This window comes from Microcoleus sp. Pol12B4 (genome assembly GCF_036701385.1).
In the GTDB taxonomy this organism is placed as follows: Bacteria; Cyanobacteriota; Cyanobacteriia; order Cyanobacteriales; family Microcoleaceae; genus Microcoleus.
On the sequence record NZ_JAUBQR010000023.1, the window covers coordinates 1 to 46,741 of the forward strand.

Consider the following 46,741-nt stretch of genomic DNA (forward strand, 5'->3'; position numbering starts at 1 on the left):
GGTTTTAACTGAGAATAAACACTTTTTATCCGATTTGTCGGGATGTAATTAACAGTAGTTTTGGCTAATTCTGCTTCTTGGCTAACTATACACTGATAAGTTGCTTCGTCTTTGACCATTTGCGCGTAACTGCTGCGGTGCTGGCTCATGAAATTTAGTGTTTTATTCATGGGTACTCCACCTAATTCAACGGTGATATTTTCCACAGTTTGCCGTTTTTGATTGTCATTAATCCATTCGGAAAAATAGTGCAGTCTGCTGCAATAACCGTTCATTTTACCGTTTAAATACCGCTGTTCTTCTATGCGATTGACAAAATTTTGATAGTCGTAATCTTGTACTGCTATGCCCCTGGCGATCGCCAAAACGGTTTCTACAAACAAAACGCAATCAAATTTATTCAAAGTCACGATCAACTTTTCTTCGCCGGATTCGTCCAGCAAACCAGCGGCATAGGGCTTTCCTAGGAAATTATCGGCGATCGCCTGGACGATTTCTCCCATCGAGCGATCGTGTAAATTTTGTTGTTTTGCATACTGTACCACCTTTTCAAAACGTGCTATGTCTTCAGGCTGTGCAACGGTTTCTCTCTCCGGATTATCTGATTCAGGTCGTCTCGCCAGCACCTTCAGCAATTCGGAATAGGAAATTTCCGCTAAATTGTTGAAGTCCCACAACATACTCGGAAAACTGGAAACAGTTTGCTTGTTTGTTATTTCCAGATTTTCGCTTTTTCCCCTCAAGGAAAACGCTAAATCCGCGCCCTGTCCAGCTGTTTGTCGCTCGACAACATATCCCGTAGCAGATTGAGACTGAAATGCCCAAACATCAGGTATCAAAGAATTATTCACGCCGACGATCGCAAATCCCAAAACAGCCAGACTACAAAAAATTCTCATGTTTTTCAAAGGATTTTGCTTCAACTCAGTGCTATCCTGAAAATTTTACAATTACTAGAAGTCTCAATCAGCCTAGTAGACCGATAAAATTGGCAACAGCGGACTAGATCGATACACTTGTCATTTAGATGCCGCCCTATTATAAACTGATCGTGCGAGTTTGATAGCACAAAACTGTAATGCAAGTAGAACGCCGACGCCGCCCCATCGGGCCCCAACAACGCCCAATCGAGTCCCGACGCCAAAGCAGCGAGCGTCCAGTCCAGTCCCGACGCCAAAGCACCGAGCGCCCAGTCCCATCTCGTCGCCCAATCCAGACCCGACGCCCCATAGACCTCTTGCAAAAGTCGCTCTCAATTCTTGAAATTATCTGGGTTCATCTGCGTTCATCTGCCTTGTATCTGCGGTTGACCGATCGAGCTAAGATTGATGCAACAGGTCTAATCCAATCCCGACGCCAAAGCAGCCAGCGCCAAGTCGGACGCCGACGCCAAAGCAGCGAAGGCCCAGTCCAATCCCGTCGCCGAGTGAGGACGAAATTTTCTCGGTTAAAATACCGTAACATCCTGTGCTTAATTGCCGGGGCGATCGCGATCGGTTGGATTGTCACAATACCCTTCAGAATTCGCCGTCCCCCAGAACCGCCCGTCATCTTGGCTCAACAGGCCGTCTCGCCTCAAGAAGCACTCTCGCCTCCGACAATTGAACCATCGGAAAATTTAGCCGCTCGTCAAAGCGAGCCTACCTTTAGCTACAACATCAAAACACCTCCCAATCCCGTTTACTCTCAAGAATTGCAAGGGATTGTTGATGAATCTGTGAAAATTGCAACCAGCAAAGGATTGCCTGCAGAACGGCTATCAATTACCTTATTTGATGTTAGCAATCCCAAAACTCACACCTTCGCCGGATATCAAAATCAAACTCTCCGATTTCCCGCTAGCGTTGCCAAGTTATTTTGGATGGCAGCCTTTTACTCAGCCATAGAAAAAGGCATTATTACGCAACGAGAATCTACCTTTAAAAACGACCTAGATCAAATGATTCGCGTCTCCAACAACGATGCTGCCAGCAGGCTTTTAGACAAAATCACAGATACAAAATCCGGCGGACGGCTCGCAGGAGAAGAATTGCAAACCTGGCTGAAAAAGCGCACTCAAATTAACACATTTTTCCAGTCTGCAGGCTACAATGATATTCGTATAAGCACCAAAAATTATCCCATATACTATTTGAGGCAAGAAGGTCCTCTGGGTCGCGACTTGCAATTGCGGGGCGATGCTTCCCAGCCGATTCGCAATCAAGTAACTACCGACCAAGCCGCCAGATTAATATATGAAATCTATACTAGGCAAGCTGTTTCTAGCGTCGCAAGCCGCAAAATGGCTTACTTGTTGACGAGAGATTTAGACCCCAAAGCGTGGAAAAATGACCCTAGCAATTCGATACAAGGATTTCTCGGCGAATCTTTACCAACTAATATTTATTTTGGTTCCAAAGTAGGCTATACTTCCAAATCCCGCAGCGAAGCGGCATTTGTGAGAACTTTAGACGATCGCGCGATTTATATCTTAGTTGTTTTTGCAGACGATCCGGCTTATGCCAAAGACGAAACAGCATTTCCGGCAATTTCCCGATACGTTTTCGATCGACTAAATGCTCGTGGCCCCAGCACTGTGCAGTGATATGGAGTAGCGCGGGTTGACTGTTGACTGTTGACTGTTAGTCGAAAAGTTGACTGTTGACTGTTAGTCGAAAAACGGAAGGATGGTTGATATCAAATCCGGTAGCATCGGAATTATTCATCTCTGTGTTCTCTTTCTCTGTTTTTTCGGCGTCAAGAGCGGTTTAATCATTCCAATGCCACCCGATTTGATATGAGTGTTGAATGTTGACTCGATTTTACAATTCCGGTGTACTCAGAAGTGATCTTACGCAAAAACAACGGTTTCTGCCAAAAAAGGGTACTGACAACCAAAAAAACCAATTTCTTGACCACAAATCTAGGCTTTTAGGTAAAAGCCGCAGCAAGAAAGCCGATTTCTTATATCCTGTGAGCAAGTCCTAATTAGGTTTGTAGTTATGGAGTCTTTTTTCTATCGTCTGTCAATAACTAACTCTAAACGATGAGTTAAATAATTGATTGACCTGACACAATTTAACTGGGGCGAAAGGATTCGAACCTCTGAATGGCGGGACCAAAACCCGCTGCCTTACCACTTGGCGACGCCCCAACGTCTTAACCTTCACTATCTTAACATTCAAACACAGCAATCTGTCAAGCATTTTGACAATAAAATTTAAAAAATCTTTTTGAAACCGATCGCCCCCAGGTTTATTCTTTGAGCGCACGCGGGCGAGCTACCGGGATTTCAATCCTGAAATCCGCTCCCTCTCCTGGTTTCGAGATACAGTTCAAGCTTCCTCCGTGTTTTTCCACCACAATCTGGTAGCTGATAGACAAGCCAAGTCCCGTACCCTTGCCCACAGGTTTAGTGGTAAAGAAAGGGTCAAACAAGTGGCATTTAGCTTTTTCTGCCAATCCGGGCCCGCTGTCTTGAATCCGAATCACCACAACTTGACCGCTTGACTTTCCTGAATCATCAGCCTCCGAGTTTGGGCCCACCACCGCCGTCGAGATTTTAATCGTCTTGGGTGGGGGCTGATTTTCCAAAGAGTCGATCGCATTCGCCAAAATATTCATAAATACTTGGTTGAGCTGTCCGGGATAGCACTCTACCTTCGGCAAGTTGCCGTAGTCTTTAATTACCTCAATTCCCGGTATTAGGCCATTTGACTTCAAGCGGCTCTGCAAAATCAGCAGCGTGCTGTCAATCCCTTCGTGAATGTCCACCAGCTTCATCTCGGCTTCGTCGTGCCGCGCAAAGTTCCGCAGAGACAGGACAATTTGGCGGATTCGTTCAGTTCCCATCTCTATTGAAGACAGAATTTTCAGCAAATCCGGCGCTATGAAATCAACATCGATTTCTCCGCTTTTGTCGAGAATTTCAGGGCAAGGCTCGGGGTAGTGCTTTTGATACAAGTGCAGCAAATCCAGCAGATTTTTCATGTACTGCTTGCAATAAGTCAAGTTGCCGTAAATAAAATTAACCGGATTGTTAATTTCGTGGGCGACGCCGGCGACCATTTGACCCAGAGAGGACATTTTTTCGTTTTGGATGAGCTGAGCTTCTTTCTGCTGCAACTGCTGCAAAGTTTCGGTCAGTTGGCGGGCTTGAGTTTGAGCGGCTAAGGCTGCCGCGCGGGTTTGGGCGTAGAGTTCGGCTTGGTCGATCGCGATCGCCAGTTGATCCACCACCGCTTGCAGCAATTCCACTTCGCTCGTCGCCCAGGAACGGTGGCTGCTGTAATGGTTGCAAACTACAGCCCCCATTTGACCGGAGCGAGTCTTGAGCGGCAGCAGCAGGTTAGAAACAATCCCGATACTGGTCAAAAAATCTCGCGTCGGCTGTTCGATGCAGAGTGCTGTTGCCGCGTCTCCGATGCGGAGCGTTTGGCGGTGGCAAATTTTCTCAGCCAGCAGGGTTACTTGTTCGATCGGGTATTCTGTCAATCGCTCTTTCAGTTCGGGATTTGCCGCCTCGTGGGTGATTGCAAAGCTTGGCTGCCCGTCTCGCGAGATGGAGTACCACAAAAAGTAGCACTGGTCAACCTGCAACAAGCTGCGAATTTCGTTGACAGCCGTATCTAAAATTTTGTCGAGGTCGAGGGAATTTCGCATCTGGCTGGCGAGACCGAACAGCAAGCCTTCCCGGCGGCTCAACAATTCTTCTCGGGCCGTGATGCGATCGATCGCCACGGCGATAGCGTTAGCCATGCAGCTCAGAACTTCTAGCGCTCCCTCGCTTACCAAAGCGCTGCTCCACAGAGCCATCACTCCCACCAGCCGCTCCTCCACTATCAGCGGATAAGCAATGGCGCAGAGAGACGGGTTCGACAGTAGGCATACAGGAGCCGTTTGGAGTTTTCCCGGTTCTGCTCGCACCCAATCTTCTATTTCCCGTTGCCACCCTTCGGTGGTGAGTCCTGAATCCGCCTGCAATTCTAACTGCTCTGTCTGCGGGTTGAACGTCCAGATACTTGCCTCTTTGGCGTCGAGGTAATCTACCATTGCCTCGGTGCAGCGGTGGAGGATGGGCGATATTTTCCCACCTTGTCCGAGGGCGGCACCGACTTTAGCTTGCAGAGCTCCCAAGCGCAATCGCTCTTCTAGCGAGGCGGCCGTTAGTTGGCGATCGGAGATGTCCCAGGAGCCCACAACGATTTCTTGGATTTGTTTGGTATCGTCTGCACGCCCGATGCTCGCTGAAGTTTCCCACAAATATTGAGGTTTGCCTGTTTCATCGAGCGTCGGGAGCTTTTTTGTTGCGTATATTCTCATGCTGCTCTGTGGCGTATGTACCGCACACAAGCTGTCACGGTTCGAGCCAGGAACTAACTCCGAGATTTGCTGGCTGTTGGAGGTGATATCTTCTACCTCTGCCAACGGTTTCTGGGCTTTGAGTAATTGCCAGCGCAGCTCCACCAAACTCGCAACTTGCCGACTCAAAGCTTGTAGAGCTTCTATCGTTTCTTTTGTCAAGTCTCGCGGCACCGAGTCCATGACGGAGAGCACTCCCAGCACCTGGCCATCAGAGCTGACAACTGGGATTCCAGCGTAAAATTTCACGAAGGGGTAGAAAACGATCAGCGGGTGTTCGCCAAATCTCACATCTGTGGAAGCGTCTCGGACAATGGCGGCGGGCAGTTCTTTAAAGGAATTTATAGGGAGTTCGATCGCCAATTCGGGAGCAACTGGCGGTTGTTGCAGGGAAATTGCTCGGTCAAATTCTGAGTTTGAGTTTGATCTCTGGGCGAACTCTTCGGGAGTTTGGTTCAGGGCGCGATTGCAAAAATTCAGGTAACGGTGGGCCAAAGTTCGATCGATACCTAACTGCGACTTCAACCAGTGGCGATTACCGTCAATCAAGCTCAAGAAAGCAATAGGAGTTCGGCTGAATTGAGCTGCCAAACCTACCAAATTGTCCAAGCAAGCGTCTGGAGCAGAGCCGAGAAGTTGATACAAGTCAATGTTATGGAGCTTGAACACTTTTTTACCAAGAGGCAAGGGTGCTTTCATAATATGTAACTGCCCGTCTAGTTGCTGGCAACCGCCCTTCTCAATACTTCCCTTGAAAAACAAGCTATGAATTCTGTGCTGGGAGACTCTGGGCGCAAATTCGGCGCAGGTTGCTTGCGCCGAATTCAGACTAACCTCTTGACTGATCGGGAAACTTTTGAGTTATCGGAGTTAGAGCACCCCAAATCTAAGACTATATAAATTATACTTCCAGTTGACTATGCTTTTGAATACCTCCGGCTCTCTAAATTTAAGAGCATCTGTTGGGAGGAAGCCGCTTTCCAAAATATATGACTATTGCTTACCTAGAATTTTTTTATCAGTTTAATTGTATTTTAACAGACTTTTCTAATCGTGGGTAGCTGGCTTGCTGGTAGATTTAAATCAGGGGTTTGTGCCACAATACCAGTGTCCTTTACCGAGCTGTGCCTTAGCGGGGAGTTCAACTACTGTTAGGAGATAAATTACAAAAGATTGGTAAGATGTTAAACTTTGTAACAATAGTTGTTCAAACTCGACCTTTAGGGTTTCTGGGCCCGGATGCACATTGGGCAACTGTTGTAATTGCCGATCGACCACTCTCCCAATTCCTTTTTTCGAGTTTGAGGTAAAAAAACAGGGGTAATGTTTCAACTAACGCTCCAACGGGGTTGACAATTATTGTGTAGAGGCAACCCTCAAAAAATAACTGCAGGAAGTATGTTTTGTATTTTCAAGAACTATAAATAAACAGGGAGAAGAATATGTCTGCAAGTAGCAGTCAAGTACCAACTATTTTGGCAGTTGATGATAGCGTCGTGATGCAAGGACTTGTTAAACAGGCCTTAAGCAAAGAGTTTAGAGTTCTCGTAACCGACAATGCAGTGGATGCTTTGTCAACTATTTATCACGAACAAATTTCTGTTTTGTTGCTGGATGTTTCGATGCCTGGTATTGACGGATTGGAACTCTGCCGCACGGTGCGGAGCTTGCCTCAGTTTCAGAATTTGCCGATCGTAATGCTGACAGCGCGAGATGGAGCCTTTGATAAGGTACAGGGGCGTTTGGCGGGAGCAACAGAGTATTTAACTAAGCCGTTTGATGCTGATAAGTTGCGCGAGGTAATTGGTAAGTTTATCAAAATCAAATAAGCGGACTTAGAATAAAATTAGTTGTGAGCAATTAATGAAGTAATTTGAGTAATTAATGAAGTAAAAAGTTGCGATTGTACTCTCTGAACCTTGACTTCTTTAACAAGTCTGGCGGCGGGGTATTCTGCACAATTTGCGAGCTAAGTCCTAAATTTTTAATTTAGCCAGGAGTAGGGGAGCGATCGCACTGACAGGTAGAATATATTGGGCGGCACCGAGGGCGATCGCCTCCTTGGGCATTCCGAAGACAATGCAGCTAGCTTCGTCTTGGGCGATTGTCAACCCCCCTTGTCTGGCAATCGCCAACATTCCGTCGGCACCATCTCTACCCATTCCTGTCAGCAAAACCCCCGCCGCTCCCCGACTATAAAAATTAGCTACTGACTTAAATGTCACGGTTACAGAAGGGCAGTGTCCCGCGGCATGACCAGCTTCTGAATAAACAAATCGCCCTTGAGAGTCCAATTCTAAATGACGTTTTTCTGGCGGGAAATAAACAGTTCCTGGTTGTGGTAATTCCCCAAAAGAAGCTATCTTAACAGGCACTTTCGATTCACAACCCAGCCAATCAACTAATCCTTGCAAAAAACCCTCGCTGATGTGCTGGACACAAATTATAGGTACTGGAAAACTAGCTGGAAGTTTAGAAATAATTGTATATAGTGCTTGCGGTCCCCCTGTAGAAGCCCCTATAGCCAATATTTTAATAGTGGGAGATTTAACATTTTCGTTGGAAAACTTGTAATTAGAAACTGGTGCTTCAGTGATTTTTACAATGGGATTATTCTCTGGTGTTAGCATCTTTTTTTGATGCCGTGTAAATACTTTAACTCCTGAGAGTATTTTAACCTTAGCTATTAATTGATTGGCTAGAAGAGCGTAATCTGATACCAGCCCGCCCATGGGTTTAGGAAAAACATCCAATGCACCAGCCTTTAACACTTGAAATACATTCTGAGTATCATTCGCTTGCACTGAAGCACTAATTACTAAAATTGGTAGCGGATATTTCTTCATTACTTCTTCCGTAAATTCTAACCCGTTCATTGGTGCCATGTTCAAATCGGTACAGATTACTTGGGGTTGAAGTTTGGGGATTAATTCTAGTCCTTCTAGTCCGTTGCAAGCGGTTCCTACAACTTGGATATCTGGCGAGGACTCAAAAATTCGTTTGAGGACGATCGTAACTACTGGAGAATCTTCAACTAACAATAGTTTAATGGGCGATAACATCTGTTTGCTGGAAAATGGGGAATGAGAAATGGAGAATGGGAAATTAGGCACTTGTAATGCCCTACGACTTACTTCCCTTGGGCTTCGTGAGCGGGCAAGCCGCGCAGAGCGAGTGGCTAAGCTTAGTACAACTAGCTCAGTAACCGCGTAGTCAAAGTATTGGGTATTAAGCATCGATGCACTGGGTACTGGGTATTGGGTCTTGCTAATTGGTAGTAGATAACAAATGCCTAATAACCAAGGAGTAATGACTCATGACTAAACTAACCTTTTTAGTGTATCTACCAACACATCTTGATTGAAAGTACCTTTAGGAATATAAGCATTTGCCCCCGCATCAGCTCCTCTTTTTCTATCTTCATCCGATGCCAAAGATGTCACTAAAATTATCGGCAACTCACTGTATTCTTTTTGCTCCCGAATTTTTATAGTCAGAGCCAAACCGTCTAAATTTGGCATTTGTATGTCAGAAATCACAGCATCAAAATTGCGAGTTTTTAATTTATGGAAAGCATCCAATCCGTCTACCGCAGTCACAACTTCGTAACCCGCACCTTCCAGGATGCGCTTTTCTTGAGTGCGCGTGGCGATCGAGTCTTCTGCTAATAGTATAACTTGTTTTCTGCTGGCAGTCTCAAGTTGCGATCGCCCACCAGGAACCATACGGGAGGAAACTTGCTGGCGTACAGATTTTATCAAATCGTGGGGATTGAGTACCATACAAACTTCCCCAGTACCCAGAATTGTGGCACCCGAAACATTTCGCACTCGTTTCAGCAATTGACTTTGAGGTTTCATCACCACATCTTGTTCGTCTATCAAAGCATCTACAAATAATCCCAATCTTTCCTCCCCGACTTTCAAAACAATACAAGGCATTTTTGAAGAAGTTGAGTTTAGGAAGTAGTTTTGGTTTTTTCTCAGAGCTTCGCTCCCGTTTTCCTGCCTAAAACACTGATTTTTTTGCCCCCCTTGTCTATTGTTTAATTCTAGTAAATCTGTTAGATGAGCAACTGACAGAGGCTGACCGTTTGAAAGTATAGTTTCCTTACCTTCTATAGCAAATATCTCAGACGGAGACACCTGTTTAGCCGTGTCTACAAACTCGACTGGTAGAGCATAAGGAATATCTTCAACTATGACAATTAATACATTTGCTGTAGCTAAAGACGTGCTAATTTGCAGTCTAAAAGTGCATCCTCTACCCGGCAAAGACTCTACTTGGATACTACCTTTTAGGGCTTCAACATTAGTCCGAACTACATCTAAACCTACCCCGCGCCCCGATACTTCGGTAACAAATTTCTTGGTTGAAAAACCTGGAGTAAAAATCAAAGACTGTATTTGATTTTCTGTCATTTCTGCCAGTTTTTCAAGTGTACAAATATTCCGTTTTACCGCCGTTTGTTCAATGCTCTCTCGATTTAGTCCCCGGCCATCATCAGCAACCTCAATAATAATGTTGCTAGCAATATTATAGCCTTTAATTCGGAGAGTAGCCACGGGAGGTTTACCTAGTTTTTTCCGCTCCTCAACAGTCTCAATACCGTGGTCTATCGAATTTCTAATCATGTGCATTAAAGGATCTTTCATTTCCTCTAAAATGCGTTTATCGGCTGTAGTTTCGCCTCCTTCGATCACCAACGCAACTTCTTTACCTTCCCGTTTCGCTAAGTCTCGAACAGTTCGAGGAAATAAATTAAAAATAGTAGACAAAGGCAGCAGTCTCAAAGTGCGAATTCCTGATTCTAATGCCTCAGCGATTAATTCTAGTCTGGCAGTATCTTCATAAACTCGATTTTTCAAGTGGTTAACTAAAGTTCCGAGACTTTCTAAACGTTCTTCTGTACGTTGATAGTAATCCTGCAATTGGCTAAATTTACCGTTGGCTTTAATACCGTTTTCATCTATTTGCATCCGATCAACAGTCAACCTCGTTACAAAATATTCTCGGCTCCACTCTTCCCACAAAGTTGTAATTTGTTCTATCTCTGCAACTCGGTGTCCTAGCCGAGTTTTTGTGACAGTAAGTTCCCCCGCTTGAGTCATTAAATCGTCTAAATTTTGAGTAGCAACGCGAATGGTTTCAATGCGGTAAGATGAGGTTGAGGAGGCAGTAACTGCCGACTGCGAAGCCGACGCAGTGGCTGGTTCAGAAGGTGCAGGCAAGTTTTGAGCTTCCACTAGAAATTCTGGCTTGGATTGTAAGTGTAAAAAAGAGGAATTTTTCTCTAAGTTAAGAACTTGAGAAGTTGCAACATTTGTTTCTAGTTCTTGAGTAGCAGGCTCAGTAAATTGCGGTTTTACCAAAGGTTGTTCTGGTACTTGTGAAGATGAGAGATCTAATTTTGAGGCTGCTGCCTGTGGTTGTGGCTGACTAGAAGCACCCATCATGCTAGCGAGGATGTAAAAAGTATTAACGCCGGAATCTTCCCCGGTAACGGCTTCGTTAACGAGTTTCCGCATGGCTTCTAAACCTTGCGAAAGTCGATCGCTAATATCCGAATTCAGTTGAGTTTCTCCCCGCTTGAGGTCTCCCAAAATATGCTCCATTTGATGAGCTAAAGATGCTACATCTTTTACCCCTAGCATCCCAGCATCACCTTTAAGAGAATGGGTTTCTCGCAACAATTGTTCTAACTTACCTAAGTCGCTCGGATGTTGTTCTAAGTACAGCAATCCGTCGTCTAGTTTCTGTAAGTGTTCTTGACTCGCGACTTTAAATACATCTCGAAGTTCTTCATCTTCAATCATCATATATGTTTTTGAGTAATAGGTATTTGAACATGGTTCATGGGTAATTAGTAATGATAATTACGTTGAATAATCTGTCGCTTACTAATGATTAATGACTAATGACTAGACTACTTCTTTAAGATTCAATGCAGCTTCTGTGAGTTGTTGAGTACCGATTTTAACTTGAGTAATACCGCTGACTGTTTGAGACGCGGATTCCTTCAGAGAACTCATAGCATCACCTACTTGCTGAATCGCGATCGCCTGCTGTTTAACGTTAAAGGAAATTTGCTGGTTGCTAGCAAACACCATATTGCAAGCTTCCCTCACACCCGTAAAAGCTTCTGCCGTATCTTGTGCTGTTTTCACCCCTTCTGCAACCGTTTTCCGACTATCTTCAGTTGCTTTCACCGTTGAGTCGATCGCACCCTTAATTTCTGGAATAATACCATTAATCTTCTGTGCTGCTTCTTGGCTTTCATCTGCTAACTTACGAATTTCGCTTGCTACCACCCCAAAACCTTTACCGTACTCGCCGGCTCTGACTGCTTCAACAGCGGCGTTGAGAGCCAGCATATTAGTTTGGCTGGCTAAATCGCTAACCAAACTTGCGAGAGTCGATATATTGCCAATCTGACTCGTGCTGTCGTCGAGTCGATGATTTTGCTTAGAAATTGCCACCACAGCTTCTCTAAGATTCAGCATTTGATTGAGAGTTTGATCTACCTTTTTAGTACCTTCTTCGGCTAGATTTAAAGCTTGGCGAGCGGCAACGGCAACAGACTCAGCTTGCTCGGCTGTTTCCTGAGAAGCTCTGCCCAAATTTTCTAGAGTTATAGTTGTTTGATTAACCGAGAAAAATTGTCTATTTGCTATTTGCTCTTGCCTGTTCATATTAGACTCTATTTGCCTTGAAAATGACGATATCTCGTAAATCAAACCCCGAATTAGAGCAACTATTTTTTGCAAAAAAAACCATCCAAATCCCAGCACCACAGCCAGAGAAATAATAGCAATAATAGCTGCGATTTTCTGAAGAAAATCAATAGAAGAAAACAGCATTTTCTTGGGTGAACTATCCACGATTACTAAATATTTATTTGTATTTTCTTGGCTGGGAAAAACTGTATTATAACTAATCACTAGATCCCTATTATCAATATTTCCCTCACCACCTGAGAGTATTTTAGCAACAATTTCTGCTGAATAATCGTTTTTGACATTTTCCTTGGTTTTAAGTTCTAATCCCCATGCTTTTTTAGGATTGGGATGAGCCAGATAATATCCATCTTGATTTAAGATAAAAGATTGATCTGAGAATTCATGATTAAAATTTTTAACCCTATCGATCAGAGTGCTACCCAGAGCATTGCTAATCAAAACACCTTGTCTTTCTCCTTTGGGATTAAAAATTGGAATTGCGTAGCGAATTGTTGGCTTGTAAGGAATTTCTATTTTCCCCCTTTCTTGATTTAGCTCTAAAGAAGACACATAGACTTCTCCTGATTTTAGCTTCATAGTCGCCATAAAGTAATCTCTGTCTGCTTTATTTTGTAGTTTAGACTCTGGAATAATTTGGATATTTGTGCCGTCAGAATCTACGCGCACGATCTCCTTGCCACTGTTATCTATGTAACGCAATTGCATATAATATGGCTTGGCTTCCATCATAGCTAAAAATGTGAGTTGCATTCGATAAAGCCAATCTTTATAAGTTGAATTAGTTTGTTTGTCTACTCCATTTCCTTCTTTAGCTCTAATCATTCCCTGAACAGGGGGAGTTTTAGGGAGAAACAAAATATCTGCTCTCATATTCTCAAATTTGTTAATCATTTGATTTGCGGTAGAATTAACACTGTCACTAAGGGTTGTTAATGCTAAATTTTGCAGTGCTTCTGTTGAAGAATAAATTCCATACCAACCAACAATAGATACTGGAATCAAGGTACTTAAAATTAGGAGTAGCAACAGTCGGTGCTGCATTTTTTGGAAAAATTTGTTAATCATTGGTTACTATAAATTGGTTACTGGTAATTTGTACGCTCGCATAGTCTAAGTATAGGAAATTGGAAAATTGTGCGATCGCGTAGCTGAAGTATTGGGAATTGGGAATGGGTAGTAAAGAAAAAATAACAACTCCCTAATCATAACTCACAACTCACAACTAACTACAATGCTGATTTAAGATGAGGTTTTTATTTGACCAGAAACAAGTTATTACTCCCGTTAATGTCGCTGGAATTGTAGCGAGGTCGATCACCAAAGCGATTGGTTTAATTCTTAAGGATATATTTGGCACTTTTTGGGAACTACTCATAATTCATCGATTTCCTACAAAACTGCCTTCAAATCTAAGGCTGCTTCATTCAATTTTTGAGTGCCGACTTTAGTTTGACTAATACCGCAAGCGGTTTGGGCTGCGGCTTGATTGAGAGAGTTCATAGCTTGCACTACCTGTTCGATCGCGATCGATTGCTGTTTGGCATTCAGCGAAATTTGCTGAGAGCTCAAAACCACATTGTTAATGGCATTGGCAACTCCTGCAAATGCCGCTGCGGTTTCTGAGGCAATGTTCACGCCGGATTCCACTGTTTTAGTTCCTTCGTCTGTCACCATTACCGTTGAGTTAATCGCCTTTTGAATATCAGCAACTAATAGATTAATTTGAACTCCTGACTTTTTACTGCGATCGGCAAGTTTGCGAATTTCTGACGCCACCACGCCAAAACCCTTACCGTGTTCTCCCGCCCGCACAGCTTCAACAGCAGCATTGAGGGCTAACATATTAGTTTGATTGGCCAAATCGCTAACTAAAGTTGAGATATTACCAATGTGATCTGTTTGTTCGCTCAACTCTATAATTTGTCCTTGGATATCCTGAACTTTAGTTTTCAGAGTTGCCATTGCTTCTAAAGTTTGTTCTACAGCTTTTGTGCCACCCCCAGCTAAATTCAAAGCTTGCATTGCTTGAACCACGGCTGTTTCTATCTGCTGTGATGTCGCCCTGGAAGATGCTCCTAATTCGTCCATTGTAGTAGTAGTTTGATTTACGGAAGCTGCTTGCTGACTTGCCATGCGTTCCTGTTCTTCCACCGTGGCTGCAATTTCAGTGGAAGAAGAGGCGATCGAGCTAATTGCGCGATCTATAGTTTGGGCAATTCCTGATGAAATCAGCCAAGCTATAACCGCACCTAACACCAATAAAAACACGGAACCAAATACCAATGCCGAGATCAAGAAAACTAAAGATTGCTTCGTTTTTTCTGTAGCTTGCTTAATCGCTTTTACTTCTATGTCGCGAAATTGCTTATTTATTTCCACAAATTCATCCACAAATTGTGTCTGTTTTCCGGTGTTAAAGAGAGCCAAGGCAGCAGTTCTATTATTTTTTTGTAATAAAGCAACTATTTCGCTAGAACCGTCATAATATTCGTTGCATAGTTCTAGCATCTTCTCTAAACGCATTCTCTGTTCAGGATTTTCCATCTTCAACTCCGCACTATTTCCCGACTCACGAGCTAATTCTCCACCTGTCTTAAAATCATTTAAAAACTGCGGATTTTTATTAATTAAATACCCGCGCATTCCCCGTACCATTTGTTCAGCACCTGCGGACATATCATTTGTGTCTCTGATCACATTTTCTATCCTTTCTACTTCTGCAAAATTATTCAACACATGATTAGTAGTTGTATAAACTAGCACGGGAAAACCCAAGTATATAGTTGCGGGCGCTACATAGGCCAGCAGCATTCTATTTCTAATATTTAATTTTATTAACTTAGAAAACATATTTTTCTCCTTAATTTAAGCACGTGAATACACAAATTAGATTGCTTAGTTAAATCTCGCTTGAAAAGCGGATTTGGTATAACTCAATACGCTTGGGTTAAAACTATTTATTCCTCAGAGATCTCCGTCGCATCCCCCCATCGTTGCGAGGATTTTGAGTAAGTTCTTGTTTGTCCCCCCATTTAGAAGGGGGGCTAGGGAGATCGAGCTTAACTGAACCGTATTGTGATATAATTAACTTCTTTAGTCCTGGACGCATTTCAAGATAATTCTCTCATGCTAAGTCCCGCTCGTTACCAGTTTTGATCTCTGCGTTGGATCGGGATTGCGAAGGAAATCAAGTATCCAGCTAGATGCTTCACTGCACTCATGACAGATATACTTTGCGTAAGTCCTGTTCTGGATTCAAACCTCTTCATCAACAACTACTCCTCCTTTTGTCAGCAGTTTTTGCAAGTTGAGAATAGCCATCATTTTTTCCCCATAAATAGCTGTCCCCCGTAGATATTCGCGGTTGGCAGAATGCAGTGCTGCCGGAACAGCCGCAATTTCCGACACATTTAAGTATATAATATCTAATATTTCGTCAACAACTATACCAGCGACCAAATCCGCCACTTCAACAACGATCGCCTTAGAGAGATAATTGGCAGTCTCCGACATATTTAAAGACATATTTAAAACACTGCGAATATCAATTAGCGTCACAATTTCTCCCCGTAAGTTTATATTTCCCACTATGCGATCGGGAGTGCAAGGAACCGGAGTTACTTGGTTGATATCAGTAAATTCGCGGACTAGATCTAAATGAATACCAAAGTATTCGCTATTCAAAACAAAAACCGCCAGGGACATATTAATTGCAGCATCATTTTCCCCCTCGCCTCGCAGCCTCAAATGATTAGCGCGCGATTGAAAAATTGCTTTTTCTTCTGGGGTAGCCTGCGGGCAAAAAACGTGACGCTTGCTCAAAATTTTAGGAGTTTTACCTAACACTTTTGCATTTATTTGCCCGTGTAAATTTTCCGTCTCTGCCTCACCTGCTGCTGCTTCACTACCTGCATTGCTTGGAGAAACAGGCTGGATTTCCTCTGACTTTTCGGGAGAATATCGAATTAAGTGATCGAGATTCAGCAGCATGATAATATTGGCTTCGCTGCGGGCAAGTCCAGCTACAAAATAATGAGAAGCTTCTGAATTCTCTCGTCCGTAAGATAGCTGCGGAGTGATGGCTTCTTCTGAGAGTTCCTTAACTTCGCGAACTTGATTGACAATTATACCAACTTTCGATTCTTGCCACTCTATGACGATCGTACTATCTGTCACAGAATACTCCTGCCAAGCGTATCCAAAACGCAGATTCAGATCCATCACGGGCAGAATTTCGCCGCGAAGGTCGATCGCCCCAACAATATCTTGAGGTGCTTCTGCAATTGCTGTCAACTCCGGCAGAAAGAAAATTTCCCGAACGTAGCAGGCTTCTATACCGCAGAGAAAACCGTTCTGTTCAAAGATAAGATACGGTTTAGTTTCCATATTTTAGTGTACAGTTTCTTTACTGTATAATTTTAACAATTTTTTTTTAACATTCATCAGCACTTGACTAGCTGTCATTTTTCCCTGTGAATCTATGGGAGTGTTTGGCGGCAGCGCTTTCAGGATTTCACAAGATGAATGGTACATTTTAAGAGCTCTTTTTACTTGGCCTTCTTTATTGTATATATTCCCTAGCTCTATATAAGCTGAAACAAAAGATGGACACATATAAATAGTCCTCTTTAATAAATTTTTTGCTGTTTCTAATTGACCCTGTTCTTCAGCAATTTGAGATTGTAAATAATCAGTATATACTGATCCCGGCTCTACTTTTCTAGCTCGATTACAGTATTCTATTGCCTGAGAATAATTGCCGGCATTCGCCTGAACTTGAGCGATTAAAAAATAAGCATCAAAATTATGTCCCTGCAAGTCTATTGCCTCTTGTGCCTTGTTGATAGCCTCAGCATAATCTTGATTTTTAAATAATTTTTTAGCCTCTAAAATTAGCAGTTGAGGCGTTTGATTTTGAGTATTTTCTGCTATTATTTTTTCTGTAACTGACACGGCATTGTTCGGTAAGCCGTCCTCCAGATAGGGAGATGGCAGCATATTCCCCAGCAGATTACTTATTTTTAATACGGGCGGCATCTCTATCTCTGGAAAATTGCTGTTAGTAGTAAAACTAGGTGGCATAGTTTCTCCTGTTAGCAACTCACCACTATCATCGCCCATAGTATCTGCTTTCGGGAATTCCCGAAATGCCGAGTTTGCTTCCCCTAAAGTCGCAACCCTAGACTCTATTTGACAGCGTTCATCCGGTACTGCATCCCGACGCTGATACACCACTGACTCCGGGAAAATCTTGGATTCAAACTCGTTCATAATTTGACCGTAAACTTCAGCGTGACCGGTCATTAAATATCCTCCAGGTCTCAGTGTCTTGGAAAATTTTTGCAGTACCAGTGAAATATACTTATGTTCAAAATACACAAAAACGTTTCTACACAAAATTAAGTCTATGTTATAAAGATTTTGGTAAATATTAGGAAACTCATCTTTGATTAAATTTACACAGCTAAAGTTGACACTTTCGCGCAATTCTAGATTAATTTCCCAATCATTTTGCCTCTGATGAAAATACTGCTTTTGTATCTGCGGTTCAACCAAGCGAAACGACCAATGACTGTAAACTCCCTGGGGCGCTTTTTTGATTACTTTTTCATTGATGTCTGTACCTAAAATTAATATTTTCCATTGCTCCCAATCGGGAATCAATTGTTTTAAAACAATAGCTAAAGAATAAGGTTCTTCACCGGTGGAGCAGCCCGCACTCCAGATTCGCAGTGTCGGCTGCATTCCCAATGTTTTGTGCAAGTTTCTTTTCTGCTCTATCAATTCAGGAAAAATTACTCTGTTTAACAGAGCAAACTGTCCTTTATCTCGCATAAAATAACTTTCAGTTGTTGTTAATAGCAATACTAATTTTGCCCATTCATTTTTACTTTCAAAAGTTTTGGCGGTTAAAAGTTTATAATATTGTTCTGGTTCTGCAATTTTTTTTTCTCTCATCCGACTCATGATTTTATGAGACAGATCCGCTCGATCTTGGGTTCTAATTCGCACACCCATCTCAGTAGTAATTAAGTTTATAAATAGCTGAATTATGGAATCATTCATGTCCACTGAGGTAGATTAATTTAATAATTTGGGAAGTGGCAACTTTTACTGAGTTGGTGCTGAGCATAGCTGCTAGCCTGCGGCTCGTCGGTTCGCAAAGCCGCAGGGAGCCGAAGGGAAGTGCGTAGCTGAACTATTGGGAATTGGGGAACTTGTAAGCTCGTGTAGTAGAAGTATTGGGAATTGGGAATTGGGGAATTTGGAAGTAGAAATTGGGAATTTAGCCGATCGCCTTAACAATAACAGTGTTACACCACATCATATCAGAAACTTGCCAGCTACTTAAAGGAAAAAGGCAAAAGGCAGAAGGTAGAAGCCAGGAAAAAAATATCCCTTCTGCCTTCTACCTTCTGCCTTCAAAGGCACTAATCTCCAACTTTAAGCTGGATATATCCGCAGGCGGCGATTGGGTTCTTCCCCAAAACTGTGGGACTTCAGGTGATAGTGTTCCACAAGTTCGTGCTGCATTTTGCGGACGTTGGGAGAACGAGGCAGGAGTTCCACCGGCTGTCCCTTGGGAATGACAATTTGCTCCACTGCTAAGCGGGTTTCTTCGAGAGCTTCGAGCTCGTCAGAAGAACCGCTGCGGGCGAATAAGGCGAGGTCTGCCACTTCCGGCGTGCCGGGGTCATCCATGTCCAACAGACGCCGCAAAGCTCTCGCTACGTGGGGAATAGTCCCTGCCTTAATTGTGTGCAGGGGAACTTGGCGAGTTTTGGCCAAGTGCCTCAATTTCGACTGGTTCCGAACGTTCGATCGCAAAGCCAAAACCACGTCAGCGCTCTCAATATCCTTGGTCAGCAGTATCGGCAGGTTCAGCGTCGAAATCACCTGTTCGAGCTGGTGGCGAGGTATGCCGTAAGGATAAACGTGGAGGGGCAAATCTTCGCCGTTAGGGCCGACATTCTGGGAAAAACGTCCGGGCTTAGGTACAGGCTCAACGGACAGGGATTCTTCGAGCAGTTGCTCGAAATACCGAGTCTCAGCAACCGGCGCGCTCTTAGCAGCTAAGTTCTCGCTGGGAGCGGGCATCGGCACCATTTTGCCAGCACTCCGCCACCCTGAGATCGGTGTGACGGGCCGGATTGCCGAGACAGCAGCCGGGCCGCTGGAAGCTGCCATCCCCGGAAACCGGGCGGGGGGAGTTGCCGACTCCTGCTCGATAATTACTTCTCCTGTCTCGCTGACGCTTCTGATTTGCTGGCTCGGTTCGCGTCCCCGCAGCAGAGTGTCGATCGAATCTGCAACTCGCTCGTGGATTACCCAGCGCTGCCGTTCCAGCATTTCGATGGCAATTTCAAAAGTTGGCGGTGCTTTGCGTTCCAAAACCGTCTTTTGAGAACCGCGCCGTCTTGCTTCGTCATCTCCCAGCGTCACCGCTTGGATGCCCCCAATTAAATCTGCCAGAGTCGGGTTTTTCATCAAGTTTTCGATCCGGTTCCCGTGGGCGGTACCTACCAACTGCACGCCCCTTTCGGCGATCGTCCGAGCCGCCAAAGCTTCGAGTTCCGTGCCGATTTCGTCAATCACGATCACTTGCGGCATATGGTTTTCCACTGCTTCGATCATGACTTGGTGCTGGAGTTCGGGACGGGAAACTTGCATTCTGCGAGCTCTACCGATCGCTGGGTGGGGAATATCTCCATCTCCGGCAATTTCGTTGGAGGTGTCGATGATTACCACCCGTTTTTCCAAGTCATCGGCGAGGACGCGGGCAATTTCGCGCAGGGCCGTGGTTTTGCCAACCCCAGGGCGGCCGAGCATCAAAATTGACTGACCGGTTTCCACTAAATCGCGGATAATGCCGATCGTCCCGAACACAGCGCGGCCCACCCTCAAAGTCAAGCCGATAATCTCGCCGCTGCGGTTGCGAAGGGCGCTAATTCGGTGCAGGGTTTGCTCAATACCGGCTCGATTGTCGCCGCCGAAGTGGCCGACTCGCTCGATGCAATAGTTGAGGTGTGCCTTGGAAACCGGTGTTTGAGAAAGAGGTTCGGCCAAGGATGGAAAACGAGCTTCAGGTTGGCGGCCCAAATCCATGACAATCTCAATGAGATTGTTGCGCTGCGGGTGCTGCTCTAAGGGCTGCCGGATCTCATCTGGCACGATGTCTAATAATCTGTTGAGGTCGTCTGTAATCTGCATTCGCCTCGATGTGTTCGGTGACGTTTTCAACTTTTTAGTCTGTTGTCAGTTAACAGTTGTCAGTTGCCAGTTGTTATGTGTCAGTTGCCAGTTGTTGTTGGAATTAACTACTAACCACTAACTAATGACTAATGACTACTGACTAATGACTACTGACTAAAATTCTTTGAGCGGGGAAACTAGAGAACGAGCTAAACTTACGGCCTGTGAGAGAAGTTCTGGGACGGCTTCGAGCTGAGGTAGCCGAGATGTTTGAACTCCGGCTCCTGGCCGCGCGACTGCCACCGGAACGGCATAGGCTCGATCGGTCTGCATTGTTTCTAACTGTTCTAAAATTGGCGATAGCAAAACCCTGGCATAGCTGCCGTAAGCTACACCTGCAATATATGGAACAGGGGGATCTGACGAATTTTTCCCGGCATCCTTCATCAGTCCCTCGGCTCTCAATTTGCTGACAGTGTGAGCATTAGTGCCGCCTGCAAGTTGCACGTATCCCGGCAACTGGGCAGCCAAAACTTTTTGACCGAGTTTGACCGCGGCTCTAGTAGTTCCTGTTCCGATATCTCCGCTCATTGGCCTACCGTCCGTTTGCCAAATTAGCGGACAAGGAAGGGGGGAAATTATTTGATAGAGTGTCCGCAAATAATCAATCAAACCGTCTCCATCGGGGCAACTAATTGCTATTACCTTGAGTTGAGCGACCCAGGGAGCTATGCTCGACCAAAGTCGCGCAAAATCTGCCTCTCTGCCTACTTGCGTGTGGATTTCTAGGGCGTCCGCACCGGATTGCAAGATTAAAGGTGCGATCGCGGCGGGAGCAGACACGTAAGAACGAGTATAAATCAGTTGGCTCGGACAAATCGGCAGACAGCGACCGCAGCCATAGCATTGCTGGTCTATCACCCCGGAAAAACCACTGCCAGCACTCTGAAAAACTATTGCTTCGGCTGGACATATTTTTTCGCACGGCCGCCAGCAGTCCACCGGACAATCGGCTGGGTTGAATTCGGCTTTGCGAAAATGCGGGTCTTCCCCATCATTTAAACTCACCATCAGCAACGGCAACCCTTTGCCGCCAAACCTGCGGTTTTGAGTTCTTGCCTGTAATTCGCTGGCCACTTGTAGGGCTTCTTTCGCTGCGGCGACGGCGGCGGGATCTGCCGCGACATCGATACAGTCAGCGCCTGCTAAGGTGTAAGCCAAGGTGAGATTCCGTACAGCAGGCAGGTGTTGAAAGCTCGCCCCACAGATCAGCTTGAACCAATGGCCATCTTTTAATGAGTTTAGGGGATGATAATGTTCTGTCACCCTTATATGCTAATCCTTTCAGCTAAAAATTACTATGTGGAAATTTCTACTTAATTTGAAAATTTAGGCGGGTACAAGCTGGAAACGCTACTGATAGCAGTATATCTGGTGCTGTTGGCTCTATATGTAGAGTTCTGAGGTAAGTATTTTTGAGAAATCTAATTTTTTTGATAGTGCCTAACGATGAGGCGATTTTCCACTTTGGCGATCGGCTTGAGTGACACGTTGACTTACGGACAGAATTTCTATGATATCATATTTCGGTGGATTTGGCAAGGAAAAAGTAGACTAAAGATTTTTTTGGAAGTGGCCGTGCAGTCGTCATTGCCATAAAGTTCGATCGAGCATTGAAACCCAGCGACGAACCGCAGATGAACATTCTACTCCCTAACTTGAAGCTACATTCATCTGCGTTAATCTGCGATTCAACGAGCTCTACTACTTGCTCAGCCGCTTGTAAACCGTAGCCAAAGCATGGCTATCCCCCACATTTCCCGGAAACAAAACCACGGGTAAATTGGGAAACAGAGGATGATCTGCATCGGTTTTCACCACCGAACAACCTGCGATTATTTGACCGATTTGCCTGACACTTTTTAGCGACAAACCTGTACTCAAAACATCATTAGAAGTAATGCCGCCCTTGCTAATCAAAAACCCGATATCGGTAGGCAGTCCCCGCACGATATCCATCAGTAAAGCAGAAACCGCTTCTCCAAATTTTAACCTAATTTCTGCATTGTCAAATTCGAGTTCCTTGCGGCTGGTATAAATTACAGGCGTTTTACCATCGGCATGAGAAGTGCGGACTTTTTCGAGAGTTTCATCGAGCATTTGGGTGCGATACTCTGATGAATCTTCTAACAAGTGAGATACATCTATTTCAATGCTAACTATATTGGGTTCTTTTAACAAGCGTTCCAATTGTTCAGTAGTTTTCTTAACGTGGGAACCAACTATTACTGCACCCGGTTTCCCGTCCCTCACGTATTTTGCCATTTCGTCGGCTGCTACTGGCTGCGGGCCGAGGTCAGCTAAGGATGTTAAAATACTCGCCCCGCTGCGGAATAAAAACTTTTTGCCTTGACTGGCAGCAGCGAGAATGTGTTTCGCAAATGTGTCTAAATCGCCTTGGCTTTCGCCGTCAACAACTGCACATTGGTTGTCTTTCATCTCCATCAGTCGATCTAAACTTCCGTAGCGGATGTCTGCAAGTAAAATGCGATCGACTGCATCAGCTTTGATGCGACCTTTGGTTTTTTCTTCTACGTAGTCTGGCAGGTAACTGTGACTGTAGCCGAAGACTGAATCTTTGGCAAATTCGGTTTGGTGTACAGGCGTTGCGACGCTGTTAACCATTAGGTAATGCACGCTGTGGCGGGTAATTCTGCCTCCTTCAAAAAAGGCGGGAATTAGAAAATGGGCATCGAAGGGGCCAAGTTCTTCGGCGATCGCATCGGTTTCGATGGGATAGTGACCGCGCAGGGTAGAATCGGAACGGCTAACTATTAGGAAGTCTTCGATTTTTTCGCTGGCGATCGCCCTTTTTAGATTTTGGCACACTTCGCGGGTGACGGAGGCTGCTTTTTCGGGAGTTAGCGATCGAGTATTTGTCAGTATGAAGAAAATCGGGCACTTGTCCCGCAGCCCCAAACGCAGGGTGTCTTCGTCCCAACGTGTCAGCAGCAAGCAACTGTGCACGGTTTGAGAACCAGTCGGATCGTCGTCGAGAACTATAATCTTGGGTTTGGCAGAAGACATACTGATATCAAATCCGTTAGCATCGGAATAGTAAATTCGAGTTCACTGTTTACTGTTCACTGTTCACTGTTCACGGCGTCAACAGTCAACCGTCAACAGTCAACATCATTCCGGTGTAACCGGAAATGATATGACCTGGTTGTTAACGTCACCTTTCCAAGATATCCTTACCTGTTACGTAACAGGTAAAAATTTACAATAATTATGATATTTTTTCAACAATTCTCCTAATTCATAATTTTAAAAATGTCTTTGAGTTCGAGTGGAACAGGCATCCTGCCTGTTGCGGTTCAGTAAGCTGCATATTGCTACTGGGTAAGAGGCGCACGCAGCCGTGGACGCTACTAACTTTTGCCATTTTTAAAATTAGCAGCGTTTCGATCTTGCAACTTTTTCATTTCTGCTTGAACTCCCACGGCTACTTGCAAAGCTTCGTTGAGCAATCGCCCCTGTTCGCTGGCTCGATCGCTAATTTGGAGGGCATTCAAATTTTTTAAGTTATTGGCAAATAATTCTGAGTTAGTAGCGACAAATTTTTTGTTTTCCCTAAGAATTCTTTCAGTTTTCAAAGCTCGAACTAAATCGTCTCTGATTAGTTGCAAAGCTTGAATAACTTTGGCTCGATCGCCGATTTTTACTGCCACATTGCCGGCATCTTCTATCCTATCGTTAATTTCGATCGCTTTGATTATACCATTATAGCGATCGACATCATCAAAAAGATTGATTAAATGTGGGTTTTGGCGGCTGCACTGAATTTTCCACGCATCCTCAAAGATTAAACCGACGATCGCAGCGAAGTGAAGGGCGAACCACCACAAATAAGCTCTAGGAAATATCGCAACCAGCAGCCAACAACTGATGAGAACCAAAACAATTAAACCGACAGTTTTCAAAGCTTCGCGGGCAAACTTAGTCGCTGTCGGCGGCCGGTATACGCGCTCGGGCCCGGCGCCGGTGAGGTGCTTGAGCTCACCGAGAGTAATTTCTAATCCCTGAATGTCAGCTCGCATAAATCTTTACAAATATATGTTAATTATAAAGTTTTGTAGTAGAACAAGGGGCTCGTCTACAATAAACCTAACACTTTTTCAAACCAAAACTGCACTATGTCCGCACGTCCTATATACCTCGACAACCACGCCACAACCCCGGTAGATCCACGGGTAGTTGATGCGATGCTGCCGTATTTCACCGAACAATTCGGCAACGCAGCCAGCATCAACCACGTCTACGGCTGGGAAGCAGAAGCAGCAGTAAAACAGTCACGACAAATCATAGCAGAAGCGATAAATGCTTCCCCCGAAGAAATTGTTTTTACCAGCGGTGCAAGCGAAGCAAATAACTTAGCGATCAAAGGCATCGCCGAAGCTTATTTCAGTAAAGGAAAGCACATTATCACAGTAAAAACCGAACACAATGCAATTCTCGACCCCTGTACCTATTTGCAAAAATTGGGGTTTGACATTACTGTTTTACCGGTGAAAAGCGACGGGCTGATTGATATAGGCGATTTGATCAAAGCGATTCGGGCCGAGACAATTTTAGTTTCAGTGATGACAGCTAACAACGAAATTGGCGTCATCCAGCCGATCGCAGAAATTGCTGCAATTTGTCGCGGAAATGACATTCTTTTTCACACAGATGCGGCACAGGCGATCGGCAAAATTCCCCTCGACGTAGAGGAGATGAATATCGATCTAATGTCCTTGACAGCCCACAAAATCTACGGGCCAAAAGGGATCGGTGCTCTCTACGTGCGCCGCAACAAACCGAGAGTGCAGCTAGCGCCGCAAATGCACGGAGGAGGCCACGAAAGGGGAATGCGATCGGGAACTCTCTACCCACCGCAAATAGTTGGGTTTGCCAAAGCAGTAGAATTGGCAATTGCAGAAATGCCGTCGGAAACAGAACGAGTGGTTAATTTGCGCCAGCGTTTGTGGGAAAAATTGAGTGAATTGGGCGATGTTTTTCTCAACGGTCACGCTACGAAGAGATTGCCGGGGAATCTCAATATTAGTGTAGCCGGGGTTGACGGTCAAGCGTTGATGTTGGGTTTGCAACCGGCGGCGGCAGTTTCTTCTGGATCTGCTTGCACTTCGGCGAAAATATCTCCATCTCATGTTTTAGCAGCGATCGGGCGATCGGACAAATTAGCTTATGCTTCAATTCGGTTTGGTATTGGCCGCTTCAATACTGAAGCCGAAATAGATGCAGTCGCCGAACACGCGATCGCAACTATTACATCTCTCCGACAAGCTCAAAAAGTCAATCAATTTTAGATTTGAAATTTGAGATTTTAGATGAGAGAATTGAAGATTAGGAAATAGTTTTGAGTTTTGAGTTTTAAATTATTTAACTTACAACTCAAAACTTTCCCTCTTTTTATGGCAGAGTATAATTGGTATCGAACCCTTACTTAGAACCAAACACCTCGCGCACCCGATAAATCGGTTTTCCCTGCGACTCGTGATAAGTCCGCATCATCACTTCCGCCAGCAAACCAAAACAAAATAACTGCACGCCAGTCAACAGCAAAACTACAGCCAAAATCAGCAAAGGACGATTTCCAATAATTTGACCAAAACCCAATTTTAAGACTGTCAAATAAATTCCTAAAACCGTTCCCAAGGTCATAGAACTCAGTCCCAAAAGTCCAAAAACGTGCATCGGTCGAGTCAGGAACTTTTTCATAAAAGAAATAGTTAACAAATCCATCAACACCCGAAAAGTCCGCCAAATTCCGTACTTACTTTGACCGAAACGGCGGGCGTGGTGTCGCACAGGCATTTCTGCAATTCTCGCCCCTTCAATAAACGCCAACGCTGGCAAAAAGCGGTGCAATTCCCCGTACAGATTCAAGTCTGCTACCAACTCTGATTTATAAGCTTTCAAAGAACAGCCGTAGTCGTGCAAAGTTACGCCTGTAACGCGACCAATTAACCAGTTTGCAATTTTAGAAGGAATCAACCTGCTAATAGTATTATCCTGCCTATTTTTGCGCCAGCCGCTAACTAAATCGTAGCCTTCATTTAACTTTGCCAACAACAGCGGAATATCAGCCGGGTCATTTTGCAAATCGCCGTCAAGGGTAACAATAGCACGGCCGCGAGCGCGATCGAAACCTGCCGACATGGCAGCAGTTTGCCCGTAATTGCGGCGCAAAATTACAGCACAAAGGTCATCGCGAGTGCTGGCTAATTGCTGCAGAAGTTCAGCAGAACCGTCCTTAGAACCGTCATCTACACAAATAATTTGATAGCTGAGTCCCGATGGTTGGATAGAAGAGGCGATCGCCTCAATCAAATGAGGCAAACTTTCCACCTCATTATACACCGGCACCACCACCGAAACATCGAGAACAACCTCAGCCTCAGCTTGCTGTCTCGCCAATTTTTCCAAAAATAATGCAGCGTCCATTTTTTTATTCGATAATATCAACAGTCAACCGTCAACAGTCAACCGTCAACAACTAACTAGGTTGATAACTTTCCACAACTTTACCATATCCCCGCAATTGCTGGTAATAAGCTTGACTGACTAGATCGCCATCCTCCGACAAAACATCGATACCGATACCGTTGCGACCTTGTGCTTTTCCAGAACTGTGAATGTAGCGATTATCTCCGAGATATAATCCTACATGAGTTGCTTTTTCAGGCGTACCAAAAAATACTAAATCTCCCGGTTTTAAAGCACTGATACTAATAGGTTTAGTAAAAGCTTCCTGCTGATAAGCATCCCTCGGCAACCAGATTCCCGCAGCCACAAAAGCAGCTTGCATCAAGCCCGAACAATCATAATTCGGCCCGACTGTACCGCCCCAAAGATAATAATTGGATTGGTTCATAGCCTCGCGAGCAAAAGTAATTACAAGTGGTAATTTTTCCTTTATTTGGGTCTCAGAAACCACGAGAGGATTGTACAATGTTTCTGTCGGAGCGAGCAACTCAACATCTCGAATATCCAGCCATCCCGGATAATCATCTTCGCACAGCCGCACCATCACAGCCGTTGTATCCAAGTTTACATCGCTCTGTCTTAGGGGGGGGTCAAAGACGCGCAAATGTCGCCCCAGCGCTGCTTGAGTTGCCAATCGATCGCACTTTGGGGAATCGTAAATATTTATGTGCGATCGGGCCCGGTACTCCACAACATCAGATAATTGATAATTGGCCATTGCTAATTGCTCATTGTGTGCTGTTAATTGTTCGCATTTATTGTTCGCATTTAACGATAGATTGCCATTAGCTGCTAGCCGTTAACCGTTAACCGTCAGCCATTAACCATGACATTTTTTCACAAAGACGAACAATTAGAAAACCTCGGCAGTAGCATTATAGACTCCGCATTGTCAGAATTTACAGGATTAAGTGGCGATCGTATAGCCATTACCTGGATCGTCTACGATCCGCCGGTGCGAGTCAATACAGGCGGCGCCCTGAGTGCAGAAGAATTTTGGAAATATCAACCGCGAGGTTTTAGCGCTAGAGCTTCCGAACGAATTTATCCAGCCAGCATCGTCAAATTATTCTACCTCGTTGCCATCTGGGAATGGGCGCAAAAAGGCATGATTCAAACCTCGCCAGAATTAGAACGCGCCGTCCGAGATATGATAGTTGATTCCAGCAACGACGCCACCAGTTTAGTAGTAGACGCCCTCACCGGCACCACCAGCGGCCCAGAATTATCACCCGCCCCCTTTGAAACTTGGAAACAGCAGCGAAACATCGTCAACCGTTACTTTCAATCATTAGATTGGCCGGAATTACAAAATATTAACGTCAATCAGAAAACCTGGTGTGACGGCCCCTACGGTCGCGAGCGAGCAGTTTTGGGAGAGTTAATGGAAAATAGAAATATGCTGACTACAAATGCAGCGGCGCGTTTGCTGCACAGTATAATCGGCGGCGTAGCTGTTTCTGCCCAAGCATCGCAAGAAATGATGGGTCTAATGAAACGCAGTTTAGACCCAGCAGAATTAGAGGCAGATCCCGAAAATCAAGTTACAGGTTTTTTAGGCGGGGGATTGCCAGAATCAGCAAAATTGTGGTCAAAAGCGGGACTGACAAGTCAAGTGCGTCACGATGCTGCTTATATTGAAATATCCGGTTTGCGGCCGTATTTGTTGGTTGTATTTACCGAGGGGAAAGAGAATAGCAAGAATGAAGAGATTTTGCCATTTATATCGCGGCAATTTGTCGAAGCGATGAAGACATTGAATTAGATTTAGTAGTTGATTATTGCGGCTAGACTAGACTTGAACTGCAAAAATAATTGGGACGGGCTAGAAGCCCATCCCACATGGAAATTTTGTGGTATGGGCTTCTATCCCGTCCAAAAATTTGATTAAAAGGAATTTTTTCCTAGAAGCTCTAAAACGGAGAGGGAGGGATTTGAACCCTCGAAGGATGTTAACACCCTTAACAGATTAGCAATCTGCCGCTTTCGACCACTCAGCCACCTCTCCAAGATGACAGTAACTAACTATAGCACACACATCTTATTCTTGCCAACCCCTAATTTAAAAATTCCTCAATCCCTTACTCTGTATACTTTTCGCGACATCAACCTCCAGCCTCTTCCCCAAAGCCCCTGGCCTTCAAGTGCTTTTCCCAACTAAAATTGGAACTCAAAAAGAACCTCTTAGTATACAAATACCCCAAGCGGTACAGGTGAGCCTTGCGATCGCCATCGAGATTAAAGTCCGTCGTCGTCACCCCAGCTTCAGTCACATCAATATTAATCACCCTGCCCTTATCCATTTCTCGCTGGTGATAGCGGTCTCTTGCTTTCATCATCGTTCTGAACATCGCCGCCAGCATCGACAGGGGAGTATCAATCTTAGCTTTAGTCTCAATTCCGGTATCGACTAATCGAAACCCAAAGGTAAACCAGCGCGGTGCCGCAAGAGTCGCACCGACGGATTGTTTGTCATAAATCCACAGGGGGAAATTGCTCAAAATTCCGCCATCTACAATTAAGTCATCGCCGAGTTTTCCTGGTTCAAAAAATAGCGGAATACTCATCGACAACCGAACGGCTTCAGCCACGCTAAAATGTTCAGCGCTTTGGAGTCGCAACTGCTCATACAAAGTATCGGAATCGGTCGATTCGCGTCGGTGTAAGTCGTCGGGCAGTACCAACATTTCACCGCGAGTGAGGTTGGATATTACTACTTTTAATTCCCGGTCTTTTACGATTTGTTTGACATCAGCAAAAGTGTGCAAGTTACCTCTACCGAGCATTGATTCCAGCCACTGTCGGAACGGCTGCGCCGAATATTCTCCCATCTGACGGCTAACTGTTAAGAAAAGCAGCGTCCAAGCAGGAGATTGCAAGTCGTCGGCGGGGTCGCCGTTTAAAATTAGAGGACTGTTTTTTTGAGTTAAAAATATGCTGTAATCGAGCTGTCCTAAAATTTCCTCTAAATCATCAATTGACAAGTCGGTTGCCAATACTGCAGCAGTAATTGCACCTGCTGAAGTGCCGGCTAATTTTCGCCACCGGATGCCCAAATCGCTACAGCACCTGAGTGCTCCTAAAAATGCAACTCCGCGCACGCCGCCACCTTCAAAAACACCGTCGGCATAGATTTGACCGTTTTCGTCTGGAGGCGGAAATTTGCTGAGAATTGTTTGTTTCTCGGTGGCGGTGATTCTGACACCGGGTTCTTGCAAAATTTGCTGCGGATACCACTTGCTCATGGGAAATACCTCCGATCAATTTTGGGTTTTAGATTTTAGATTTATATCTATTGTTCTTGATTGTTGTCGGCATCCATTGCCTCTTTGACGTATTGTTGAACTTGCGATCGCACTTGTTCGTAAGCCACCGACGCGCACCAAGGTCGGAGAGATAAAATAGTTGTCTCGGGAGTAATCTCGGCGACCAAACAAGTCGGGGGCGGATTCTCCAACACCAGCGGGTGAGAGTGGGCAATTTCTAATAACTCAGCTACAGTTGGACGAATTGGCCGATCGCCAATATCAATCTTCAAGTCTACTCGCCTCGTTCCCATTGCCGTTGTATTTTTCAGTGTACCGTTAAACAACTGATTGTTCGGGACAATAATTTTTATGCGATCGTCTGTCACCACGGTTGTTGAAAAAATCCCGATGCTGTCCACCACTCCCTTAACATCGCCAGCTTCGATCCCATCTCCGACTTCAAAGGGTCGCAAACTAATCAACATTACCCCAGCAGCAAAGTGCGACAAAGTATTTTGCCACGCCAAACCAATGGCCAAACCCGCTGCACCCACCACCGCAACCACACTGGTAGTTTGAATTCCCAACTGACTCAAAGCGGCGACTACTCCCACTACCAAAATCGTAATTTCAGCAGCTTGAACTAAGAATTTCCGCAGCGTGGCTTCGGTGCGACTCAGTGCACGGCGAGTCACGCGCCCCGCAAAGTTGATCGCAAATCGCGTAATTAACAAAATGCCGATCGCCCACAGCAGTTGAGGTACAATTTTAAACCCCAATTCTACTAATTTTTTGGAGAATTCTTGGGCTACTTCCAAGGCTTGTGTTCTTTCTGCATTTAGCTGAGAATAGAACGTTTGGGCTATTGGTAAAAACGTCTGAATAACTGTCATATCAATTTGGAATTTGGAATTTGGAATTGCAGTTTCAGTATTATCGCTTATTCTGAGAGTCCGACAGGGTTAAAAACCCCTATCTCATAGCTAAAGTCCTCTCAAAGAAAACTAAAATCAATAATTCCCTAGCTCAAAATCTTGAATCGGTTTAAACCGACTTTTACTATGAGGCAGGGGTTTAAACCTCTACCGGACTACTGCTAATAGTGTACTGCTACGCGGGGCAATCGGTGTTTAAAACCGCAGAGAATTTCCCAAGAAATAGTTCCTAAAGTCGCGGCCCAATCGTCGGCAGTAATTTGATATTCCCCATCTTTGCCCAACAGCGTCACCACTTCACCGACTTCTAAATCTGGAATGTCAGTTACATCCAGCATTAACTGATCCATCGTCACCGCGCCCACTTGCCGCACGAATTGACCCCTGACTAAAACCTGCATTTTATTAGAAAGATTGCGCGGAATACCATCTGCATAGCCGATACCAATTACGGCAATCTGTGTCGGCCGCTGAGCTATAAATTGATAGCCGTAACTGACGCCGGTTCCTGCTTCAATTGTTTTCACCTGCGTTACCCTAGCTTTTACCTGCATTGCGGGCTTCAAATTGGCGATCGACTGCAAGTGAGGCGCTGGATAAAGACCGTAGGTAGCTAAACCGACTCGCACTAAATCGTAGTGCAAATCCGGGTCAGCGAGGGCGGCAGCAGAGTTTGCCAAATGGAGGCGAGGGGGGCTAATTCCTGCTATTTTAATTTGCTCGATCGCCTGTTGAAAACGCTGGTGCTGCTCTCTCATAACTGCGGGGTCGGGACTATCTGCTGTCGCCAAGTGAGAGTAAATACTGGCTAATTTTAAATTGGGCAACCGCTTGACTAATTGCACGAATTCTGTAGCTTCCTGCCAGGGCGTACCCAAGCGAGACATTCCCGTATCCAACTTAGCGTGAACCGGCAAACATTGGTTAATATCGGCGAGAACTTCCGAAAAAATTAGGGCTTGTTTGGCAGTACAAATAGTGGGCTGCAAGTGACAATGGGCGATCGCTTTTACCTGTTGGGCTGTATGGGTTGCCCCCAACAGCAAAATCGGCGCTTCTATCCCAGCTTCTCGCAATTCTATGCCTTCGGGAATTGTCGCCACTCCCAGCCAACTAGCACCTGCTTGCAATGCTGTTTGACTGACTGCAACAGCACCGTGACCGTAAGCATCCGCTTTCACAACTGCCATCAGTTCTGTCTGGGGAGATAAGAGCTTTTTAAGCTGTTTTACATTGTGAGTTAAAGCTGCTAAATCGATTTCTACCCAAGCCCGCTGGCAAAGTCCCCCGTTATCGTCCCACAGCAACGTCTGGCGGGATTCTTTTGTCGTTGATTCTGCGGTTGTTTGTTCCCCACTCCACATTGTCCATCGCTCCTACTTGCTTACACCATTAAAAACTGCTTGGAGATTTTACCCTAAGTTTGATTATAATAAGATTCTCTCTTTCATCAAAGTTAACTGGTGTATCATAGCACCAAAAATACCCGGTAAAAACTATGGACGGACTAGCCTACCTACATTTAGCTGAAACTTGGGAAACGGCTGCGGGTCAAACTCGATCGACCCACTCAAAAATGCACCGGAATTTAGCATATACTCCTTTACTTTTCTTTACGATCGCTCTCACAATTTTCAATTTAGTCAATCCCGCACTCGCCATCAAAAAAGGTGATTCCGGCGCGGAAGTAGCCGAACTCCAGAAAACTCTACAAAACGCAGGCTATTTTCGCGGTAAGCCTACAGGATTTTACGGTTCTCTCACCCAGGCTGCTGTGAAAAAGTTTCAAGCAGAGAACAACCTGAAAGTTGACGGAATTGTTGGCCCTAAAACCTTGTCAGCACTCAAAGGTAAGCCGGAAGAGGCGAGTATTGAAGCTGCGGAAAAAATCGCGCCAAATGTCGATCGATCTTCGCCATCTCCTAGCGCCACAGATAATACAAACGAACTCGAATATAAAACTCAAACTCAGCCCCAAGAACCCTCTTTGCCGCCCTTTAAAACTGAAAATTCCGAGGATAAAGAAAGTGAGTTTCCACCCACAGATCTCGTAAATCCTCCTGATAATACTCAAGGAAAAATGACGTTGAAAAAAACCATTTACGGTAACATATCGCCAAAGTCAATAGTTTATTCGGGAGCGGGTTTGTTTTTTGCTCAAAACATGATGTACCGTCACACAATCACAGTTTACGACAGGAACTTTAAATTAGTCAAGACTATTCCCGATACAGTAAACTTGTCGAAGTTCGGCTTTTCTAAATTCAAAGGCAATTATAAAGGCTCTCCCGTAGAAGCAGCTTTTTCAACCGATGGCAAATATGCCTACGTCTCCAACTACAAAATGTACGGTTCCGGGTTTAGCAATCCGGGAACCGACAGGTGTTCTCCAGCGGCCAAACACGATCAAAGTTTTCTGTACCGCATCAATACCCAAACTTTGAAAATAGAAAAGGTAATTCCTGTAGGTGCTGTTCCGAAATTCAATGCTGTTTCGCCTGACAATCGCTTCGCGCTATCCAGTAATTGGTGCAGTTGGGATTTGAGCCTAGTAGATATCAATAAAAATCTCGAAATCGAGCGAGTGAAACTGGGTGCATACCCTCGGGGAATTGTTGTTACTCCCGACTCAAAAAATGCCTATGTTGCTATCATGGGTTCTTCCGATATTGCGAAAGTAAATCTCATCGACTTTTCGGTAGAATGGCTGAAGAATATTGGCAATGCGCCGCGTCATTTGACGATAGATCCCAATGGAAATTATTTGTATGCCACTTTAAATGGTGAAGGAAATGTGGCAAAAATTGACCTAAAAACTGGTAAAGTGCTTGATAAAGTTTCGACAGGAAAAGCACCTCGCAGCATGACAATTTCCGATCAGGGAAAACTGCTTTATGTGGTTAACTATTTCTCGAATACTGTTAGCAAAGTTAGGACGAGCGATATGAAAGTGCTGCAAACAGTGAAGGTTAATTCAAGTCCGATCGGGATTACTTACGATCCGGAAACTAATCAGGTTTGGGTAGCGTGCTATTCGGGCAGTATTATGGTGTTTCAAGATTAATTTAGCTGCTTTGTAGTGAAGGCTTGAGTCCTGACTACAAACAATAACGATTAAATGTTATTGTGGGGCGTTGCTCGGAGCAACGCCCCTCAAATATTATTTGGGCAACTTTAAAGGCTTCACAACATACTCTGAAGACTTAGCAGGGACTTTGCCTTTTTTAGCCATAGATTGGTAAATCATGGCTGCTACTTCAGCACGAGTTGCTGTTCTATTAGGCTGCAAAAGTGTGCGCTTCGGGTGGTTAACAACAATGCCAGCTTCTGTGGCTGATGCTACTTTGTTAACTGCCCATTTCGGCACTTTTGCCCTGTCTGTATAAACTTGTAAAGTTTTGGTTGCTTTTGTTGATGGTTTCAGGCTCAAACCGCTCGCTAAAGCTGCGATGACTTCGACACGCGGAATCTGTTTGTCGGGACGGAACTCATTGTTTGGGTATCCTTTAAGATATCCAGTTTTGACGGTGTGATCGATCGCAGGAGCGGCAGGACTCTTGTCTTTTACGTCTTTAAAATCAATTGGTTTTCTGATCGGCTCTTTGTCGTCGGACATTCGTTGAATTAAGCGCGCTAGTTCGGCTCGCGTCATCGGTTCGTCGGGGCGAAATTTGTTGTCGGTGGACTCAGCAAAAATTTTCCGATCGACTAAAGCGACAATGAACGGACGCGCCCAATATTTGTCTGGAACATCTGAGAATCTAACGGGCCCAACTTTGGGTTTATCGGCTTTGGGTTTATCGGTTTTCGGTTTGGTAATTGCTGGATCGGGAGTCGATGGCGCAATTGGCTTGTTGGGAGGAACAACGATTACACCCACCGGAGGATTTTGCGGTAAAATCGGTCCTAAAGGTGTCACAGGTGGGACTTCCCGTTCTGAAGGAATCAGGGTTGTAGCGGGCGATCGCAAATCCGAATTGGGCGACGCAGGTGTTAATAGTCCCGGGCTCGCGGGCGTCACAGCAGGTTGAGAGAAAACGGCTGGAAATTGCCAATTTCTGGCATTCAATCGATCGGGATTTTTACCTGTTACCCAAAATAAAATTGCTCCCATCGTGCCGAAGGCAACCAAGATCGCAATCAATTCATCTAATCCTAGAGGATTTCTTTCCCCTGACGGGGGTTGTGAAGAAGACATATTGTCACCTACATACCAATGTAGAAATTAAATCACATATTTTTTGGGTCTGGTAGTGACTCAAATAAATAAATCAACTATTCCAAAGTTCTCACTGTTAATACTTGCGGCGGCGTGGAATCGGGAGGATAAATAAAATCAACTTTTACCGATCGCGTTTCTGTCGCAGCTAACCTCAACTTTACCATCGGTTCCACAACTTGACCCACACGGTGCCATAAATGCAAGTAGCGAGTTACATCGTCACCTCCATCATCTTGGTAGCGCAGCCTCACAGTACCTCGAAAATAGGGAAAATCTAGGGGAGGTTGACGAAACCGCAATCCATTTTTTGAGAGTAGATCTTCTTTTAAAGGCGTTTCCAAACTCACCGCTACCGTTTGCGGTTTTTGGGCAGTGTTATGCAGCGGCAAACTCAGATTGTAGTGTACGCCGTAATTGCCGTGGGCTTCGTAAGCGGTGTCGGGATAGCGCGCCAGCATTTTTCCGGCTTGCACTTGTTGGGTTCCCAAAGTGCCCCCGCGCAAGGTAGAGATCGCATAGGATATCGCTTTTCCAGTCTGGGGAATTGCCAGATTTTTAGCATCGCGATCGACTAATTCCGCTTCCCATCCAGAACCTTGCTGCACCCCTGCCACGCGGCCGTAAATCAGGCTTCCGGAAGTGGCGTCGGGGGGAGTCGGGGTTTTGTCGCGGGGGCCTGCCAAACCGCCATTATTCAGCAATTGCTGCCATTCTTCCAGAGTTGGCGCGCGTTCGCGCAGCCCTCGAAGAGGATCGCCCCCATCAGCATTTTGAGGTGCATACATTGCCAAAGTAGCGGCATAAACCTTGCCGCTACTTTTGAGCCGCACAAAGGTAGAACGACCATTTATCGGCTTTTCCAGACCCCGCACGGGAATAGGGCGATTCATCAACAATGCGGTTTCTCCCGGTGCAACGAGCAGTTTTGCCGGAAAATCCGGCTGCCGCATTCCCCGCAAAACGCTATCGACAGCCCTAATCCCAGGGCCGGAATATACTTCGCCGTCGGGATTCTCACTTAGTGCGGGTTTCTGTTTGAACGGTGCGTCTGGTTCCATCAGGTAACTGGCTGCCTGCAATACTTCCACCGTCACGGGCGCGGAACTGGGGTTGTACAACAAAGCTCCTATATACAACGTGCGCGAATTCAGCGGAGTGTGAGAAAAGTGGTGAGCAAACAAGGTGAATTGTCCTTGAAAGGCAAAGTTCAGGTGAGCTGCGGGGAATTTTTTGCCGTCTGGGGGAAAAGTTGAGAGCAAAATGCCTTCTTTTTTGACCCATTCGGGACTGTCGCTGTTGAAGAGGGGGATGCTGTCTAGTTGTCCGGGGAGCTCGCGCACTTCCGCAGCTTGTACAATTTCTGCGGGTGCTGGTTTTGCGGGAACAGATTGTACGGGTTTTTTGACGTACAACAATCCGCCGGCTGCACAAAGGACGATCGTAGAAATGCCAGCAATTCGAGAAAAGAGATTTGGTTTCTGAATCATGAAAGTTAACTGTCAGCCCAATCTCTGTACATCTTCCACCGACAGCGACAGCGCCTGAGCCACTTGCTCTACGGTTAAACCCATTGCCAGCAGTTGGGGAATCGCATCCCGTTGGGTTTGTTCTGCGCGATCGGCCCTTTGGCGTTCCTGTTCGGTATGGAGGCGTTCTAGTTTAGCTTGTTCGCTACCAGTTAACAACAAATTCCCCTGATTATCCCACCAACGCAACCATCGCTGATGCTGATTTTGATAGCTACCTTCCCACATACCTAACTCTACTCCCATCAGGTCTATCGGATAATGGCCGCGATCGTTTGGTTGCAAACGGCGATAACGAGTATTCACCCAGTTATAGACTTCCAATTCGCTCGTTTTAATGATGTAAATCGCATAGTAAGGAATGCGAATAATCTGCTCGTATACCCAAAACTTTCCTGGTTTCTGGTTGATACCTTCTGGTAAGCGAGATAAAGGAGTATTATCTCGTTCTTCAGCCCCATTTCCACTTGCAAATTCGATCGCAATTAATGGCACAATATACTCGCGCCAAATCACGTAAGAGCGGCGAATTTCCCCATCTATTAGGGGCCCAACGTTGGGAACGTAGAACCAGTCAGGCGCTTCGGCTCCCTTTTCTGGAGGGTCGGTTTCGCGCCAGTAAATGCCACAATCTTGCCCGATCGCATATTGTCCGTCCGGGTGGAGGGTTTGCAGCGTAGTTTCCAGGGAGTCGGTGAGTAAGATACTCTGGGGATGTGCTAGAAAGTTATGTACAAACGTGCCGTCGGAGTCAGGTAGTTGGGTGTGATCGGGAAAGGCGGGGGGTAATGTTGTCGGGTTGAGGTTTTGGATCATGTCAGCTATCCGATGGTGAAAGGACAGATGCTTTATTAATTAGAGCATAGCGATAACTGTATTTTTGTATATATGCTAATATATATATTAGGTATTGTACCGCAACGCCAATAAAATTATAAGTTAGACGGCTCGAAAAATTGAGTAGATGAGTTATTTTTAGCTTATGCAAACAGATGTTATGTCCAACAAACGAAATCTGATTCTACCTCAACCAGTTTCCAATCTGGAAGTTTCATCCACAATAGAAACTCAATCGAGTGTTGTCATCGTTGGAGCTAACGGTTCAGGGAAAACACGCCTTGGGTCTTGGATTGATCTGGAGTCCCCACAAAAATCCTTGGTGCATAGAGTCGGAGCGCAAAAGTCCCTTTTGATACCAGATTTTTGTTCTACATCCTCCATTGATATTTCTGAAAACACTCTTCTCTATGGTTTACATCAACCTAACGTATCTTCAGAAGACCTACAGAGTTACAAAAGTTCTTACAAATGGGGATCTAAACCAAATACTCATCTCCAAAATGATTTTGATAAACTGCTTACCCACCTATTCACAGAAGAGTTTGATAAGAGTACAAAATATCGTCAACAGGTTAAAGCTAATGGAATCTCAGAATCCCCTCCAGAAACCAGCCTTGACATAATTAAACGTATTTGGGAATTTGTTCTTCCACATCGCGAGCTTACTATTGGAGCCGGGAAAATTGAAGTAAGTTCCAGACATAGTACAGGAAGTTCATATCATGCGTCTGAAATGAGTGATGGGGAGAGAGTCATCTTTTACCTTATTGGACAGTGCCTTGCCGCGAAAACAAATGGAATAATAGTGATCGATGAACCTGAAACTCATATACATAAAGCTTTGCAAAGTCGGTTGTGGGATGCAGTTGAGGTAGAAAGACCAGATTGCCTTTTCGTGTATTTGACTCACGATTTAGATTTCGCAGTAACACGCTTGGATGCTATTAAAGTTTGGCTGAAGAGCTATGAAAATAATCAGTGGGATTGGCATTTAATACTTGGGAATGAAGCTGTCCCTGAACGTCTTCTCTTGGAAATTATTGGAAGTAGGAAGCCGATTTTATTTGTCGAGGGCGAGCTAGGTAGTCTAGATTATTTCTTCTTCTCACGCTTATTCAAAAAATATACCGTTACTCCATGTGGTGGACATGAGCAAGTTATTAATTCAACTTGCTCATTCTCAAAACTTAAAAATCTTCATAATCTGGATTGTAAAGGCATAATTGACCGGGACTTTAGGAGGGACGAGGACGTTGAATATTTGAGGCAACGAGGCGTATTTTGCCTTAATTTCTCAGAAATTGAAAATTTACTGCTTTCAGAAAATGTCCTAAGTGCTGTGGCAACTAGCTTATATAGAACTGAAGATGAGGCGGCTCACCTCATTCAACAAACTAAACAGTTAGTATTCACTCACATGACACAAGAAAAGGAACGCCTTGTTTCAGCGATTGTTGCAGCGCGTATAGCAGATATTTTCTCTACATTTAACGCCAAAGCTCGTGGTGAAGCAGGACTAATCAAAGCGTTGTATGATGTTACAAAAGGTATCGACATTCCGGGTTTGTATGAAGAGACAAATAACTTGGTAGAAAATATCCTTATCACTCAAAATTATTCTGAAGCACTGGGTTTATATAATAATAAGGGACTCTTACCTCAAGTATCTTGTTTGTTCAGATTGCAGACTAACAGAGAGAACAATGAGTTAGTAACCTACATAAAGCGGCTAATCAACAGTAGGGATAATAGAATGATTATAGAGGCATTTCAAAATGCAACTCCTGAACTGGTAAGCCTCAGTTGATTTAGCCCCAAGCACTCCAGAGTACGATCGATTAGATTTACTCAGCACCTTAGTGGAAGCCTACGAGAAGAAACACATACCGATCGCAATCCCCGATCCGATCGAAGCGATTGATTATTACATGGAAACTCGCCGATGGTCTCGTCGCGATGTAGAGTCATGTCTCGGTAGTCGGGCTAGGGTATCCGAGGTTTTATCTCGTAAACGTTCCTTGACATTGGAGATGATTCGGAAGTTGAATCAAGAACTGGGGCTTCCCGCTGAAATTCTCATCCAACCCTATAAGTCGGTAAAAATCCCCGCGTAACAATATAACTCGATCTACCTTGATAGTTATATGGTGCGTCGCTGGGGGAAACTTCTCACTAAGGCGCCCATAGTCGAGGGCGACGCACCCTACATTCTTAACGCCTTCTACTCCCGAAAGAACGACTGCGACTCGGTTGACGAGAATTCCTGCCGCTACCAAAACTCGGACTCCGCCTTTGCTGCCGGGAATTTGAGTTGGGCGATCGCCTCAAAGTGCTCCCACCGTAACCCGAACCGGTCGATCGATTGCCATTTGGCCGTGCTGAGGGTCTTACTGGCTGGTTATATGTAGGCGATCGCAGGCGGCCGGTCGTCCTTAAAACTTGACGGTTTCTCACAACTGGAGGCGGAGTTTGGTAGCGAGTTTGATACCGCTGAACAGCTTGGCCGTAAGTATTGCCATACCCGCCATATCCTGTCATAATTCCCGGCTGATAGACTGGTGGCATATAATATTGCGGTCTAAATAACAAACTGCCGATCGCCTGACCAGCTATAGCCCCAGCAAACGGCGCCCAGAAGCCAGATTGCTGTCGCACTACTACGGTTTGTGGCTGACCTGTTTGAGGATTAGGAACAGTTTCGGTAACGTTGTGAACGTACTCAATTTTAAAATCTTCTGTCAAATGCAAAACCGCTTGATTGTTATCCACATTTAGATAACTTTTCTTGCCTGCCGATATTTCTTCATCCGTTAACCGAGCCATTTGCAAATCCGTAGTTCGGTAAACTGGGGGACTGCCGGGGGGAGTATTCAACAACATTAAACTGTATTCGCCATCAGCATCGTCGTAGGTAGCTTGCTGTACAGGATATTGACCTGGACTCAAGTTATTATTATTTGGTGTAGGACGCACTGTGTTAATATTTGGATTCCCAGCAGGATTTGTATAAGTTTGTCTGCTTGGAGAACCGCAGGCAGTTGCCGTCGCTAAGAAAATTAAAGCCATTAAATAAATTGTCAGTTTTCGCAGCATCATAAATAGTAATTTATAATTTGGCATGGATTGTTTGATAATGGCTCCTTCTTCCTTCTTCCCGACATCAGTTACATCAATTACACCCGTTACTGAATCCGTTGCCGAACTTCTTCCTTCCTTAAATCGGAATAAGTTCGGGGAAATTGACCAACACTTGGTCGTTAGTAAGTTCGTCTCCCAACTGTGCGGGAGAAAAGTGAACTTGCACAGCTCGGAGCCTTTCTTGGTAATGTAAATTCATCAGGGCTTTTAAACCGACTTTCAGCGCGTTGATATCAGCAAGGTCAGTTTCTAGGGCAGGAACTTCGCCTTCATAAGCAACTGTGATCATCACCACCACATTTCTAGTTACAGGCAAAGACAAGGGGGAATTTTTATCGTAAACAGATGTACTGTATTGAGGCTCGCTGAGATAGCGATCGGCTGAATCAATGAAAAGTTCATCCACATAATCGCCCGCTTCGCCTTCATTCCAAAAAACATCGCCTTCATTGGCGGCTGATTGCCAGTAGTTGTCGTACTGCAACAGGTGATTGCAAATTTCTACAAGACCTTCTCCTAAAACTGCTATGTCGCCATCGGCATCAATTGCTCTTCTGGCGGTGCGGTTGAGAACTCCTAACAGCGGTGCAACTTCTTCGCCTGTTAGGTGAACGAACACCCGGCAAACTGCCACTCGAGTTTTACCTGTAAATTGATTGAATCGATCGCGCCAAGCATTCATAATAACCTAGAGTTGTAATCTGTAGGGCTATATTTTCAAGGATAACAGGTCACTTGAACTCTTGCCGTCTACCCTCAGATTGATCTGAAGAGTATTTTTAGCGATCGCCTCCACAACATACTATCTCACTATGACTCATCTAATTTTATAGCAGTTTCAATCGCATCAAATACAGTAGGGAAATGGCACAGCCTTGTCATGAGGGGCAGTAGCAACTTTTAATAATTGGTATAAGATTGAGGATGGTAGCAATTTTTTTAAAACTGATATTAATTAAACCCTCCGAGAGCTTTGCGGGAATAGGATATTGTTTGCTATCGATTCATCTGTTCTCAATTGTTTGCACTGCTTTGCGAGCGGCAGGAAAATAAATTTTAGGGTAGATAATTTCCAGTCAAAAAACCTCCAATCTGGCAAGATTGGAGGTGCGCTAAGCGAATACTTTGGTTTGAGATAACTATTTGAGGATCGCGCTTTGGACTTGTTCGATCACAATTTCAAAACTCAACTCAGCAACTTGTGAAACTGGCAAATCCAGCTCGCCGCCCGGAGCTTCTGGGTGTTCCCGAACGGCTGCAACCGCATCTGCTGACTCAGCTACAGCACCCGCCGCCCTCAAATCGAGCAACACGGGAATTTCCATGTGTCCAGAAACACCTGCATCTGCGATCGGATCGATCGACTCTTCAAAAACTTCAAAATTATCGGTCATCGCCGCGCAAGCAGCAGAAGCGCGCTTGCCAGCGCGGTAGCTCATGTAGGCCGCACCTGCGCCCCCAAGCCCAGCCAAACCGAGGAAACCGAGAGCTGCTGTTTTGTAAGATTTCCACGGATTCATTCGCTCCGAGCCGCCGGAACCTAGGATTGTTGTCGCAGAACCAGATTTAGCCGCCCCAGATTTGCTGTAGGAACAGGGGAAAGCAGATGCGGCGTCACAAACAGCGATACTGCTTGCGATCGCGACAACGGAAGCAATGCCAGCTAACACTTGAAACTTCTTCATGGTGCTCTGGAGATTGTAAAGGATAATTAAAAAATTAATGGTAACAGCTCTTTACAAATGTATCAACTCTGCGCGCCACCCATATCGAAGATCGATCGCAAAAGTCAGCTATAGCCTCACGCAATTCAAATTTAAATTTGCCAGCTTAAAAATTTGCAATGCTTGCTTTGTAAGCGTTTCGGCCAAAAAAAAGGTAAAAGTTAAACTTTTGTGAACCAATACTTCGATCGCGCCCAACTTAGAAAATCTGCGGTGAGACACTAGAAAATTTAGTTGCAGACTGGCAAACACTTGGTGACAAACTACTTTTAAGGCTACTTTTGTAAAGGCTTAGTTATTGGAATAACTCTTATTTTTATGACAGACAACGCGACTCAAGGCATTGAGCGAGATCCTCGCCGATTGTTGGTGACGGGCGGGGCTGGATTTATCGGCTCAAATTTTGTGCATCACTGGTGCAGCACCTATGCGGGCGATCGAGTAATCGTACTCGACGCTTTAACCTACGCCGGAAACAGACAAACCCTGGCAACTTTGGAAGGAGGAGAAAATTTTCGTTTTGTGCAGGGGGATATTTGCGATCGTACCTTAGTCGATACCTTGCTCAAAGAAGAAAACATCACCACAGTCGCGCACTTTGCCGCAGAATCCCACGTTGACAGGTCAATTATCGGGCCTGCAGCCTTTGTTCAAACAAACGTTGTCGGAACCTTCACGCTTTTAGAAGCCTTCCGCAAGCATTTTGAAGCAATTGACGATCCCTCTCTCAAAGCACAAATGCGCTTCCTCCACGTTTCTACCGACGAAGTTTACGGCAGTCTCGGTCCTGATGACCCAGCCTTCACAGAAACAACTGCCTACTCGCCCAACAGTCCCTACTCAGCCTCCAAAGCTGGCAGCGACCACCTCGCCCGCGCCTATTTCCACACCTACGGCGTCCCGACAATTATCACCAACTGTTCCAACAATTACGGCCCCTATCACTTCCCAGAAAAGCTCATTCCATTAATGTGCATCAATATGCTATTGGGCAAACCGCTGCCAGTATACGGCGACGGTCAAAACGTGCGAGATTGGCTCTACGTTCTCGACCACTGCCGCGCTTTAGATGCCGTTATTCACCGCGGTCAGCCTGGGGAAACCTACAATGTTGGCGGAAACAACGAGGTAAAAAATCTCGATTTAGTAAAAATGCTGTGTCAGCTAATGGACGAATTAGCTGAGGATTTACCCGCCCGTCCTTGCGAACAATTAATCGCATTTGTCAAAGACAGAGCCGGGCACGATCGGCGTTACGCTATTGATGCCAGCAAAATTAAAACTGAGTTAGGTTGGACTCCCTCAGTAACCGTTGAAGAAGGTTTGCGACAGACTGTAGAATGGTACTTAGCCCATCGGGATTGGTGGGAACCCCTGCTTTCGGAGGAATATCAAACTTACTACCGGAAAGTCTACTCTAATTAATCTACTCTTGGACGCACGGGCTACCAAAAACCAGCACCGGTAAAAAACTGGTTTTCAAGCTCAAGAGTGCGTCCAACAAAGGTTTCTGTCTTGCCTTCAAGCTTTACATTTGAACTCTAGGTGCAGAAACGGGGTTTGAGGGAGGAAAATTTTTAGTTGAGTGCGATCGATCAGAGTTAAAAAACCTGTTTTCTTTAATCTTTGCGCCTAATTTCAGATTTAATTAGGGAAAGGTAAGTATCACACACATTCGCCCTTGTCAATCATTGTGAAGATTTAGTTAAAAATCATCCGAAACGCATAAATGCAAGTGTTTGTAGCTGATAATTTTAATAGAGTTACAAGATTAAGCAATTTAGAAGCTTTTAGGAAAAACAAAAAGCACCAATGACCGAAATAAACTGGCTCAAGCACGTCCAAGAACCTAAATACTGGCTGTTAGGCATCGCCTCCGGTTTGATTGCCATACACCTAACTCTAACTTCCAGAACAAACGACACAGACCTGTTTGGTACAATGTTACTGTTTTGGGGAGTCGTAGCATTTCTCATTTGGGAAAGGCACGAATCCTTAACTTTTGAAAGCGGAGTTTTTGCCAGCTTCTTTGGGTCATCGTTAATTGCTTTAATATTGCTCAAAAGTTCATCCATATCTGGATACGACTTTTTTATTCGAGCAACGCCTTTTTTGTCGGGAATCAGTCTCGCATTGCTGGCTTCCGGCACAAAAGGACTAAAACAATATAGGCAGGAACTTCTAATTCTTGGCTATACAGCTATTCCTCCAGGATTGATCGGAGTATTCGTTGATGTCGCCCTATTAACAGCAAAATTTTCAGCTTTCCTCCTCCACTATCTAGGATTTGAAGTGGTGCGAAAAGGGGTTTTTCTAATCCTGGAAAATGGCAGCGTGGAAGTGTATCACGGCTGTTCGGGCGTAAATGCGATGTTACAATTGTTAGGACTAGCTCTGGTTTTCTTACTGATGTTTCCTACCACTAGTGGTCAGAAAATGGTATTGCCATTCGTGGCCATAATTACTGCATTTCTAGTTAATGCCGCGCGAGTTGCTCTAATGGCAGTGCTGGTATCGCTATCTCAACCCGAAGCATTTAAATACTGGCACGAAGGAAATGGTTCGGTAATATTTTCTATGATTGCTGTATTTATTTTCGGGTTATTCTGCTGGTTTGCAATTTTGAAAGACCAACCCCAAAATAAGGAAGGACAGAATTTCTAATGGCTATTACATCTTGGAAACCACTTAGGCTTTCCCTGTTGGCTGTTACTTTGGGAGGGGTTTTGTTGGTTGCCGGAAAATTGGTTTTCTATCCATCGGACGGCAAGAATGTGGCAACCCCGTTTGAGTTTCCCGAGTCGGTGCCTCTAGCCGATTGGAAACTAAACAAGAGCGCGCTTCTGGAAATTAAGGAAAATTCAGGATTCAAAGCTGCCAGGAAATATGAATATCAAAAAAATAGCATGGGTCTAGAAATAGAGATGCGCTATGCGGTAGACAGCATTGGGGATGTGGAAGGTATGATGAAGGGACATACTATTCTCAAGTCGAATCCTGGTAAACTAGCATTGGCAAACACTCAAGGCGCGGGGTTTCACGGACTTTTGCAACAGCAAAATCGACTGTATTTGAGTTCATGTATCAATCCTCATGGCAGTCCTACAGTAACTTCCCAACAGTTTAGATATAATCGAAATACTCGCGATTGGCAGCCAAACCGTATTCTGTTTTGGTTGTTGGGTAGGGGAAATATTCAAGACCGGCGCTGTTTGTGGACTCAGATGTCTGTGCCTTTGGATAAAACAACTCCAGAAGATGCCAAAAAAATTCTAGAGAATGCTTGGGTTTCTTGGTATGGGTGGTGGCAGCCGCGATTTCCCGAGCCTTGAGTCGAGTCAGTGGATTTTAGCTTTTAGCTTTTAGCTTTTAGATTTACTCCACAGGTGAATCTGGAAGCTGGAACAAGAGTCTAAAATTTTTGATTCTCCACGACTGTTGTCGGGGGCTTGTATCCGTTCTTGGGCGGGGTCAAGAGAGATTTTTCTTAACAACAACTCTGATTATTTTATGAATGACTTACAAGGCGAACAAGGTTTTTCTATCTACAGGCTGCGTTGGATTGGCTACGGTCTATTAATTTTGTCTGTGTTAGATACGATTGCAGTTCTTATACCAGCAAATTTTGGCAATCGCCTCTGGGAATTGCAGACGATTGGGGCAGTAGTGGAACGGGTTCCCGTTCCACTACTTGCAATGGCGCTGATATTTTTTGGAGAAGGGTACGATCGCAGAGGTTTGGAAGAGGTTTTTTTGAAGGTTTTGTCTTGGGTTTGTCTGCTGCTAGGTCTAGTTTTTCTGTTGATGCTGCCTTTGGGAATTTTTGGCACTATCTATGTCAACAACCAAAACAACCAGCAAATTACTACTCAAGCAAACCAACAATTAGCTCAGTTGCAGCAGGTGGAAGATCGGCTAAAGAAGGGTAGTCCTGAAGATTTAAGGAATTTGGCGGGGGAACTTACCCGTTTGGGGGTACAAGCGGATACGCAAAACCCACAGCAATTGAAAGAGCAAATTCTTTCGAGAATTACTCCGGCTAAGGAACGATTACAGACCCAAAGTGCTGCGGTTCAGTCAAATCAGCGCGTGGGGTTATTTAAAAATGCTGTTAAGTGGCTGCTGGGCGCGCTGATTTCTAGTGTTTTGTTTTTTACGCTGTGGCGCGGTACTGACTGGGCTCGCTAGTAGTTTTGAGTTTTGAGTTGAGAGTTTTGAGCTAGTAAGGTGCGCCTAGCGCACCCGGAGAGCGTTGTTGAGGACTAAGATTCGCCCTGTGCACGCAG

General features: G+C 44.9%; 34 protein-coding genes and 2 tRNA genes. 11 read left to right on the forward strand and 25 right to left on the reverse strand.

Annotated elements, in window-relative coordinates; translation table 11 throughout:
* On the reverse strand, positions 1-899 hold an 899-nt coding region (locus QUA38_RS05385), incomplete at its 3' end, for an N-acetylmuramoyl-L-alanine amidase-like domain-containing protein (protein ID WP_333159876.1).
* 179 nt (positions 900-1,078) lie between these two features.
* Between QUA38_RS05385 and QUA38_RS05390 the strand changes: the two genes are divergently transcribed.
* The gene (locus QUA38_RS05390) at positions 1,079-2,584 is read left to right on the forward strand and encodes a serine hydrolase (RefSeq protein WP_333159878.1); all 1,506 of its coding nucleotides are present in this window, start codon (positions 1,079-1,081) and stop codon (positions 2,582-2,584) included.
* 477 nt (positions 2,585-3,061) lie between these two features.
* On the opposite strand, the gene QUA38_RS05395 is transcribed toward QUA38_RS05390, so the two are convergent.
* Positions 3,062-3,133, reverse strand: a tRNA-Gln gene (locus tag QUA38_RS05395).
* A gap of 101 nt (positions 3,134-3,234) precedes the next feature.
* Positions 3,235-6,039: a GAF domain-containing protein gene (locus QUA38_RS05400; protein ID WP_333159880.1), complete on the reverse strand. Its 2,805-nt coding sequence runs from the start codon at positions 6,037-6,039 to the stop codon at positions 3,235-3,237.
* A 743-nt stretch (positions 6,040-6,782) separates the two neighbouring features.
* Here QUA38_RS05400 and QUA38_RS05405 point away from each other — a divergent pair.
* Positions 6,783-7,169, forward strand: coding sequence for a response regulator (locus QUA38_RS05405; RefSeq protein ID WP_015175702.1), 387 nt, complete (start codon positions 6,783-6,785; stop codon positions 7,167-7,169).
* Between the two features lie 147 nt (positions 7,170-7,316).
* Here the strand turns inward: QUA38_RS05405 and cheB are convergent, their stop codons facing one another.
* The 10 genes from cheB to QUA38_RS05455 form a co-directional block, all read right to left on the reverse strand.
* On the reverse strand, positions 7,317-8,402 hold the full coding sequence (gene cheB, locus QUA38_RS05410; RefSeq protein WP_333159882.1) for a chemotaxis-specific protein-glutamate methyltransferase CheB: 1,086 nt from the start codon (positions 8,400-8,402) through the stop codon (positions 7,317-7,319).
* A gap of 258 nt (positions 8,403-8,660) precedes the next feature.
* Positions 8,661-11,156 (reverse strand): hybrid sensor histidine kinase/response regulator, encoded by a 2,496-nt coding sequence (locus tag QUA38_RS05415; protein WP_333159931.1) that lies wholly within the window; start codon positions 11,154-11,156, stop codon positions 8,661-8,663.
* Between the two features lie 105 nt (positions 11,157-11,261).
* Entirely contained in the window at positions 11,262-13,145 is a 1,884-nt protein-coding gene (locus QUA38_RS05420) for a methyl-accepting chemotaxis protein (protein ID WP_333159883.1), read from the reverse strand.
* Positions 13,146-13,469: 324 nt separating this feature from the next.
* Positions 13,470-14,930: a methyl-accepting chemotaxis protein gene (locus tag QUA38_RS05425; protein WP_333159885.1), complete on the reverse strand. Its 1,461-nt coding sequence runs from the start codon at positions 14,928-14,930 to the stop codon at positions 13,470-13,472.
* A 405-nt stretch (positions 14,931-15,335) separates the two neighbouring features.
* The gene (locus tag QUA38_RS05430) at positions 15,336-16,466 is read right to left on the reverse strand and encodes a chemotaxis protein CheW (RefSeq protein WP_333159887.1); all 1,131 of its coding nucleotides are present in this window, start codon (positions 16,464-16,466) and stop codon (positions 15,336-15,338) included.
* Positions 16,467-16,469: 3 nt separating this feature from the next.
* On the reverse strand, positions 16,470-18,146 hold the full coding sequence (locus QUA38_RS05435; RefSeq protein WP_333159889.1) for a CheR family methyltransferase: 1,677 nt from the start codon (positions 18,144-18,146) through the stop codon (positions 16,470-16,472).
* 378 nt (positions 18,147-18,524) lie between these two features.
* Positions 18,525-20,291: a R3H domain-containing nucleic acid-binding protein gene (locus tag QUA38_RS05440; protein ID WP_333159891.1), complete on the reverse strand. Its 1,767-nt coding sequence runs from the start codon at positions 20,289-20,291 to the stop codon at positions 18,525-18,527.
* Between the two features lie 156 nt (positions 20,292-20,447).
* Entirely contained in the window at positions 20,448-21,599 is a 1,152-nt protein-coding gene (ldpA, locus tag QUA38_RS05445; RefSeq protein WP_333159893.1) for a circadian clock protein LdpA, read from the reverse strand.
* A gap of 438 nt (positions 21,600-22,037) precedes the next feature.
* Complete coding sequence (locus tag QUA38_RS05450) at positions 22,038-23,360, reverse strand: four-carbon acid sugar kinase family protein (RefSeq protein WP_333159895.1); 1,323 nt, start codon at positions 23,358-23,360, stop codon at positions 22,038-22,040.
* A gap of 344 nt (positions 23,361-23,704) precedes the next feature.
* Complete coding sequence (locus QUA38_RS05455; protein WP_333159897.1) at positions 23,705-24,373, reverse strand: hypothetical protein; 669 nt, start codon at positions 24,371-24,373, stop codon at positions 23,705-23,707.
* Positions 24,374-24,469: 96 nt separating this feature from the next.
* Here QUA38_RS05455 and QUA38_RS05460 point away from each other — a divergent pair, with 96 nt between their 5' ends.
* Positions 24,470-25,642, forward strand: coding sequence for an IscS subfamily cysteine desulfurase (locus tag QUA38_RS05460; RefSeq protein WP_333159898.1), 1,173 nt, complete (start codon positions 24,470-24,472; stop codon positions 25,640-25,642).
* 133 nt (positions 25,643-25,775) lie between these two features.
* On the opposite strand, the gene QUA38_RS05465 is transcribed toward QUA38_RS05460, so the two are convergent.
* A complete protein-coding gene (locus QUA38_RS05465; RefSeq protein ID WP_333159900.1) occupies positions 25,776-26,780 on the reverse strand; it encodes a glycosyltransferase family 2 protein in 1,005 nt (334 codons plus the stop codon).
* 52 nt (positions 26,781-26,832) lie between these two features.
* The gene (locus QUA38_RS05470; RefSeq protein WP_333159902.1) at positions 26,833-27,540 is read right to left on the reverse strand and encodes a C40 family peptidase; all 708 of its coding nucleotides are present in this window, start codon (positions 27,538-27,540) and stop codon (positions 26,833-26,835) included.
* Between the two features lie 108 nt (positions 27,541-27,648).
* Here QUA38_RS05470 and QUA38_RS05475 point away from each other — a divergent pair, with 108 nt between their 5' ends.
* Positions 27,649-28,587, forward strand: coding sequence for a serine hydrolase (locus tag QUA38_RS05475; protein ID WP_333159904.1), 939 nt, complete (start codon positions 27,649-27,651; stop codon positions 28,585-28,587).
* A gap of 154 nt (positions 28,588-28,741) precedes the next feature.
* On the opposite strand, the gene QUA38_RS05480 is transcribed toward QUA38_RS05475, so the two are convergent.
* The 4 genes from QUA38_RS05480 to alr all read right to left on the reverse strand — a co-directional run bounded on the left by QUA38_RS05480 (position 28,742) and on the right by alr (position 32,369).
* Positions 28,742-28,830, reverse strand: a tRNA-Ser gene (locus QUA38_RS05480).
* Between the two features lie 97 nt (positions 28,831-28,927).
* Complete coding sequence (locus QUA38_RS05485; RefSeq protein WP_333159906.1) at positions 28,928-30,067, reverse strand: patatin-like phospholipase family protein; 1,140 nt, start codon at positions 30,065-30,067, stop codon at positions 28,928-28,930.
* 47 nt (positions 30,068-30,114) lie between these two features.
* Positions 30,115-30,963 carry a mechanosensitive ion channel family protein gene (locus QUA38_RS05490; protein WP_333159908.1) on the reverse strand — a complete coding sequence of 283 codons (849 nt, stop codon included), beginning with the start codon at positions 30,961-30,963 and terminating at the stop codon, positions 30,115-30,117.
* 203 nt (positions 30,964-31,166) lie between these two features.
* Positions 31,167-32,369, reverse strand: a complete 1,203-nt coding sequence (alr, locus tag QUA38_RS05495) for an alanine racemase (protein WP_333159910.1) — start codon at positions 32,367-32,369, stop codon at positions 31,167-31,169.
* A 134-nt stretch (positions 32,370-32,503) separates the two neighbouring features.
* On the opposite strand from alr, the gene QUA38_RS05500 reads away from it, so the two are divergent.
* A complete protein-coding gene (locus tag QUA38_RS05500; RefSeq protein ID WP_333159912.1) occupies positions 32,504-34,069 on the forward strand; it encodes a peptidoglycan-binding protein in 1,566 nt (521 codons plus the stop codon).
* A gap of 96 nt (positions 34,070-34,165) precedes the next feature.
* Here the strand turns inward: QUA38_RS05500 and QUA38_RS05505 are convergent, their stop codons facing one another.
* The 3 genes from QUA38_RS05505 to QUA38_RS05515 form a co-directional block, all read right to left on the reverse strand.
* A complete protein-coding gene (locus QUA38_RS05505; protein ID WP_333159914.1) occupies positions 34,166-35,203 on the reverse strand; it encodes an S-layer homology domain-containing protein in 1,038 nt (345 codons plus the stop codon).
* Between the two features lie 77 nt (positions 35,204-35,280).
* Complete coding sequence (locus QUA38_RS05510; protein WP_333159916.1) at positions 35,281-36,714, reverse strand: DUF3370 domain-containing protein; 1,434 nt, start codon at positions 36,712-36,714, stop codon at positions 35,281-35,283.
* A 12-nt stretch (positions 36,715-36,726) separates the two neighbouring features.
* A complete protein-coding gene (locus QUA38_RS05515; protein WP_333159918.1) occupies positions 36,727-37,569 on the reverse strand; it encodes a Uma2 family endonuclease in 843 nt (280 codons plus the stop codon).
* Positions 37,570-37,735: 166 nt separating this feature from the next.
* Here QUA38_RS05515 and QUA38_RS05520 point away from each other — a divergent pair, with 166 nt between their 5' ends.
* Positions 37,736-39,400 (forward strand): DUF4435 domain-containing protein, encoded by a 1,665-nt coding sequence (locus QUA38_RS05520; protein ID WP_333159920.1) that lies wholly within the window; start codon positions 37,736-37,738, stop codon positions 39,398-39,400.
* A gap of 52 nt (positions 39,401-39,452) precedes the next feature.
* The gene (locus QUA38_RS05525; RefSeq protein WP_333159922.1) at positions 39,453-39,707 is read left to right on the forward strand and encodes a hypothetical protein; all 255 of its coding nucleotides are present in this window, start codon (positions 39,453-39,455) and stop codon (positions 39,705-39,707) included.
* Positions 39,708-39,804: 97 nt separating this feature from the next.
* Here the strand turns inward: QUA38_RS05525 and QUA38_RS05530 are convergent, their stop codons facing one another.
* From QUA38_RS05530 to QUA38_RS05540, 3 genes are all read right to left on the reverse strand, one after another.
* The gene (locus tag QUA38_RS05530; RefSeq protein WP_333094405.1) at positions 39,805-40,689 is read right to left on the reverse strand and encodes a hypothetical protein; all 885 of its coding nucleotides are present in this window, start codon (positions 40,687-40,689) and stop codon (positions 39,805-39,807) included.
* Between the two features lie 118 nt (positions 40,690-40,807).
* Positions 40,808-41,413, reverse strand: a complete 606-nt coding sequence (locus QUA38_RS05535) for a DUF1517 domain-containing protein (protein ID WP_333159923.1) — start codon at positions 41,411-41,413, stop codon at positions 40,808-40,810.
* 457 nt (positions 41,414-41,870) lie between these two features.
* Positions 41,871-42,416: a hypothetical protein gene (locus QUA38_RS05540; protein ID WP_333159924.1), complete on the reverse strand. Its 546-nt coding sequence runs from the start codon at positions 42,414-42,416 to the stop codon at positions 41,871-41,873.
* A 357-nt stretch (positions 42,417-42,773) separates the two neighbouring features.
* Here QUA38_RS05540 and rfbB point away from each other — a divergent pair, with 357 nt between their 5' ends.
* The 4 genes from rfbB (at position 42,774) to hpsJ-A (ending at position 46,643) form a co-directional block, all read left to right on the forward strand.
* Positions 42,774-43,880, forward strand: coding sequence for a dTDP-glucose 4,6-dehydratase (gene rfbB / locus QUA38_RS05545; protein WP_333094408.1), 1,107 nt, complete (start codon positions 42,774-42,776; stop codon positions 43,878-43,880).
* A gap of 387 nt (positions 43,881-44,267) precedes the next feature.
* Positions 44,268-45,119, forward strand: coding sequence for a cyanoexosortase A (crtA, locus tag QUA38_RS05550; RefSeq protein ID WP_333159925.1), 852 nt, complete (start codon positions 44,268-44,270; stop codon positions 45,117-45,119).
* On the forward strand, positions 45,119-45,787 hold the full coding sequence (locus QUA38_RS05555; RefSeq protein WP_333159927.1) for a cyanoexosortase A system-associated protein: 669 nt from the start codon (positions 45,119-45,121) through the stop codon (positions 45,785-45,787). Before crtA ends, QUA38_RS05555 begins: the two co-directional genes overlap by 1 nt.
* Before the next feature lie 178 nt (positions 45,788-45,965).
* Positions 45,966-46,643: an HpsJ-like protein, cyanoexosortase A-associated gene (hpsJ-A, locus tag QUA38_RS05560; protein WP_333159929.1), complete on the forward strand. Its 678-nt coding sequence runs from the start codon at positions 45,966-45,968 to the stop codon at positions 46,641-46,643.
* The last annotated feature ends 98 nt before the right edge of the window (positions 46,644-46,741 follow it).

Bases quoted from the DNA above. Each gene is read 5' to 3' on its own strand.
- QUA38_RS05390 (WP_333159878.1), top strand. From the start codon at position 1,079: ATGCAAGTAGAACGCCGACGCCGCCCCATCGGGCCCCAACAACGCCCA.
- QUA38_RS05400 (WP_333159880.1), bottom strand. From the start codon at position 6,039: ATGAAAGCACCCTTGCCTCTTGGTAAAAAAGTGTTCAAGCTCCATAAC.
- QUA38_RS05405 (WP_015175702.1), top strand. From the start codon at position 6,783: ATGTCTGCAAGTAGCAGTCAAGTACCAACTATTTTGGCAGTTGATGAT.
- cheB (WP_333159882.1), bottom strand. From the start codon at position 8,402: ATGTTATCGCCCATTAAACTATTGTTAGTTGAAGATTCTCCAGTAGTT.
- QUA38_RS05415 (WP_333159931.1), bottom strand. From the start codon at position 11,156: ATGATTGAAGATGAAGAACTTCGAGATGTATTTAAAGTCGCGAGTCAA.
- QUA38_RS05420 (WP_333159883.1), bottom strand. From the start codon at position 13,145: ATGATTAACAAATTTTTCCAAAAAATGCAGCACCGACTGTTGCTACTC.
- QUA38_RS05425 (WP_333159885.1), bottom strand. From the start codon at position 14,930: ATGTTTTCTAAGTTAATAAAATTAAATATTAGAAATAGAATGCTGCTG.
- QUA38_RS05430 (WP_333159887.1), bottom strand. From the start codon at position 16,466: ATGGAAACTAAACCGTATCTTATCTTTGAACAGAACGGTTTTCTCTGC.
- QUA38_RS05435 (WP_333159889.1), bottom strand. From the start codon at position 18,146: ATGAATGATTCCATAATTCAGCTATTTATAAACTTAATTACTACTGAG.
- QUA38_RS05440 (WP_333159891.1), bottom strand. From the start codon at position 20,291: ATGCAGATTACAGACGACCTCAACAGATTATTAGACATCGTGCCAGAT.
- QUA38_RS05450 (WP_333159895.1), bottom strand. From the start codon at position 23,360: ATGTCTTCTGCCAAACCCAAGATTATAGTTCTCGACGACGATCCGACT.
- QUA38_RS05455 (WP_333159897.1), bottom strand. From the start codon at position 24,373: ATGCGAGCTGACATTCAGGGATTAGAAATTACTCTCGGTGAGCTCAAG.
- QUA38_RS05460 (WP_333159898.1), top strand. From the start codon at position 24,470: ATGTCCGCACGTCCTATATACCTCGACAACCACGCCACAACCCCGGTA.
- QUA38_RS05465 (WP_333159900.1), bottom strand. From the start codon at position 26,780: ATGGACGCTGCATTATTTTTGGAAAAATTGGCGAGACAGCAAGCTGAG.
- QUA38_RS05470 (WP_333159902.1), bottom strand. From the start codon at position 27,540: ATGGCCAATTATCAATTATCTGATGTTGTGGAGTACCGGGCCCGATCG.
- QUA38_RS05475 (WP_333159904.1), top strand. From the start codon at position 27,649: ATGACATTTTTTCACAAAGACGAACAATTAGAAAACCTCGGCAGTAGC.
- QUA38_RS05485 (WP_333159906.1), bottom strand. From the start codon at position 30,067: ATGAGCAAGTGGTATCCGCAGCAAATTTTGCAAGAACCCGGTGTCAGA.
- QUA38_RS05490 (WP_333159908.1), bottom strand. From the start codon at position 30,963: ATGACAGTTATTCAGACGTTTTTACCAATAGCCCAAACGTTCTATTCT.
- alr (WP_333159910.1), bottom strand. From the start codon at position 32,369: ATGTGGAGTGGGGAACAAACAACCGCAGAATCAACGACAAAAGAATCC.
- QUA38_RS05500 (WP_333159912.1), top strand. From the start codon at position 32,504: ATGGACGGACTAGCCTACCTACATTTAGCTGAAACTTGGGAAACGGCT.
- QUA38_RS05505 (WP_333159914.1), bottom strand. From the start codon at position 35,203: ATGTCTTCTTCACAACCCCCGTCAGGGGAAAGAAATCCTCTAGGATTA.
- QUA38_RS05510 (WP_333159916.1), bottom strand. From the start codon at position 36,714: ATGATTCAGAAACCAAATCTCTTTTCTCGAATTGCTGGCATTTCTACG.
- QUA38_RS05515 (WP_333159918.1), bottom strand. From the start codon at position 37,569: ATGATCCAAAACCTCAACCCGACAACATTACCCCCCGCCTTTCCCGAT.
- QUA38_RS05520 (WP_333159920.1), top strand. From the start codon at position 37,736: ATGCAAACAGATGTTATGTCCAACAAACGAAATCTGATTCTACCTCAA.
- QUA38_RS05530 (WP_333094405.1), bottom strand. From the start codon at position 40,689: ATGATGCTGCGAAAACTGACAATTTATTTAATGGCTTTAATTTTCTTA.
- QUA38_RS05535 (WP_333159923.1), bottom strand. From the start codon at position 41,413: ATGAATGCTTGGCGCGATCGATTCAATCAATTTACAGGTAAAACTCGA.
- QUA38_RS05540 (WP_333159924.1), bottom strand. From the start codon at position 42,416: ATGAAGAAGTTTCAAGTGTTAGCTGGCATTGCTTCCGTTGTCGCGATC.
- rfbB (WP_333094408.1), top strand. From the start codon at position 42,774: ATGACAGACAACGCGACTCAAGGCATTGAGCGAGATCCTCGCCGATTG.
- crtA (WP_333159925.1), top strand. From the start codon at position 44,268: ATGACCGAAATAAACTGGCTCAAGCACGTCCAAGAACCTAAATACTGG.
- QUA38_RS05555 (WP_333159927.1), top strand. From the start codon at position 45,119: ATGGCTATTACATCTTGGAAACCACTTAGGCTTTCCCTGTTGGCTGTT.
- hpsJ-A (WP_333159929.1), top strand. From the start codon at position 45,966: ATGAATGACTTACAAGGCGAACAAGGTTTTTCTATCTACAGGCTGCGT.